Origin of the sequence: Mucilaginibacter sp. 3215 (genome assembly GCF_050433785.1) — a bacterium.
Taxonomy (GTDB): Bacteria; Bacteroidota; Bacteroidia; order Sphingobacteriales; family Sphingobacteriaceae; genus Mucilaginibacter.
This window is the reverse complement of record NZ_JBNPWO010000020.1, coordinates 57,672-104,705: the sequence shown is the minus strand read 5'-3', so window position 1 is coordinate 104,705 and position 47,034 is coordinate 57,672. Positions and strand designations below refer to the sequence as shown.

The 47,034-nt window shown below is 41.9% G+C and carries 37 protein-coding genes and 1 tRNA gene (1 of these 38 cut by a window edge); 24 read left to right on the top strand and 14 right to left on the bottom strand.

What is annotated here, in order from left to right; all coding sequences use genetic code 11:
• The 5 genes from ABIC84_RS23815 to ABIC84_RS23795 form a co-directional block, all read left to right on the top strand.
• Positions 1 to 261, top strand: a 261-nt coding sequence (locus tag ABIC84_RS23815) for a hypothetical protein (RefSeq protein ID WP_429265179.1), incomplete at its 5' end; no start/stop codon positions are given.
• A gap of 751 nt (positions 262 to 1,012) precedes the next feature.
• Positions 1,013 to 1,939 (top strand): outer membrane protein assembly factor BamD, encoded by a 927-nt coding sequence (locus ABIC84_RS23810; protein ID WP_176624999.1) that lies wholly within the window; start codon positions 1,013 to 1,015, stop codon positions 1,937 to 1,939.
• A gap of 31 nt (positions 1,940 to 1,970) precedes the next feature.
• Positions 1,971 to 2,303 carry a DNA-directed RNA polymerase subunit omega gene (locus ABIC84_RS23805; protein WP_090529735.1) on the top strand — a complete coding sequence of 111 codons (333 nt, stop codon included), beginning with the start codon at positions 1,971 to 1,973 and terminating at the stop codon, positions 2,301 to 2,303.
• A gap of 121 nt (positions 2,304 to 2,424) precedes the next feature.
• Positions 2,425 to 3,627, top strand: coding sequence for a bifunctional phosphopantothenoylcysteine decarboxylase/phosphopantothenate--cysteine ligase CoaBC (gene coaBC / locus ABIC84_RS23800; RefSeq protein WP_429265178.1), 1,203 nt, complete (start codon positions 2,425 to 2,427; stop codon positions 3,625 to 3,627).
• A complete protein-coding gene (locus ABIC84_RS23795; protein ID WP_429265177.1) occupies positions 3,624 to 4,517 on the top strand; it encodes a DUF4835 family protein in 894 nt (297 codons plus the stop codon). The genes coaBC and ABIC84_RS23795 overlap by 4 nt, the downstream gene beginning before the upstream one ends.
• Positions 4,518 to 4,718: 201 nt before the next feature.
• Here ABIC84_RS23795 and ABIC84_RS23790 read toward each other — a convergent pair whose 3' ends face one another.
• The 3 genes from ABIC84_RS23790 to ABIC84_RS23780 all read right to left on the bottom strand — a co-directional run bounded on the left by ABIC84_RS23790 (position 4,719) and on the right by ABIC84_RS23780 (position 6,696).
• Entirely contained in the window at positions 4,719 to 5,306 is a 588-nt protein-coding gene (locus tag ABIC84_RS23790; protein ID WP_429265176.1) for a hypothetical protein, read from the bottom strand.
• A gap of 5 nt (positions 5,307 to 5,311) precedes the next feature.
• Positions 5,312 to 5,959 carry a transposase gene (locus ABIC84_RS23785; RefSeq protein ID WP_429265175.1) on the bottom strand — a complete coding sequence of 216 codons (648 nt, stop codon included), beginning with the start codon at positions 5,957 to 5,959 and terminating at the stop codon, positions 5,312 to 5,314.
• A gap of 230 nt (positions 5,960 to 6,189) precedes the next feature.
• Positions 6,190 to 6,696 carry a hypothetical protein gene (locus ABIC84_RS23780; protein WP_426581868.1) on the bottom strand — a complete coding sequence of 169 codons (507 nt, stop codon included), beginning with the start codon at positions 6,694 to 6,696 and terminating at the stop codon, positions 6,190 to 6,192.
• A 230-nt stretch (positions 6,697 to 6,926) separates the two neighbouring features.
• On the opposite strand from ABIC84_RS23780, the gene ABIC84_RS23775 reads away from it, so the two are divergent.
• The 3 genes from ABIC84_RS23775 to ABIC84_RS23765 all read left to right on the top strand — a co-directional run bounded on the left by ABIC84_RS23775 (position 6,927) and on the right by ABIC84_RS23765 (position 8,953).
• On the top strand, positions 6,927 to 7,829 hold the full coding sequence (locus ABIC84_RS23775; RefSeq protein WP_429265174.1) for a hypothetical protein: 903 nt from the start codon (positions 6,927 to 6,929) through the stop codon (positions 7,827 to 7,829).
• Positions 7,830 to 7,937: 108 nt separating this feature from the next.
• Positions 7,938 to 8,198: a hypothetical protein gene (locus ABIC84_RS23770; RefSeq protein WP_429265173.1), complete on the top strand. Its 261-nt coding sequence runs from the start codon at positions 7,938 to 7,940 to the stop codon at positions 8,196 to 8,198.
• Positions 8,199 to 8,266: 68 nt separating this feature from the next.
• On the top strand, positions 8,267 to 8,953 hold the full coding sequence (locus ABIC84_RS23765) for a PAS domain-containing protein (RefSeq protein ID WP_426581876.1): 687 nt from the start codon (positions 8,267 to 8,269) through the stop codon (positions 8,951 to 8,953).
• 60 nt (positions 8,954 to 9,013) lie between these two features.
• Here the strand turns inward: ABIC84_RS23765 and ABIC84_RS23760 are convergent, their stop codons facing one another.
• Positions 9,014 to 9,412, bottom strand: coding sequence for an SPW repeat domain-containing protein (locus ABIC84_RS23760; RefSeq protein ID WP_426581878.1), 399 nt, complete (start codon positions 9,410 to 9,412; stop codon positions 9,014 to 9,016).
• 117 nt (positions 9,413 to 9,529) lie between these two features.
• Complete coding sequence (locus ABIC84_RS23755; protein WP_426581880.1) at positions 9,530 to 10,015, bottom strand: ABC transporter ATPase; 486 nt, start codon at positions 10,013 to 10,015, stop codon at positions 9,530 to 9,532.
• Positions 10,016 to 10,060: 45 nt separating this feature from the next.
• Here ABIC84_RS23755 and ABIC84_RS23750 point away from each other — a divergent pair, with 45 nt between their 5' ends.
• Positions 10,061 to 10,543: a hypothetical protein gene (locus tag ABIC84_RS23750; RefSeq protein ID WP_426581882.1), complete on the top strand. Its 483-nt coding sequence runs from the start codon at positions 10,061 to 10,063 to the stop codon at positions 10,541 to 10,543.
• On the opposite strand, the gene ABIC84_RS23745 is transcribed toward ABIC84_RS23750, so the two are convergent.
• Complete coding sequence (locus ABIC84_RS23745) at positions 10,538 to 11,341, bottom strand: (Fe-S)-binding protein (RefSeq protein WP_429265172.1); 804 nt, start codon at positions 11,339 to 11,341, stop codon at positions 10,538 to 10,540. The genes ABIC84_RS23750 and ABIC84_RS23745 overlap by 6 nt on opposite strands.
• Positions 11,342 to 11,397: 56 nt before the next feature.
• Positions 11,398 to 12,699, bottom strand: a complete 1,302-nt coding sequence (locus ABIC84_RS23740; protein ID WP_429265171.1) for a 4Fe-4S dicluster domain-containing protein — start codon at positions 12,697 to 12,699, stop codon at positions 11,398 to 11,400.
• 206 nt (positions 12,700 to 12,905) lie between these two features.
• Between ABIC84_RS23740 and ABIC84_RS23735 the strand changes: the two genes are divergently transcribed.
• Positions 12,906 to 12,978: transfer RNA gene (locus ABIC84_RS23735), tRNA-Phe, on the top strand.
• A 115-nt stretch (positions 12,979 to 13,093) separates the two neighbouring features.
• Here the strand turns inward: ABIC84_RS23735 and ABIC84_RS23730 are convergent.
• On the bottom strand, positions 13,094 to 14,089 hold the full coding sequence (locus tag ABIC84_RS23730) for a PDDEXK nuclease domain-containing protein (protein ID WP_429265170.1): 996 nt from the start codon (positions 14,087 to 14,089) through the stop codon (positions 13,094 to 13,096).
• Between the two features lie 85 nt (positions 14,090 to 14,174).
• On the opposite strand from ABIC84_RS23730, the gene ABIC84_RS23725 reads away from it, so the two are divergent.
• The 4 genes from ABIC84_RS23725 (at position 14,175) to ABIC84_RS23710 (ending at position 20,294) form a co-directional block, all read left to right on the top strand.
• A complete protein-coding gene (locus ABIC84_RS23725) occupies positions 14,175 to 17,159 on the top strand; it encodes a TOTE conflict system archaeo-eukaryotic primase domain-containing protein (RefSeq protein ID WP_429265169.1) in 2,985 nt (994 codons plus the stop codon).
• A 469-nt stretch (positions 17,160 to 17,628) separates the two neighbouring features.
• Complete coding sequence (locus ABIC84_RS23720) at positions 17,629 to 18,414, top strand: hypothetical protein (RefSeq protein WP_429265168.1); 786 nt, start codon at positions 17,629 to 17,631, stop codon at positions 18,412 to 18,414.
• A gap of 167 nt (positions 18,415 to 18,581) precedes the next feature.
• Complete coding sequence (locus ABIC84_RS23715) at positions 18,582 to 19,334, top strand: DoxX family protein (protein WP_429265167.1); 753 nt, start codon at positions 18,582 to 18,584, stop codon at positions 19,332 to 19,334.
• A 183-nt stretch (positions 19,335 to 19,517) separates the two neighbouring features.
• Positions 19,518 to 20,294, top strand: a complete 777-nt coding sequence (locus tag ABIC84_RS23710) for a CHAD domain-containing protein (RefSeq protein ID WP_429265166.1) — start codon at positions 19,518 to 19,520, stop codon at positions 20,292 to 20,294.
• A gap of 20 nt (positions 20,295 to 20,314) precedes the next feature.
• Here ABIC84_RS23710 and ABIC84_RS23705 read toward each other — a convergent pair whose 3' ends face one another.
• Positions 20,315 to 22,324, bottom strand: coding sequence for a PAS domain S-box protein (locus ABIC84_RS23705; RefSeq protein WP_429265165.1), 2,010 nt, complete (start codon positions 22,322 to 22,324; stop codon positions 20,315 to 20,317).
• A gap of 215 nt (positions 22,325 to 22,539) precedes the next feature.
• Complete coding sequence (locus ABIC84_RS23700) at positions 22,540 to 25,326, bottom strand: hybrid sensor histidine kinase/response regulator transcription factor (RefSeq protein ID WP_429265164.1); 2,787 nt, start codon at positions 25,324 to 25,326, stop codon at positions 22,540 to 22,542.
• Positions 25,327 to 25,681: 355 nt separating this feature from the next.
• Between ABIC84_RS23700 and ABIC84_RS23695 the strand changes: the two genes are divergently transcribed.
• From ABIC84_RS23695 to ABIC84_RS23655, 9 genes are all read left to right on the top strand, one after another.
• Entirely contained in the window at positions 25,682 to 27,007 is a 1,326-nt protein-coding gene (locus ABIC84_RS23695; RefSeq protein ID WP_429265163.1) for a sugar porter family MFS transporter, read from the top strand.
• A gap of 12 nt (positions 27,008 to 27,019) precedes the next feature.
• Positions 27,020 to 27,931, top strand: a complete 912-nt coding sequence (locus tag ABIC84_RS23690; RefSeq protein WP_426581907.1) for a carbohydrate kinase family protein — start codon at positions 27,020 to 27,022, stop codon at positions 27,929 to 27,931.
• A gap of 60 nt (positions 27,932 to 27,991) precedes the next feature.
• The gene (locus ABIC84_RS23685) at positions 27,992 to 31,132 is read left to right on the top strand and encodes a SusC/RagA family TonB-linked outer membrane protein (protein ID WP_429265162.1); all 3,141 of its coding nucleotides are present in this window, start codon (positions 27,992 to 27,994) and stop codon (positions 31,130 to 31,132) included.
• Between the two features lie 18 nt (positions 31,133 to 31,150).
• Positions 31,151 to 32,857 carry a RagB/SusD family nutrient uptake outer membrane protein gene (locus ABIC84_RS23680; protein ID WP_188833462.1) on the top strand — a complete coding sequence of 569 codons (1,707 nt, stop codon included), beginning with the start codon at positions 31,151 to 31,153 and terminating at the stop codon, positions 32,855 to 32,857.
• 120 nt (positions 32,858 to 32,977) lie between these two features.
• Complete coding sequence (locus ABIC84_RS23675; RefSeq protein ID WP_429265161.1) at positions 32,978 to 34,507, top strand: glycoside hydrolase family 32 protein; 1,530 nt, start codon at positions 32,978 to 32,980, stop codon at positions 34,505 to 34,507.
• 254 nt (positions 34,508 to 34,761) lie between these two features.
• Positions 34,762 to 35,586 carry a family 16 glycosylhydrolase gene (locus ABIC84_RS23670; RefSeq protein WP_426581914.1) on the top strand — a complete coding sequence of 275 codons (825 nt, stop codon included), beginning with the start codon at positions 34,762 to 34,764 and terminating at the stop codon, positions 35,584 to 35,586.
• A 265-nt stretch (positions 35,587 to 35,851) separates the two neighbouring features.
• Positions 35,852 to 36,250, top strand: a complete 399-nt coding sequence (locus ABIC84_RS23665) for a response regulator (RefSeq protein ID WP_426581916.1) — start codon at positions 35,852 to 35,854, stop codon at positions 36,248 to 36,250.
• 481 nt (positions 36,251 to 36,731) lie between these two features.
• Positions 36,732 to 40,052: a SusC/RagA family TonB-linked outer membrane protein gene (locus tag ABIC84_RS23660; RefSeq protein ID WP_426581918.1), complete on the top strand. Its 3,321-nt coding sequence runs from the start codon at positions 36,732 to 36,734 to the stop codon at positions 40,050 to 40,052.
• Positions 40,053 to 40,063: 11 nt separating this feature from the next.
• The gene (locus ABIC84_RS23655) at positions 40,064 to 41,872 is read left to right on the top strand and encodes a RagB/SusD family nutrient uptake outer membrane protein (RefSeq protein ID WP_426581920.1); all 1,809 of its coding nucleotides are present in this window, start codon (positions 40,064 to 40,066) and stop codon (positions 41,870 to 41,872) included.
• Positions 41,873 to 42,036: 164 nt separating this feature from the next.
• On the opposite strand, the gene ABIC84_RS23650 is transcribed toward ABIC84_RS23655, so the two are convergent.
• Both ABIC84_RS23650 and ABIC84_RS23645 read right to left on the bottom strand, forming a co-directional pair.
• A complete protein-coding gene (locus ABIC84_RS23650) occupies positions 42,037 to 43,704 on the bottom strand; it encodes a glycosyltransferase family 39 protein (protein ID WP_426581922.1) in 1,668 nt (555 codons plus the stop codon).
• A 32-nt stretch (positions 43,705 to 43,736) separates the two neighbouring features.
• Positions 43,737 to 44,717 carry a glycosyltransferase gene (locus tag ABIC84_RS23645; RefSeq protein ID WP_429265160.1) on the bottom strand — a complete coding sequence of 327 codons (981 nt, stop codon included), beginning with the start codon at positions 44,715 to 44,717 and terminating at the stop codon, positions 43,737 to 43,739.
• A gap of 98 nt (positions 44,718 to 44,815) precedes the next feature.
• Here ABIC84_RS23645 and ABIC84_RS23640 point away from each other — a divergent pair, with 98 nt between their 5' ends.
• Entirely contained in the window at positions 44,816 to 45,418 is a 603-nt protein-coding gene (locus ABIC84_RS23640) for a hypothetical protein (RefSeq protein ID WP_426581926.1), read from the top strand.
• 19 nt (positions 45,419 to 45,437) lie between these two features.
• Here the strand turns inward: ABIC84_RS23640 and ABIC84_RS23635 are convergent, their stop codons facing one another.
• A complete protein-coding gene (locus ABIC84_RS23635) occupies positions 45,438 to 45,878 on the bottom strand; it encodes a sterol desaturase family protein (RefSeq protein ID WP_426581928.1) in 441 nt (146 codons plus the stop codon).
• 85 nt (positions 45,879 to 45,963) lie between these two features.
• Positions 45,964 to 47,034, bottom strand: partial view of a dihydrolipoyl dehydrogenase gene (lpdA, locus tag ABIC84_RS23630; protein WP_426581930.1) — the 3' portion only. The gene runs 333 nt beyond the window's last position; the window shows 1,071 of its 1,404 coding nt (coding positions 334–1,404); the start codon falls outside the window, past its right edge; the stop codon is at positions 45,964 to 45,966.

Below are 47,034 nucleotides of genomic sequence, written 5' to 3'. Positions count from 1 at the left end.
TTTCGCTCTCTCAAGCACCCTTCCGTTTGGGTCTGCAAAGGTAGAAAACCTTTTCTTATTTCCAAAACTTTTTTATTTTTTATTTTTCAAAGTTTCAGACCCGCTTCTCTCTCCTCTTCTCCTCGTTTGCGGGCTGCAAAGGTGTGGATTTTTTTTCATTCCCACAAAAAAGATTTTAATCTTTTTTTTCCTGTACTTTTCTATCCTTTTAATGTACTAACCCCGCTAACTCGCTTCCTCGTTTGCGGGCTGCAAAGGTAGCCACTTTTACGCCTTCTCCAAATTATTTCTACCTATTTTCCTTAATGTTTCCTTAACATACTATACATCAGGCAAAAAAGTTTATACAAGCCTCGAAAACCAGCGTTAGGAATAGCAGCGGGTACCGGCCAACGAGCGTAATGCCTGCAGGCGTATGAGCGAATAGCCCGGTCAGAGGCAACGCCCTCATTCAGCTTGCTGTTTTGAGCTCACAATTAATACTTACAAAAATAAGGACTCATCAACATCGGGACTATAGATAACTTATCCATTTGCAACCTCTACTATATATAGATAGATAACCGCGGAAAACTCACCCCACGATGACTTGCATACCCCCGGGCACACCAAAGATTCATTTGATATCTACAAACCTTTTGTACCTCCGGTGTAACTATATGTCTCTATTGTTAAACTGCCACCCACGGCTATTAATTTAAGAGACTGCGAGGCCTCAACTTGCACTCAAAAAATTAACATTAAGCTATGCACAGTTAATTCTACAAACTAAATGTTCATGCTATAATTCTCCTCCTTAAAACCTTCAGGTTAATGAAATCCAAAAAACCATATACACGATATAAGAAACGGACATTTTAATCGTATTAATCAAGGAAGCTTACACTCCCAACCTGGCAATAGTTAAAAGATGTTAAATACACTATATATATAGGTACGGAGCCAAAGCCTCGTTATATATTAGCGGCTAAATAAAAATTGATTGATTTATATTATTAACTATCTTTGCAGAATGTTTAAAAAGCAACTAACGTTATTAGCCAGTGTTTTAGCTATCGTAATTATTACGCTTGGCAGTTGTAAAAGCAAATACGAAAAGTTAAAAGCCAGTAACGATTACGCTAAAAAATATCAGGAAGCTATTAAGTACTATAATAAAAAGGACTATAACAAAGCTTTAGGTTTATTTGAGGTACTGGTGGAGCGATACCGTGGCCGTGAAGGTGCAGAAGACCTCTTTTATTACTACGCGTTTACGTATTACAAACAAAAAGATTATACATCGGCAAGATATCATTTTAAAACATTTGCCGATACCTATCCTTCAAGCCCAAGAGCGGAGGAATGCCGCTTTTTCTCTGCTTATTGCTACTACCTTGATTCGCCAATATATTCACTTGATCAGGATAATACATTAAAAGCTATTGACGCTTTGCAGTTGTTTATTAATCTTTATCCAAAAAGCGACCGTGTAGCCGAGGCCAGCAAGCTGATCCAGAACCTGCGTGATAAACTGGAAACCAAAGCTTATGCCAACGCCAAACTTTATTTAACCATCAGCGATTATCAATCGGCAGTAATTGCGTTCAACAATGCACTGCGCGATTATCCTGATACCAAATATGGCGAGGAAATGGAATACCTTATTGTTAAAGCACAATATCAATATGCTTACCATAGCTTTGAAACCAAACAGGAAGACCGTTTTAACCAGGCTATAGCTTATGCCGACCAGTTTGCAGAAAAATATCCGAATAGTAAATACCTGCACGAAACTCAGGCATATATAAAAGACAGCCAGCAGGGCATAAAACAGGCGCAGCGTTTAATTGCCGAAGCAATGAGCAATGAAAAAACCGCGAAGAAACTTTTAAAGAAAGATACCGTAACAACAACATCGCCATCTGAAAAAAATCAGCCGCAAAAAATACCATATTAATTAAGATATATTAAAGAGTTTAAATTAAGATATGACAGCTAACAACAGTAATAAACCAGCAGCAGCCAGCAGCACTGTAACCCGCGATTTACGCGAGCTGGATACCAAAACAGAGAACATCTATGAGTCGCTTGTGATTATGTCAAAAAGGGCAAACCAGATCTCGAACAACATTAAAGAAGAGCTTCACCAGAAACTTTCTGAATTTGCATCATCAAATGATAACCTGGAAGAAGTATTTGAGAACCGTGAGCAAATTGAAATTTCAAAATATTACGAAAAATTACCTAAACCGTCATTAGTTGCCGTTCAGGAATTTTTAGATGGTAAAGTATACTACCGTAACCCAACTAAAGAGGTTTAGTCTCCCGGCTCCTAAAAAAGCAGCTTCGGAAATTTATTTATATCGTGAAAAACTCCCCTATCGGGAGTTTTTTCTATTTTAGCCTATATTTATCCTTTCGCCTATTGGCGGATCTGAGCTTATGCTTAAAGACAAACACATTGTTTTAGGAGTTTGCGGCAGTATTGCAGCCTACAAATCGGCACTGCTGGTTAGGTTGCTGGTTAAAGCAGGCGCCAATGTTAAAGTGGTGATGACTGCCGATGCCACCAACTTTATCACACCGCTTACACTCTCAACGCTTTCAAAAAACACGGCGCTGGTTGACTATTTTAAGGCTGATACCGGCGAATGGAACAACCATGTTGAGCTTGGCCTTTGGGCCGATATGATGGTCATTGCTCCTGCTACGGCCAACACTCTTGCTAAAATGTCTAACGGCCTTTGCGATAACCTGCTTAACGCGGTATATCTTTCGGCCAAATGCCCGGTTTATTTTGCTCCGGCTATGGACCTGGATATGTGGCTGCACCCGGCTACCCGCCAAAACGTAAGCAGGCTGCAATCATTTGATAACATCATGATTCCGCCCGGTAACGGCGAACTTGCCAGCGGCCTGTATGGTGAAGGCCGGATGGCCGAACCTGAAGAAATTGTTGCTTTCCTGGAAGCTGAACCAAAAAAAAAACTCCGTTTAGCCGGTCATAAAATACTGGTAACCGCCGGACCAACTTATGAAGCTATAGACCCAGTACGGTTTATCGGCAACCATTCGTCGGGCAAAATGGGGTTTGCTATCGCAGATGAACTGGCCTTGATGGGGGCCGACGTCACTTTAGTGACCGGGCCGACTGCGCAAATCAGCAAGCAGCAAAATATAAAACGGGTTAATATTATTTCGGCGGCACAAATGTTAGAGGCCTGCTTAACCGCTTATGGCGATGCAAAGGCCTGTATCATGAGCGCTGCCGTTGCCGATTATACCCCGGCTGATGTTGCCACTCAAAAGATCAAGAAAAGAGACGACGATCTGCGCATCGAACTGAAGAAAACCACTGATATCTTAAAAACCCTTGGCGAGGCCAAACGCGAAGGACAAATATTGGTTGGTTTTGCTTTGGAAACCAACGACGAGGAAATGAACGCGATAACCAAGCTGCAAAAGAAAAATCTTGACTTTATTGTACTAAATTCGCTTAATGACGCGGGTGCCGGTTTTGCAGGCGATACCAATAAGATAACTATTATTGATCGTGAGCTTAAGAAAACTACTTTCGACCTGAAAAGCAAGGAAGCAGTAGCCCGCGATATTTGCAATAAAGTTGCCCAACTGATAAACGGATGAAAAAACTGCTGCTTTATACTTTGCTAATGTTTCTTTGCTGCCGGACCGTGGCCCAGGACCTGAATGCACGTATACAAGTATTATCGCCCAAGATACAGGTTGCGAATAAGCGCGTTTTTCAAGCCCTGGAAACTGCCATGAAGGATTTCCTGAACGGCCGCAAATGGAGCGCTGATCCAATTTTACCGCAGGAGAGAATAGATTGCAATTTTGTGCTGAACATTACCAACTGGGATGGCAGCAGTAATTTTACCGGCGAGCTGCAAGTACAATCGTCCCGGCCGGTTTATGGCACATCCTATACCTCTACCTTATTAAATCTTAATGATAAAGATGTTAGCTTTAGTTATACCGAAGGCCAGACTATTGACTATACCGATCAAAATTTTCAGGGAAATTTAAGTTCGATCATGGCTTTTTATGCCAACATTATTACCGGCCTTGACTATGACACGTTTTCAAAATTTGGAGGCACGCCATATTTTTTAGCTGCACAGACCATCGTAACCAATGCGCAAACATCATCATATGGTGGCTGGAAAGCGTTTGATGGCAATGTAAACCGCTATTGGTTATCCGAAAACCTGAATAATAAACTATATAACCCGTTACGCAGCTTTTTGTACGATTATCACCGCAACGGGCTCGATTTAATGGCCGATAATGTAAGCAAAGGCCGAAAAGCTATTGATGCCCTGCTGCCTTTACTACAGCAAATAGACCGACAACGTGTGGGCGCAATGCTTCCGCTTATATTTTATACAGCAAAAAGTGATGAACTGGTTTCCATTTACAGCAAGGCCGATAACCAGGAACGGTTAACCGCCATGAACCTGTTTTTAAAGCTCGACCCTGCTAATGGGAATAAATATCAAACGTTGCAGAAATAACCGTTACTGTTGAGGAACGACAAAGTAATCCCCTGTTTATGAGGGCCTTTTTATTTTGGCTTATTAATAATTACAATTTGTAAGTCACTGATTATTGAGCGTGTTATTTCGATTGATTTTATAGCACGGGCGTTGCCTGCGGGCCAGGCTATCCGTTCATACGCCCACAGGCTGAAAGCCCAATGTCATTAAGTTAAGGAATCATAAGGCGTCTTTTTGGTTTTTGGTGACGATAGGCTTGTCCTTATAGCGATATTTTTGTGTATTTCTGGGATTATTTCTGTTTGGGCGTATGGGAACAGTATTCTTAAGGAACAATGATTCGAGTTCCGCTAATATTTGCTCTAATGGCCCGTCTTGATGTAGCAATTCTATGACCCTATTTTTTAAGAATCCGTAAGAAAGGTTTGTATTGACTTTATGGTCATACAATCTCTGTTTATTCTGCTCTTCAAACTCATCAACTAAACTGCTGATGATGACTGATTGAAGATTACTTATAAAGACTGCACAGCCGATATCTTGGTTGATCGTTTGATCGGAATAACCCGAAAAATATTCGATCTTCAGCTTGTTTTTCAACTCATCCATAAACGTCTCTATACCCCACCTCATAAAGTAAAGCTTCATAAACAGCTTCGATGGATGTTTCTGACTATCCAGCAAGGTAGTAATCAGTACTTCTGTTTCCCCGTTGGGGAGATCGATTCTTAGTAAACGTACTTGGATACTTGTTTTTCTGCTGTAGTTTTTGCCTTTGAACGATTTGTCCTGATCGGGGTACATCAAGGTAATTAAAGACGCTTTCCACCTGCTACAAATTCCTTTACCAGGTTAGAATGAACGGTCTTCGCCCGGATTAAACAATCAATACCCGCCTGAACATGCTCATAAATAAAGGCAAAGGATGGATACCCGCGGTCATAAATAATCAAATCGCCTTTTTTCCATTGATGCTTATGCATCAATGCAAGGTCGCGTTCAGAGGCTCTTCCTTTGCCCAACACAACATCAAGTGTCAGTTTATTCATCACATCAAACAGTACGGACATTTTTGCCTGCACGATCGACAAGGTCGCGGCGTTGCTGACTACGCCGTATTGCTGCTGTAATTCTTTGGTAAATGGTAAAGTTAGTTCGGAACTGTCTGCCGCCAGGATTCGCAATCCATGTAAAAGCTTTACCTCATCATTTTCAGGCCTGTAAAAGCCCTGGATAATAACAGACGAAAGATATTTGAATACCTCGGGATTGATCTTTTTCCGATTTTGAACGAAGGCGCTGGACGTAAACGGCAATACCCGATGTGAAAGCTTGTTATTCAATTGTTGTAAAAAGCCATCTATCTCTACGCTAAGGCTCTTTTTAAGCTGATTGACCATCAGAAGGATAGCAGACAGAAATGATTGCTTACGAGTTCTGGTAAAGTGTTTATCGTCCATCTTAAACTGCGCCGCTAAGTTTGGATTAACTAACTCGGCCCTCACCTTTTCAAGCAGAAAAAGTGAGTTTTTTTTGCAATTTAACTATTTGATTATGAATTAAATATAATAAAAAATAATCAAAATTCAAATTAATAAACTGACAAACAGATACTTATAGCTTAACTTAATGACATTGGGCCTTATACGCATTGGCCGGTATCCGCTCCTATCACTAACACGATTTTTTACTACTCCTGAACCAATCTCAAAATTTCGGGCAGGTTCGGATAACGGATACTTAAGGGTATTGATTCATAAAGAGGATAAAATCGCTCGCGGCCAATCCAATATTCCGTAAGGCCTTGCTTAACTTCTGTCGTGTAAATTAACCGCTTGCCCGTAGCCGGTTTTATTATATAGGTATGAAAATTAAAACTTCCCGGTTTAAGCTTAATACGCTCGCCTTTTTTAATAACATTCTTTTTCGTAACAGAGTCCCATCCAAGTATCTTTTCCTGATATAGGGTATCGGCCGGTACGACTGATATTACTTCATAAATGGTAAAAGACCTGCTTCCTGCATTTATCCATTTTAAAACCATATGACTACCAACCACACGCTTTTCAAATTTCAACCGTGTAAACGATTGATTGGCATAAACATCAAACAACTTCAAATCTCCAATTATCTTATCGTTTACACCATCGTGTTCAGCTTTTAGAAGATACCTATCTTTCTTTAAATCAATTTTCAAGTTATTTGTGTTGGCTTGATTGCCAACACAAAATAATATGATCAAAAGCGAAATACGTCTCAGCATAACCGTAAAATTAGCAATTGATATTACTCAATAAAATTCAGTCGCTTATCCTCTCTAATTTTTCGTAATAAGTTTTTTACATTCAGATGATATAAATATATTAGCAGGAGCACTAATTAATCCCTAAATAATTGGCTCCCGCTGCTTACCGGCTCACCTTAACCTTGATTGTACTTTTAAGTACCTGCAAGCTGTTTGCCCAAACCCTGGTTGATCCGGTTGATTCGTTACAAACACAGTTAGACGCCAATGGGATCTTAGCTTCTATATTCAGCGGCAAAAGCAGCAAACCTGCCGCGGTTACCGAACAGGTACGAAACCGCACCTACTGGTCGGTATTGCCATCGGCCGCTTATAACCCGAGTGTGGGGTTTGCAGTTGGGGTAATTTCATCAGTAGGGAAATACTTTGGCGATCCTTCAACCACAACGCTTTCGGTAATTAATGCGGGCTTTTACCTGTCAACAAGCGGGCGCTCTACTTTTGAGTTTAAGCAAAATGCATTTTCAGCCGAAAACAAGTGGAACTTGCAGGGCACTGTACAAATAGGGAAAACCGTTGCTATGGACAACGGCCTCGGCGCCGGCAGGCGCAGTTTTGGCGAAGGCAGCTTTTTCATGAATAGTACCCATTTTGACAATAATCCTGATGCATTCCCTATCCGTTATGTATATATCAAAGCTAATGAGCGTATCTACCGTAAACTGCCAACCATATACGTAGGCGCCGGGCTAAGCTTTAATTATTACAGCCATATAGATGATGACCGCAAGGATATCCCCATATCAAAAACTCATAACTACCGCTATAGTATCTGTAACGGTTTTCCTGTTAACTCGTACCAGGTTAATGGCTTGTTGTTCAATTTCCAGTTCAATAACCGCGACCAGCCTAACCGCCCGTTCAGGGGTATTTATGCCGATATAGTTTTGAGGAGCAACCAAACCTGGCTGGGAAGCAACCGCAATGCCATGCAGGTAAAGTTTAAGTTCAGGAAGTACTGGAGCCTGTCATCAACCCACCCGAACATGTTTTTGCGTTGTGGCACTGGTCAAACTATTTGTTAAGCGGGGCGCTGCCCTACCTTGAACTACCCGGCACCGGCAGCGATGCTTATGACCGCATTGGCAGAGCTTTCATTATTGGCAGGTTTAAAGGCATGTCGTTTGTATATAATGAGGCAGAATACCGCTTTTCCGCTAACAGGCAATAAGTTGCTCAGCGGCGTTGCTTTTGTTAACGCCGAAATGGCAAACAATCAGCAACGCAAAAAGCTATTCAGGTACCGGGAGCCCGGTGGCGGCGCCGGATTGCGGCTGTTGTTTAATAAATACACACGCCCTAATCTATGTATTGATTATGCCAGGGGAGCTTATACCTCGAGAGTTTCTTTTTGGGATTTAACGAGGTGTTTAGCTGTAAGCAGGCTCAAATAACAATAATACCGCTATAAACTGGTGTCATTTTTGTACTGATTTTTCTTGAACAAGCAATCTACCGTAAAATGCGCACTCCGTTAACCTCACAACTACTTGGCGACCTTATTGAAAAAGGCTACGAATATGTATTGGTAAAAGTAACCGTAAACCAACAAACTGAAGAGGTGGTTGACATCACCCTTGTACCCGTTAAAACTAAACCCGTCCTTAACAATCTGCCGGCAGGCTACGAGACGTTTTATCGCATAACCCGCGAACCTGTGCAACTCGCTTGCGGAGTTGACAAAACAAGTATTTTTATAGAATATCAATCATTTGATAATGAAGTAACCGACAAAGATATTTTTGACGACACTTATTTTAGAATGAGCGAAGAGTTTTTCAGGCAGGTATTGGACAGCCTTGAAGATTACGCCGTAATAACCACCGATAAAAATGGAAACATCAATAGCTGGAATACCGGCGCCCAAAAAGTTCTTGGTTATACCGAACAGGAAGCGTTAGGGCTTAACGGCCGCATTTTTTTTATTATTGAGGATATTGCCGCCGGCAAGCCTGAATTGGAATTAAAAAGGGCATTAAGCATGGGCAGAGCTATTGACGAACGCTACCATGTACGTAAAGACGGCACTCGTTTTTGGGGGAGCGGACTGGTTTTCCCTTTGTTTGATGAACAACATAATCATCGGGGCTTCACTAAAATAATGCGCAACCAGCGCGAGGAGCAACTAGCAAAAGAACTTGGCATATAAGACAAACGGGGGCACTCAATGAGCGCCCCCGTTTGTCTTATATCTTTTAAAAAAAGGAAATTACGCGTTATAGCTTACGCCGTGATCTTCTTCAACTTGTGGGTTAATAAATGGCGAGCCTTTAGTAAAGCAACCTACAATTAAAAGATAGGCGCCAAAAATTAATTGCGGTAAAACCATTCTATCAGAAAAGGCATAAACCCAGGGTGAGCAAAATAAAAATGAACCCATAATTACGTCGCCTACATTATGCATTACCATAGGGAATTGTTTGATAAAACCCATTTCGTTTTTAGCGAAGATAGCCATGATCAGCTGTAACCAGCCAATTATTAAAGGCAGGAACAAAGCAGCGCCGCCAACATGAAGCGTATCAAAAGTCCATAATGATGAGATCATTAACAGGGCTACAACGTAGTTTAAAAATCCGTAAGTTTTGGTTGAGATGAAGCCTTTCATTTTTATAGCTTATTTATAAGTATCAATATAAATGATTTAAATTTAAATTTTGTGCCAAAGGTAAACATTTGCACGGCTTAAGTACAGTAAATTTAAAAAAATTGAACAGCCGGTTAACTAATTGGCCACCAGGTCACGAAATAACTGAATGTGCCAGCTATCTTTAAAAGGCACCTCCCATTTAGTTTCAAGCTCGGTTAAATTTTGTACCAGATTGTTGTAAACTACGGTTTCTTTAGTGATGCTGCCATCTTTTAATTTAGCCTCAAAATCATGGCGCGGCAGTGAAAGCACTTCCTGCCCTTCGCGATAAGCTAAATTAAACCTATCGAAAAGGTTGATACCTAAATGCTGTTGCACCTGCTGCATAAAATGAACCGATTTATCGATAGAGCAACCGCTGGCACCTGCCTGGCTTTCATCAACAATTAATATAAAAAAACGGTTATACCTCACCTCGCCTTTGGCTTTCAGCTGGTTGTTGTGGGCTGTCCAGTTGGTGGTAAACTTGTCCAGCTCGGGCTGTATCTGCTGCACTTCCAGATCGGTTAATTTCCTGTCCGACTGATAGATCCAAACTCTTGACTGTGGAGAAAATTTCATTTCCAAAAATATCAATTTATTAACTTCGGGTTACATTTTGTTGTCATGAAAATATCAATTCTGCCATCAATTGGAAAAACCGCGCTCATTACGTCAATTTTAGTCCTTAGTGCGCTAAATTACGGTTTTAAAGCTGAAATGAACGAACAGGAATGGTTAAACTGGAGCAATAAATGCCTCACCAGCTCATTTAACCCCGCGCCTGATATCAACCTCAAAAAGTGGGAGATAACCCTTACCAACGACTATTTTTTACGGCTGCGAAAAACTTATCAACAGGGCAAGCAGGAGTATTTTTCTTTCAACCTGCACCGTTTAACTAATGTTGATTATGTGGGCAGCGACACTACAGGTACAGTAAAATTCAATACCCAAACCGATGATATCATTGTACAAACCTACGAAGACCCTAATGGCAATATCGACTCAATGGCTACCACATTTGATTTACCGGTACATAACATGAGCGCCACCAAATTTGACAGCCTGAAGAATGCCTTGAAATATTTCAGGACGAAAGGTTTATAACCCATTAGCCCTAACCGTGATCTCGGCAATATCCAGCACCTTTATCTCCTGCTCCTTATCCTGATTTTTTACACCATCAGTTAGCATGGTCATACAAAACGGACAGGCAGCGGCTACAACCTGTGCTTTGGCTTCTATAACATCGGCAATCCGCTCTATATTGATATCCTTTTTGCCTGGTTCAGGTTCCTTAAACATTTGCGCGCCGCCGGCACCACAGCACAGCCCGTTTGATTTGCAGCGTTTCATTTCCACCAATTCGGTATCCAGGATCTCTAACGCCGCGCGCGGAGCCTCGTAAACATCATTTCCCCGGCCCAAATAACAGGGGTCATGATAAGTGATCCTTTTCCCCTTAAAACTTTCGCCACCTTCGGCTTTCAGTTTACCAGCATCAATTAACTGTTGAATAAGTTGCGTGTGATGGATCACCTCATAATTGCCGCCCAGGCCTGGATACTCATTTTTTATAGTATTGAAACAGTGCGGACATCCGGTGACTATTTTTTTGATATTATAACCGTCAAGCACCTGGATATTCATCATGGCCTGCATCTGGAACAGAAACTCGTTACCCGCACGCTTGGCAGGGTCGCCGGTGCAATTTTCTTCTGTACCTAACACTGCGTAGCTAATGCCCACATGCTGCAATATCTTACAGATATCGCGGGTAATTTTCCGGGCACGCTCATCAAAGCTGCCTGCACATCCTACCCAAAACAATATTTCAGGTTCCTGCCCTTGTGCAGCCATTTCGGCCATGGTTGGGATTTTTATTTCGGAATTCGAATTTTCCATCTCGGATTTAAATTTGAATTTAAAAAGTAAACTGCCAACTAAAAACTGTTAACTGCCTACCGCTCCTCCGCCCAGTTAAACCTGTCGGCCTGGCTGTATTTCCATGGCGCGCCATTATTTTCAACGTTGCCAAACATATTGTTGAGGCTTGCCGGGGCCTGCGATTCTTCCATTACAATATAACGGCGCATTTCGGTTATGATCTCCAGCGGATTGATGTTCACCGGGCAAGCTTCCACACAGGCATTGCAACTGGTACAAGCCCAGAGCTCTTCGCGGGTAATGTAATTGTCAAGCAATGATTTATTATCCTGGTGATCCTTACCATGCTTATCAATATTATTGCCGACTTCCGTAATCCGGTCACGGGTATCCATCATGATCTTACGCGGCGATAGCAACTTGCCTGTAATATTTGCCGGACAAACCGAGGTACACCTGCCGCATTCAGTGCAGGTATAGGCCTCCATCAGGTTTTTCCAGGTAAGATCAGTTACATCCTTTGCGCCAAAACGTCCGGGCTCGCCAGTATTTTCGGGGACGAATGATGGATCAAGCATGGCTTTGACCTCATTAGTAACCGATGCCATATTGGTAAATTTCCCTTTAGGGTTCAGGTTTGAATAGTACGTATTGGGGAAAGCCAGCAGAATATGAAAATGCTTTGAATACGGCAGGTAATTTAAGAAACACAAGATCCCGACAATATGAAACCACCAGCAAACACGCTCAGTAATTACCAATGCCGAAGCGCTACCAGGCAGCAACGGTGCCAACAATGAACTCACCGGAAAGCTTCCGGCTGTAATATAGTGGCCAAAATGCAGCAGTTGTAATTTATAATCGGCTGCATTCATGGTCAGGAAAGCGGTCATGAGCAAGATCTCAGTAATAAGGATGTAATTAGCGTCAGATTTTGGCCATGAGGTCATTTCTGTACCGGTAAACCTTTTAAGATGTACAACATTGCGCCTGCACAGGAAAACGATACAAGCCGTAAGTACCAATACTGCAAGCATCTCGAAACCGCCTATTAAAAAACCATACAAACCACCAAGAGGATGTGAAAAGATGCGGTACGAGCCAAAGATCCCATCAATCATGATCTCCAGCACTTCAAGATTGATGATAATAAAACCAATATAAATAAAAAAGTGCATTACCGCCGCTACGGGGCGTTTAACCATTTTTGTTTGCCCAAGGGCAATTTTGGCCATTACTTTCCAGCGCAGGGCCGGCTGGTCGTTACGCTCCGTGTCTTTACCCAGCAAAATATTGCGCCTGATTTTAGACACGTTCTTGCCAAAGAAGTAAACGGCAACCGCCAGGATGATAATAAATATAAGCTGAGCAATCATTATGCGTGCATAGTATTTTTCTCAAAGTTAAATGAATTGTTTAAAGCGCGAAATGTTTTGGGATTGAAAAAATATTTGAAAATTAATTAGCTGATTACCTGTACAATTATTTAAAACCAGCAGGCGAACAGAAACTTTTTTCAAAAAAAAGTTTTCAAACATAAAAAAAAGGCTACATTTGCACTCCCCAAACACGGGAACGGTTTGGTACCATAGCTCAGATGGTAGAGCAAAGGACTGAAAATCCTTGTGTCACTGGTTCGATCCCAGTTGGTACCACAAAAAAGACCACGTGGTCAATTTATTTTAAAAAGTTTTTAAAGCCTTCGGATTTTCTGAGGGCTTTTTTGTTTAGTTTTCTTTGAAAATTCCCAAATAAGGGTGATCAATTAGCTTAAGCTCTTTTCTCGATTTCCTTTTTTACCTCTTCTATTAATTGCTGTTCGGTGGGTAGATATAATTTGTACTCGCTCGCGAAAATGGTTTTATTATCTTCCGGAAGAGATATTTTTACTACTGCATTATTCTTTTCAGCGCATAGCAAAATGCCTATAGTAGGTTTTTCGAAGTCCTTCTTTTCGTATCTGTCGTAATAATTTACATACATCTGTAACTGTCCCATATCTTGATGAGTAAACTTTGTAGTTTTTATTTCAATGATCACGAAGCATTGCAGTAGCCGATTATAAAAAACAAGGTCAATAAAAAACTCGTCTCCGTCAATGTGTAGTCGCTTTTGTCTGGCAACGAATGCAAAACCATTACCCATTTCTAACAGAAAATCATGCAAATGAGTAATTATTGCCTGTTCTAAATCCTTTTCATAGTATGATGCTTCACGGTGCAATCCTAAAAATTCAAGATACATAGGGTCTTTGATTATTTCTTTTGCATCAGACGGCTCCCGTTCGTTGCGCGCAACAGCCAATACGCTATCTCTATCGTTACTCATTAGAAGCCGTTCCCATAAACTACTATGGATCTGACGTTCTAATTGGCGTACGGTCCAGTTGTTTTTGATAGTTTCTGCTATATAAAAATCACGTTTATCCTGACTGTCAAGTCGGATTATAACCTTGTATTGACTCCAACTCAATTGCGAATACACTGTATTCGCAATTGGGAATGTGCGATAAAACTGTCGGAAGAGTTCTATCTGCCGTTTAGAAAACCCGCTACCATATTCAGGCTCTAATTGATCAGCAATAAACTTTGTGAGGTAATTGCCATAATCAGCGCGGTCCTTCCCTTGTTGCTCTTCTTCAAAAATACGTTGCCCGATTTGCCAGTACATCAATGTACGCTCGTGGTCGACCAGCCTGATAGCTTTATCCTTAGCCTGAAGAATTATGGCCTGAATATCAGCAATTACAGATTGATTAATAAGCATGGTAGTTAGGATTACAGGTAAATGTCAAATTTACGAAATACAAGTGGTTTACCTAAATTTGAACAATGCCAAATATCTGCCTTAAATGAAAGATGACCGATTGAATTTATACAAGTCCCTATTTAAAGGAAGAGAAGATATATTTGCGCTGAGATGGGAAAAAGGCGGCAAGAGTAGCTATATGCCGGCTTATAGTTTCGACCCGCACCGATACCGACAGCATCAAATGAAAGGCGGCACTTTCCAAACCTTTGCTGATAAAAAATATCAACCCTTAACAGACGATCATTTAATAAAACATCTTAAAGGTGAACAGGTTGTTGGCATTTACCCATTATTACAGGATAATACATCATATTTTATTGTAGCAGATTTTGATGAAGCCGAATGGATTGAGGAATGTAGAACGTTTATTGGAATTTGTGAAGAACATGATATCCCGGCTTACTTAGAACGCTCACGTTCCGGCAAAGGCGGCCACATATGGATATTTTTTGAGGCACCTTATGAAGCATTTAGAAGCAGGAAGATCATGATGACCTTGTTGCACAAAGCGGGCTTGATCTCTATTTTTGATAAAAACTCAAGTTTTGACCGACTTTTTCCGAACCAAGATTATCATTCAAAAAAAGGTTTAGGTAACCTCATTGCTTTGCCCTTAAACAAAACCAGTTTAAATAATGGTAATAGTTGCTTTATTGATCCCGACACCTTACAGCCTTTCGATGATCAGTGGGCATTTTTAAAAATAGTTAACAGGATTACTATAACACATCTCAACTATATTTATAAAGAGCAAGTTACCCAGGACGAACTTTCAACAGGGCTATTTCAAAAAGAGCAAACCTTAAACGGAAAGTTGGTAATTATATTAAGTAAAGAAATTCATATTAGCCGAATCGGCTTGCCTGCTTCACTTGTTAGTTTTCTAAAAGAAGAGCTAAATTTTGCCAATACTGAATATCAGGTAAAGAAGAACATCAATAAAAATACGTTTGGGATAAAACGTTATTTTAAACTGCTTAATGATACATCAGAATCGATAACAATTCCCAGAGGTTTTATTGGCAGGTTGTTACGTTTTTGTAAAGAACAAGAGATTGAGTATACCCTTAAAGATCAACGACAAAAGGCAGAGCCTGTAAACTTTAAAGGCTCTATAGCATTAAAAGAGTATCAATTACCTGCACAGGAAGCAGCCGCTAAAAAAGACTTTGGAATTATAGTTGCTCCGCCGGGTTCCGGTAAAACGGTGTTAAGTTTGGCTATCATAAAGGATAAACAGCAACCGACACTCATTTTAGTACATCGAAAGCAGTTAGCTGATCAATGGATCGAACGAATAGAATCATTTTTAGGCATTCCAAAAAAAGACATCGGACGGATCAGTTCGGGGAAAAGCAAACCAGGTAAATACATTACGGTAGCCATGATACAAAGCATGGAAAAAGCTTTAGAGTCGCCAGAAAACTCAAATCTATTCAGCGCTTTTGGTACGATCATTATTGATGAGTGCCACCACGTTCCAGCTGAGAGTTATCAACGGGTTGTATTAAAATTGAACAGCTACTATCTGTATGGTTTGACAGCAACACCATTTAGAAAATATAATGACGGGAAACTGATATTTATTTACTTAGGTGAAACGATATATGAAATCAAACCAACGGAAGTTCAAAATCAACAAGGCACTCAGGTTATCGTAAGGGACACCGAACTCTTTGTTCCTTTCAACATAAAAACAGATCAGCTCGAAACTCTCTTTAAGATTTTAATACATGATTCAGCACGGAACCAACTCATTTTAAATGATGTTGTAACACAACTAAATACCAGTAAGAAAGTTGTTATTCTTACGGAACGGAAGGAACACATTGCTTCATTACAGCAATATTTAAAACAGCAATATGATACCATTTCATTAAGCGGAGAAGACTCTGATCTAAGTAAGAAGTCTAAATGGACCGCGATAAACAAGGGCGATTTTCAAGCATTAATCACCACAGGACAATATTTTGGAGAAGGAACTGATATACAAAATATAGCGTGTTTGTTTTTAGTTTACCCATTTGCATTTGAAGGTAAACTGATCCAGTACATTGGCAGGGTACAACGCTCAGAGGTGGCACCCATCATTTACGATTACCGCGACCACAAGATCAGTTATCTGGAGAAACTATTTCAAAAGAGAAACCTGTATTATAAAAAGCTTGATCAAAGTGGCTTAACAAGTCCGATAGATGAGAGTGAGGTGGTAAGCGGCCAAATCAATGAGAAGATCGATATCTCAATTGAGAAATTGGAGTTCAGATTCGGCAGCATTGCATTTAAGCACGCCGTTGCTGAATTTAATGACAAAGAAGTAGAGTTTGAAATTGAAAACTTAAATATTAGGCCGGAGTTTACCGTTCTTAAACCATACTTCATCCGACTGCTCAGAAGCACAACAGTATCGATCAATATCCGGGCAACTTTCCAACATAACAGGCTGGTATTTAAAACAGCTACCTCAAATGATCTTGATAAAATAAACCGCGAAGTTATCGAAAGTGTCAAATTTCGTTTTCTATCCAAAGACATTATTAAAGGTATTCCAGCAGGCGAAGAAAATCTTTTAGATGCAGAAAAAATACAAGGTGGAGCCGAAAAATTGATTTACACAAGCGAGGATGATCTATTGGAAAACATACTAGCACTTAAACAGTATAAACACCACCGTCATCTTCGATATCTCGCCCAAAAACATGAGCGAACGGTATTAAAGCTCCGCTTTGTGCTGGAACCTTTTTCATTTGTGTTTTTGCTTTCCGGCAATAATCAATACCATTTAGTTTGGGAAACATTAGATACAGAAGAGGCAACCTACATATGGCACATTGAAAAATCGGCTTATGAACTTGAACGAAGTATAAAACGGATAGATGGATTGCTTGAACAAATTCGAGCAAAGGGCCGACAACAATATCTTGAAACTAATCCCGAACAATTTAGTCGGATCGTGCACGATTATTCTGATGATACAAAAGGTTTGATTATTTGGAAAGATCTATTGGAGGAAAAGTTATTTTAACATGATTGAGCTTTGAAATATATTGCAAACACAATATTTGAACCATTTTCAATCCAGGTCTAAATCTGCCAGTCTTTTCAAATCATAGAAGAAATGGTGTGTTATAGTTAAGTCTGCACCACAGCAATAAGAAGGTCACTTTCGATAAGAAAGTGACCTTTTTTTGCGTTTAAAGGCATCTTTTCTCTCCGACTAATTATTGATTCACATTCTCATTGCTCCATATCTAATTAAACGGCCTTACTCCTTTTTAAAAAATTCATTGACAAGCTTTTAATAATTTACTTACAAATTGTTTATGATATATATTATTTGTAAGTTTATGTAACCAATTGCATTATTTATGGTGATAAAATTTTAGGCATTATTTTGTCTTTACCTGGCTCTTTTACCAAGAAGTTGTCGCCCGCCAAATAAAAACCGCTGCCAGACGAAATAAAGCCTTATATCATATTAAACCTTAAGCATTATGAATAAGATTTTAGTTTTCGCAGCTTTATTTAGCTTCTTGATCTTTGGATGCAAGAAAAAAGAGAAGTCGTCCGAGGCAGGCCTTTCGGGTGTATATGAACTTGAAAAACAAGTGCTTGATCGAGGAGGTAAAGACTCTGTTATTAAACGAACGCAAATTAAAATCTACACAGATCATAACTATTTATACGCCAGTATAGTTCCTGATTCATCTGTTGGGTTTGGTGTGGGCACTTATACACTCGACTCTGCTAACCGACTTAAGGAACATAGTATTTACACCAGCAGAGCGCTCGACTCATCCCTAACGTATAATCTTGAGGTTACAAAAAAACCGGATGGTTATACCCAAGTCATCCCCGACTTTGCCACGGTAAAAGGTGTAAAATATGCATTGAAGGAAGAATATAAAAAATTCCCGGCAGCGGATAGCTCAGTGCTTGACGGCTTGTGGAAAATGGAAAGAACCTATACAATAAAAGGCAAAGACACAATCTCAACTGACGTAACGCAGTATAAAATATTCTGGGGAGGGCATTTTATTTTCGTCCACAGGCTCGCTCAAAATAAGGAAAAAACCATCTTTAAAAATGGGTTTGGCACCGGGGTATTTACTTTTAATAATGATACACTTAGAGAAGAAGAGCAAATATCAAATTACAGGCTTCTTCAAGGTAACAAATTTACTGTTAAAGTCACGATGAATGGTCATGACCAATATACCCAGGTGATTAATAGTGCTACAAATGGCCAATCTGTAGAAATCTACAGGCGAGTCAAATAAAAATTCTTTATTTAACCTTGTGTCACTGGTTCGATCCCTGTTGGTACCACAGAAAAGAAATCCTCTTAGTTAACGCTAAGGGGATTTTTTGCTTCTTGCAAATATCAATCTATTTTCAATAACTTTGTATTTCAAAGTTCTTTTATAAACATAAATCACAGGTAAACATGCCCATTTCTACCACACTCGACCAATTGCATTACCAGGCAAAAGGAAATAAATGGATGCGGCTTTTCGCCGTTTTTAACAGGATAGTGCTGGCGGCCGGTTTTTTAATAGCCGGTAACGTTAAAATTATGGGCGAGCGGTTCGCCAGCGGCTTGTCGGCCAATCAACCGATGGGCCATTATTTAGAAGCGTTGCACCATACAGGTTATTATTACACTTTTATTGGTATTTTGCAGGTGGCAGCCGCCATCCTGTTATTGATTCCCCGTACTCGGCTCCTCGGGGCGCTAATCTATTTCCCGATTATACTGAACATCTGCATACTGGCCTACGCCGTCAGGTTTGAAGGCACCCGCATCACCACCTTCATGGTACTTGCTAACTTATATTTGCTGGGTTGGGATTATGACCGCTTAAAATTCATTTTACCATTCAAGCAAAAAAACAGCTATACAACGCAACCTGAAATACGGAGTAACAAGTTTCCGTTCGTATTTTTTGGAGGCGTTTTTGCAACAATAGCCGCAGTAATAGTAATTAACCAGTTCGTATATGATATCCGACCGGGTAATTCATTAATGGAATGCAATAATGGGTGTGCTGGAAATGCCAAGCCGGAGGCTTGTAAAGTTTTTTGCGACTGCGTACACAACCAGGGCAAACCACTGGACAGTTGCCTGGCCCAATATGATAAAGCTCCGGGTAAAACTATCCAGACATCAGGCGTGGGCAATGCAAAACATAGCAGGTGAGCAAGGATACGTTATTTATCTCATTGCCTCTCCGTGGGTGTTGTGTAGCCGGCGATTTGTATGTAATAATATATAGTTAATTAAATCCTTTTTTAGGACCAGATTTGTCGCTTTAGCTGTATTTTTGAATATGTAGCATCCTTTTTTGAGGATCAGCAAGGCTTCGACAATATGCCGCCGGCTATGAAAAAGAAGACGGAAAAAAAGTATATAATTAAGACATGGCGAACCATGAAACGCCATCTCCGCTCTTTTGTCAAAAACGACGATCAGGAAGATTTGCATCGTTTTCGCACCGGGGTAAAAAAACTACGGGCGCTTTTGATCTTGGGAGACAGCGCGGCAGAGGATGTTACGCTGGAGAAACGCTTCAAACCTGTTCGTAAGATATTTAAGCATGCCGGCGAAATCAGGAATGCCTATATAAACCAGGAACTGGGCAGAGCAGTTGGTGAAAACACAGATTTTATCCGGGAGCAACAGCAGATCATGAAAACCACCACCTGGGCATTTAACGCCGATAAGGATCAGCACAGCGCCTGGCTCCGAAAAACACGACGCAAACTGCTGAAGCAGATCAGGCCGATCAGTAAACATCATCTTTCCTTATATTACAGGCAACAACTGGAAATCATTGCTACAACCATAAACCCTCCCCGTTTTAATGAGGAATTACATACCTGCCGTAAACAACTGAAGGTACTGCTTTATAATTACCCCCTGGCCGGCCCGGAGTTGGACCTCCCTTTTAATGAATCTTATCTTGACCAGGTACAAGCAGCCATCGGCGACTGGCATGACAATGAACTGGCCATTGCACTTATTTCAACTACTGCGGATCTCCGGAACAGCAAAGAGACACTCAAAGGACTGAAGAAGCAGGCCGCCGTGCTTAAAAAACAACTTACCAGGCTCACCCGGAATTTCCGCGCACAGGCAAGCTCATCGGCCGCAATTTAACCAGAAGGGAAAGCACAACTTCAGATCCTTTCTTCTTCTTTTTTTGGGAGGTGACCATTAACGCTGTTTCGTTTTTTTAGCGGTAACACGAAGAAAAAAGTCGATCCCATCCGGGGTTCGCTTTCTACCCAGATGCGGCCCCCATGCCGTTCAATGATCTCTTTGGTAATGTATAACCCTAAGCCCAGGCCAGTTATGCTCCTGTTTACATCTTTTGCACGATAAAACTGGCTGAATATGTGGCTGATATTTTCCTCATTGATGCCCATACCGTAATCTTTAACAGATACCTGGACTTCCGTTTCTGACTTTTTTACTGATACTTCGATTTTATCAGATTCCGGCGAATATTTGATCGCGTTGGTGACCAGGTTGGTCAATACCTGCTCCAGCCTCATTTTATCCCCTTCTAAAATCATTTCTACGTTTTCGTCAAAATAAATTTCATGTGATGTATAGGCTTCCCGAATAGCTTCAAGGTTTTCTTTGATAAGCGCTGTAAAATCAAATTCTTCAAAATAAAACTGCAATTTTCCAGATTGTATTTTTGAGATATCAAACAAATCATTGATCAGGGCATTCAGCTTTTTTAACTGGGTTATAGCCTTTGCAACAAATGGCCTGTTAACATCAATTACCTTTCGTTCCAGCAGTTGTAAAAAACCGCTCATAGAAGTGAGGGGCGTTTTCAATTCATGGGAGGCCAAAGCAATAAATTCATCTTTTTTCTGGCTCAGCTCTTTTACTTCTGTAAACAGCCTGGAATTATCGAGTGCCACTGCCGCCTGAGAAGCCAGGCTAACCACAAAGTCTTCATGCTCTTGCAAGAAAACACCGGCTTCCGGGTGGCCAAAGAATAAGCCACCAATAACATTGCCTGAACTGCTTATAACCGGCACGGCCAGGTAGCTTACTACCGGCAGATGCCCCTCGGGCATTCCAAAATGCGGTGCATTTTGTCCATACCTGGGATCTTTCGTTATATCATCTACCCTTAGTACGCCTTCCCCGCTAAATGTGCGATGGAAAACTGCCGTATTCCGGGGCATTCCGAAATTTTCAAATGCCTCTTTTGGCGCGCCCGACAAAGAGTACAACATATAGGCTTCGCCGTCCTGATTGATGGTATTATAAAAAAATGCGCCAAAAGCGGCACCGGTAATCTGTGTAGTGGCATCCGTTACTTTTTGCAGGATAGATTCGGTATCAAGTTTCTCTGAAATGGCTTTCCCTATAGTATTCAGGATCTTCAGTTTTGCCGCCTGGTGTCGGATGGCCGTTTCGGCTTTCTTTGCGGCTGTAATATCCCTGGCAATCTTTGATGCGCCAATAATGGTTCCATGCCGGTCCTTTACCGGTGAAACAGTAAGGGATATATCAATGGCGCTTCCATTTTTGTGCAGCCTAACGGTTTGGAAATGATCAACTTTGTTACCGTTCCTGATGTTTTCAATGATAACATCTTCTTCGGACAGCCTGTCGCGAGGAATAAGAATAGATATATGTTTACCGATAGCCTCTCTTTCCTGGTAACCAAAAATCTTTTCGGCACCACCGTTCCAGGTAGTGATAATCCCGTTAAGGGTTTTGCTAATAATGGCATCATCAGAATTTTCAACAATTGCAGCCAGCATGCCCCGTTTCTCTTCTGTCTCTTTTTCGTGGGTCACATCACGCATAATGTGAGATGCTCCAATTACTTCCCCCTGTTCATCCCTTATTGGCGAAATAGTAAGTGATACCGGAAAATCAATCTGTAGCTTACTGCTGCGGACAGTATATAAGTGATTTATTCTTTCACCTGACCATACACGTTCAAGAATAGCCAGTTGTTCCTGACGGACGCTTTCGGGGATCAGGGTAAGGATGTTCTGCCCTAACAACACCGGGGCCGGGCAGCCAAACATTTTTTCAGCAGCCGGATTACAATTTAAAATAATATAGTCAAGATCGTGGCTCAATACCGCATCTTCCATTCCCTCAAAAATGGCAGTTAAGGTGAAGAGGTCAGGTAATAAGTTGTTTTTCATGAAAAGCTATCTTCTTTTGCCCTGTCAGTGAATATCCGGTTTTATTTAGATGTGTGGTTTATACATCTTATCCAATCATTGAAAACTCAACAGGCTGTTTCGATGCAGGAATAACAGGGATTGGCAAAAAAAGTTTTAAGCACCGTGCATGCGATGTTACTTTGTTATACCAATAGCTAACGTTTATTCCTTCGTTAATGATCAGAAAATAAAACTTATGAATGCTGTTGCTTGCGTTTGTACTCGCTTGGCGTACAGCCATATTTTGCTTTAAAAACCGTGGAGAAATAATTTGGTGTAGAGAAACCCACCATATAGGTTATTTCAGATATCGGATACCCTTCATTCATTAACAAATATTTCGCTTTTTTTAGCCGTCGGTTTAATATGTAATCGGAGATGCTGCAGCCAAGCAACGCTTTAACCTTTCGGTAAAGCTGGATCCTTGAAACTCCTATCAGTTTACATATTTCATCAACGCTAAAGTTTTCATTCGCTAAATTCTGTTCTACAATACCGGCAAAATCATTCAGGAATTTTTTGTCGAGGGCTTTTGAGACAGGCACAGTTGATTTACTTACATCACTGGTAAAATGTTCTTTAAGTGTTGCCCGGCTTTTGATCAAATTCTTCACGGTAGCGAGTAAATAATCAAAGTTAAACGGCTTAACAATGTAGGCATCGGCCATGCAGGTAATCCCATCTATCTGTTGTTCAACACTACCTTGTGCCGTTAAAAGAATAATAGGGATGTGCGAAGTACGGACATCAGTTTTCAGTTTTACTGTTAAAGTTTTGCCAGACATCCCCGGTAATACCACATCAGATATGATCAGGTCCGGAACACGCTCAAAGGTTTCATTTAATCCGCCTGTGCCATTATCGGCTGTAAATATCTCATAAGTAGCTCCCAGTTTTTCACTCAGGTAGCTCAGCAAGTCTTTATTATCTTCGATGATTAATATGGATTGCTCCCTGGGCGTGCCGAATATTTGCCCTTCATCCGTTAATGTAACAGGTGCTGCCAGGTCTGTAACATAAATTTTTGCCCGCTCTTCAATACCTGTTTGTTTTGCATTAGCGTGCTCCTGTGCAGTTTGGTCAAAATGACTATTTCCCAACAGCAGGTTAATGGTAAAAGTAGTCCCTTCCCATTTTTTACTCCTAACTTCGATACTGCCATGATGCAGGGACACGATTTCCTTTGACAGCGCAAGCCCTAATCCAGATCCTCCTGAAGAGCTGTTTTCCGCCTGGTAAAACTGCTCAAATACATGGGTAGTGTCCTGCGGCTCCATACCGATCCCGTTATCCTGGATGGCAATATCAACAGAATTGTCATCTCTATTTTTGAAACTAACCTGGATACGGCCATTGTCGTTGGTAAATTTCAGCGCGTTAGCTATGATGTTAAAAAACACCTTATCTAACAGGTTAACATCATACCAAACAATTATCTGTTGCTCATCGCTTACCAGGCTCAGACTGATGTTACGCTTCTGGGCATTTTCCTGAAAGCTGGTGATGATCTCCCTGGCAAATTCAACAATATTGTTGGGTGATACATTGATCTGTTGTTTATCATATTCTATTTTACGGTACTCGATTAATTGGTTAACCAGGCGCAGCAAACGGTATACGTTTTTATGGATCAGTTTCAGACTTTTCCCTGCAACCAGGTTTAGCTTTTCATTACTCATCATATCTTCTACTGGCGAGAGGATAAGTGTGAGCGGCGTACGGAATTCGTGAGAAATATTAGTGAAAAATTGCAATTTAGCCTCCGTAGCTACTTCAGCCTTTGCCGACATCTCGATCAACTGGTTACGCTGCTGCAGAATTTCATTATTTTTAACCTCCAGGCTTTTGTTGATCTTCCGGTTTTCCATGAGCCAGTAAAATGCAAGACCGCCAAAAACGATAGCTAACACCAGCGACATTACAATTACGTTTAAAACCAATTGCTGGCTGTTGTACACCTCACGCTGCTCCGTCAGTAATGATCGTTGCCGTTCAATATCTTTCTGCTGACTGCTGATCTTGCTCCATTGCATTTTCATTAGCTGTACATTGGCAGAGTCAATAACAACCGACTGTAACAGGTTTTCCCTTGCGAACGACTCTTTATTCAGGATCCTGAAAGCGGTCATAATTGCTTCTTTACCCCCGGTAGGATATAGCATACTGGCATTGATAGTTTTTGAAGCAACCATTTGCAGGCCACCTCCATGCCCGGGCAAGGCATCAACGCCCAACACTTTGGTGCCATGAATTTTAAAGTTGTCAAGCACCTCTCTCGTTCCGAGGGCCATTACGTCGTTATGTGCAAATATTACATCTGCATTTTTTATAACAGGTGCAATCCTGGTCAATTGCTTTTTAGCACTATCCTTTAACCAATCGCCATATATCCTGTCGGTTATATTAATATCAGTGTATTTCCTTAACCCGTCAGAAAAGCCGCGGTCCCTTTCAATAGCCGGAGACGAGCCGGGCAGCCCCATAACTTCTACAACGTTCCCCCTTCCCTTTAAAAGAGCACCTGTATATTCACCCGCCATTTTACCTATCTGATAATTATCCGCACCAACATAAGCTGTATATAAAGCTGATGATGTTTTACGGTCGATCACAATTACCGGAATACCTTTGTTGTACGTTTGTTCCACTATTCCGCTGAGGGGTTGCGCTTCATTGGGTGATATAATCAGCAGATCGACACCATCATCCAGCATTTTTTTCACCTGTTCAACCTGCTTGCTGCTGTTACCGTCCGCATCGGCATAAATAAACCGGGCGTCGGGGTGTAATGAAAGCTCCATCCTCATTTCATCAAGCATCGTGCGACGCCAGAGATCAGAACCAATACATTGCGAAAACCCTATAGTATACTGTGATGTTTTATCGGCCCGCTTGCAACCGGCAGCAATAAGCATCATAAAACCGATCAGTATGATACCGGTCTGTATGTTTTTTGCATGCCATTTATTAAGCAAGGTCATAAGCTCAGATTATTTGGAAGAAAAAGGTAATAAACAGGATTAATTATTGGTTTATTTTTTCCCTTTTAGGATTAAACAAAGTAAAGATATCTATAAACGTTCCTGAAAAACAAATTTATGGGGGCGGGCAACCTACCTAACAACCGGGCTGATGTAACCAAATTGAAAGTAACGGGTAACATAAACAAACATTGGATTATAAAATAATAGCCTATGCAATTTTATATAACTGAAAATCAATAAGATAAAACAAGATTGATTTTTATACTTTATTGATACAAAATCAATAACTCTCACATGGCCCATTACCCTACTTTGGCCTCAGTAAATCCAATATAACACCTTTATAATTATTATGAGAAAACACTCCGTCCTGGCCTGGTCCATGGTCGTGGCCCTTGGTGGCTTCCTTTTCGGGTTTGATACAGCTGTAATATCGGGCGCCGAAAAATCTATCCAGCAATTCTGGCACTTATCTGTAGTAGAACATGGGTTTACCATATCTATTGCATTAATAGGAACGGTTATCGGCTCATTATTAGGGGCCCGGCCTTCAGACCTTTTTGGCCGCAAAAACACGCTTTACTTTGTAGCTGCCGCGTATTTGCTATCATCATTGGGTACTGCACTGGCTGATAGCTGGTATGTGTTCCTGGTTTTCAGACTACTGGGCGGCCTCGGCGTTGGTATTTCATCAGTTACGGCACCTATCTATATTTCAGAAGTTTCACCTGCCGACCGTCGTGGCAGGCTGGTGGGCCTGTTTCAGTTTAATGTGGTATTGGGGATACTGATCTCATATCTGTCCAACTACCTGATAAGCCAGGTTGGCGAAACTTCATGGCGGTGGATGCTTGGTGTACAAGCCTTTCCTTCAGCGTTGTTTTTTGTGCTGATCTACTTTATACCTGAAAGCCCGCGCTGGCTGATCCTGAAAAGAGGCGAAATGGCAAAAGCGCTCGGCATATTACGGATCATTAACCCGCTCAACTGCGATGAGGAGTTGGAATCTATAAAAAATTCAACCTTAAATGATACGGCTTCAAGCGGCAGCCTCTTTTCGGGGCAATATAAAACCCCGGTTATACTGGCCGTGCTGTTTGCATTTTTCAACCAGGTTTCGGGCATCAATGCTATCATTTATTATGCGCCGCGCATATTTGAAATGGCCGGATTGGGCGCCCATTCATCATTACTATCAACAGTTGGCCTTGGGGCAATCAACTTTATATTCACCCTTGCCGCCATTAATATTATTGATAAAGTAGGGCGCCGGATCCTAATGCTTATTGGTTCGGTTGGCCTTATCATTTCCCTGTTCCTGGTTGCCTACACCTTTTACTCCGGAAACATGAGCGGCTTTGCCATACCTGCATATATGATGCTATTCATTGCATTCTTTGCGTTCTCGCAGGGAGCAGTTATCTGGGTATTTATTTCGGAGATCTTTCCAAACCAGGTACGTGCAAAGGGCCAAACATTAGGCAGTTCAACCCATTGGATTATGGCAGCACTCATCGCTTTCTCCTTTCCGTATTTCGCCGAAAAACTTGGCGGCACAATAACATTTTCCTTTTTCGGCACCATGATGATATGCCAGTTAATTTTTGTGTGGAGGTTGATGCCCGAAACCAAAGGCAGATCGCTGGAGCAAATTGAAACTAACATGGTAATGCATTAATCAGGATCAGCTATGATGAACTTACATACAAATACCTTGACACCGGCCATTTGCTATGGCGAAATACTTTGGGATGTTTTGCCGGATGGCCCCCAACCCGGCGGAGCATTGCTCAATGTATCATACCATCTTAATAAACTGGGCATGCCTGCCAGCCTGGTAAGCAAAATAGGTAATGATGCCGATGGCCAAAAGCTTGAAAACCTGCTCGATAACTGGGGCATAAAAAAACACCTGCTGCAAACAGATACCGAACACCCAACCAGCCAGGTGATAGCCAAAATGAATAACGGCAACGAGGTATCCTACGAGATTATTTTTCCTGTAGCCTGGGATTTTATTAATGACAGCGAGCATATTAAAACACAGATCAGGCCGTCAACCTATTTCGTTTTCGGCAGCCTTGCGTCAAGGAACAGCGTATCGCGTAATACTTTGTTTGAGCTGTTGGAAAGCGATGCTATCAAGGTATTCGACATTAACCTAAGACCGCCTTTTATAAGCCGCGATCTGCTGGCCGACCTGCTACACAAAGCCAACATTGTAAAATTTAACCAGGCCGAGCTTGAAATGGTGCAGGGCCTGTTCAGGGGTTCATTCTGGAAGGAATCGGAACAGATCAAATTTATTCAGGATCATTTTAACATACCTGAGATCATAGTTACCAAAGGCGAATTCGGCGCTTCTTATTATAAAGAAGATAAAGCCTATCACATTGCCGGGCGTGAGGTGAAAGTAAGGGATACCATAGGCAGCGGCGATTCCTTTTTAGCGGCATTCATAGCCAACCATTACCGTGGCGAATCACCAGAAATTTTATTAAAAAATGCAATAGCGATGGGCGGTTTTATTGCAACAAAGAAAGGAGGTTGTCCGGATTATAAAATCAAAGAATACCAAGACTTTATAAACAAAATGTTTTAACCAACCAATTACACTTAAACAAAATGTTTTAACCAACCAATTACACTTAAACAAAAATCAATGAGAAAATTATTACTTATTTGTTCCTTTCTTATACTGCTCATAACTGAAGGATATGCACAATCCCGCACCATAAGCGGGACCGTGTTAGACAACTCCTCGAAACCTATAGACGGAGTTACTATAGTGGTTGTTGAAACCCAAAAATCAACACTATCAGATGCAAACGGAAAGTTCAGTATCGCCGTAAAAAACGGTCAGTCGGTGCGGTTTTCTTATGTAGGTGCCAAACCAATACTGGTTACTATCACTGCGGATACCAAAACACTTGACGTAGTATTTAAAGACGCGGAAAACAAGCTGAATGAAGTAGTTGTAACCGGTTACACTTCTGAAAGAAAGAAAGATTTAACAGGCGCGGTTGCGGTTGTTGATTTAGCGCCGGTAAAAAACAATAGTTCGGGAAATACCATGCAGGCATTACAGGGCCGGGTTGCGGGTTTATATATTGAAAAAGATGGCTCGGCCAATGGTGCAACCAGCAGGATCCTAATCAGGGGGGCCAATACTTTGGGCAACAATAACCCGCTGTATATTATTGATGGAATCCCGACTACCCGGCCGGAAGTATTTCAAAACCTTTCGCCTTCAAATATTGCATCAGTTCAGGTGTTAAAAGATGCCTCATCCGAATCAATTTATGGTTCACGCGCGTCTAACGGCGTTGTTATCGTTACCACAAAAAATGGCGGCAACACCGAGGGTAAGGTACAGTTCCAGTTCAATAACAGTACTTCAATCCAGTCCGAAAAATCGTTAAGGTTTAAAATGCTGAACTCGGTTGACAGAGGCAGGGCATTGTGGCAAGCCTCGGTTAATGACGGTCAGGACCCCGCCGCAGGTTATGGCGAGATCTATAACTTTGATTGGAACAATAATTTTGGAAAACCGGTTTTAAACAGCGTTACGCCTAAACCGTTTGTAGGTGGCGACCCCAACACTCCCGCCGGCGATACCGACTGGCAAAGTGTATTATATAAAACCGCTTTTGTTTACAATAATGATTTCACGGCTTCGGTAGGCAACAAAAACTCTTCTATCCAAATAAATTTTGGAAACATCAAAAACACCGGCCTTGTGCGCTTTACCAAATACGGACGTACCACCGGTAGCATTAATGCCATAACGCGGCCTTTTGATGGCAAAGTTACCTTCGGCGTCAATATAAAAATCACCAACTCAAACGAAACCCTTACCACAACGGACCTGGGTGGCGCTACTACTCCATTCCTGGCGGTTACGCTGGCACCAACCATCCCGGTGTATCAAAAAGATGGTGTAACCTACGCCGGCGAATCAGGGGCTGGTTACTCTGACAGGAACAACCCATTGCACATGCAGGACCTTGCCAAATGGAATAACGCCAATAGGTTAAACACATTCGGCAACGTATTTTTAGAAGTACAACCCATCAAGAATTTATACTTCCGGTCAAATTATGGCGCCGATAATGCAGACTACCTGAGCAAGGTGATTACGCCAACTTTTTCGGAAGGTGCATTAAACCGCACCACCAACAGCCTGTTTTTTGATCAGAATCATTACCTGAGCACCACGCTTTCTAACACCTTGAGGTACAGCTATGATTTGAATAGCAAGCATCATTTTAAAATATTAGTTGGTACAGAGTATATTAAAACCTTTACTGATTTTCAAACAACCTTAAAACAGGGATATACAATCCAAACAGAAGATTATTTTACGTTGGACGCCGGCACAGGAAATACCATTGTTACCGGCAGGTCAATAGGTAATAGCTTATTTTCGCAATTCGGTCGTTTTGATTACAATTATGCAGGCAAATATTTAGTGTCGGCTACCGTTCGGCGCGACGGTTCATCAAGGTTCGGTACCAACAACCAATATGGTATTTTCCCTTCCGCCTCAATCGGCTGGAAAATAGACCAGGAAAACTTCCTGAAAAACAGCAGTATATTCTCTGAACTTAAATTAAGGGCCGGCGTAGGCCGGGTAGGTAACCAGGAAATTGGCGACCTGTCGCGTTACTTGCTTTATAACACACGATACGGCACCACCCAAAACCAACTTACGCCAGGCTTTTGGGAACAATATATGAACGTTGGTACCGCATATTCATTATCCGGCGCCAATACAGGAGCGCTGCCATCAGGCTTTGTTCAGACCCAGGCAGCAAACCCTGCTCTTAAATGGGAAACAACCGACGAACTAAACACGGGGTTAGACTTTGCTATATTAAACGGCAAAATCTCGGGTTCATTCGATTATTTTACCCGGAAAACCACCGGCATCCTGATTACTCCTCCGGTTGCATCCGCACTGGGTGAAGGACAATCTAAAACCGTTAACGGTGCATCAAAAACTAATAGAGGCTGGGAGTTTTTAGTAACGTACCACGGCCAACGGTCAGGAGATTTTAATTACAATGTGACTTTAAACTTCTCTCATTTCAGGGATAAGATCACCGATTTACCGGAGAACGTTAGACCAGCTTACCCGGGCAATATAGACAATACCATCATTGGGCATTCACAGTTTGATATATTTGGTTATAAAACCAATGGCCTTTTCCAATCGCAGGCCGAAGTTGATGCTGCCCCAACGCAAATCGGCGCCGGTCCGGGCAGGATCCGCTATGTAGACATCAATCACGATGGAAAAATTGATGCCAACGATCAAACATGGATAGGTACTACTTTACCGGCTTTAGAGTACGGCGCAAGAATTGATCTCACCTATAAAAAATTCGACCTTTCCATATTCGGATCAGGTGTTGCCGGCCGAAAGGGGTTTGACGTATATACCTTGTTTAACAATTTGATGCACAGCCGCGAAAACGTTGGCCCCGGCGTATTTGATGGCTGGACACCGCAGCATACCAACACCAATGTACCGGCATTAACGTTAAAAGACAATAACAACGAAGGCCGTACTTCCGATTACTTCATTGTAAACACCTCTTATTTCAAATTAAGGAACCTTCAACTTGGATATACCATTTTACCTAAAGCTGTATTTACCAGGTTAAGGGTGTTTGCCATGGCCGAAAACATCTTTACTGTAAAAAGCAGCAAGTACCTGAGCCCCGATCCTGAGCGGATTGACCTCAACCCTATCCCAATTCCACGGATCTTCAGCTTTGGCGTCAATGCATCATTTTAACGAAAAAAATCATTCAATATGAAATCGAAAATATTAGTAACAACTATTTTATCGGGGCTGATTATTTTTAGTTCCTGTAAAAAAGCATTAGATTATACTCCAAAGGGTGTATTATCTCCTTCAGATTTAAAATCACCGGCCGCCGTTGAAGGTTTGGTAACCGCAGCTTATGCAGCTATCGGGAATGGCGATATGATAGGGCCAATATATAGTGACTGGGCTTATGGCAGCGTCCGTTCAGATGATGCTTATAAAGGTGGCGGCGGCACAGGAGATGTTGGCGAAGTTGACGCTTTGGAACATTACAACCTGGTAACGCCCTCGATGGATTCGTTTGTGTCACGCACCTGGAAAAATTTGTTTAAATCTATCTCAAGGGCAAATGTGGCAATTAGGGCAGTTAACTCCCTTTCGGATGCTGAATTCCCAAACAAAAAGATCCGTTTGGCCGAATTGAGGTTTTTGCGGGCACATAGCTATTTTACCATGAAATTGCTATACAAAAACATCCCTATTTTTGATGAAACCGCAACTCCTGCCGACATTCTGAAGGTTTCAAACACTTTATCAAACGAAGATTCATGGAATAAAATTGCCGATGATTTTCAATATGCAGTTGATAATTTGCCGGCTAAACAACCTGAATTAGCGAGGGCCAATAAAGTAAATGCACAGGCTTATTTAGCTAAATTAAGATTGTACCAGGCCTATGAGCAGGATGATAAACACCATGTGATCAATATCAATAAAACAAGGCTCCAGGAAGTTGTTACGCTTACACAAGCGGTGATAGCATCTGGCAAATACTCGCTAAGCCCGGATATTGCTGATAACTTTTTACCCGAAACAGAGAACGGGCCCGAATCAGTATTCGCCATACAATTTACTATCAATGATGGTACTACCGCCGGGCGTTTAAATTTTGAAGATGGGCTGAACTATCCGCACGGGGCACCTCAATATGGCTGCTGCGGGTTCCATGCTGCAAGTCAGAATTTAGTAAATGCCTATACAACTGATGCCAATGGTTTACCTAACTTTGATACGTTCAATAACAGCATAGCCGATCTGTCAAAAGTTACTGTCGACACCAGGTTAGACCATACTGTTGGTATAGACGGGCATCCGTATAAATATGATAACACCAAACCATTTAGCAATAGCTGGGTGCGCGACCCGGGAGTTTATGGCAACTTTCATACTATGCGTAACCAGCAATTAGCTACAAGCGCATCTTATTTTAAACTGGGACCGTTTATGGGCTCGGCAAAAAATTATGATATCATCAGGTATGATGACGTTTTATTAATGCAGGCCGAAGCTTATATTGAGTTAGGGCAACAGGCAAGTGCACTGCCATTAATTAATCAAATCAGAAACAGGGCAGCAGCCAGTACAGGGCGACTTAAAAAGCTAGATGGAACTTTCCCTTCATCCTACAATATAAAACCCTATGGCCCGGCAAACTGGACACAGGACTATGCCCGCAAGGCTTTACAATGGGAAAGGCGATTGGAATTTGCTACCGAAGGGGCACGTTTCTTTGATTTAGTTAGATGGGGGATTGCAGAAAAAACTTTAAACGACTACATTAATGTTGAAAAAGTTAGGAGGCCATTTTTAGCAACGGCTAAATTTACCGCCGGAAGAGATGAATACCTCCCGATTCCGCAATCGGAGATTACGTTCACCAACGGTTTATATAAACAAAACCCTGGCTATTAAACTATAATTAAACAACGGAAACCTGGCCTGAATTATTAGGCCGGGATTCCCTTTTTTATACCAAATACCATAAGTTTTTGCATACCCTGCCAAATGTATAACCTATTAAAAGCTTAAATTATGAAAACAAAATGCGGCACATTAATACTGCCTCTCCTTATTGCTTTAAATTGTATTTGTAAGGCTCAGGATTCCTCCCCAAAACCTTATGACGATGAACATCGTCCCCAGGTACACTTTTCACCAGCCCAACATTGGATGAATGATCCAAACGGTATGGTTTATTATAACCATACTTATCATTTATTTTTCCAGTATTATCCTAAAGACATTGTATGGGGACCAATGCACTGGGGGCATGCGGAAAGTAAGGACCTGGTCCACTGGAAACAGTTACCTATCGCGTTGTATCCGGATAGCCTTGGATATATTTTTTCTGGTAGCGCTGTTGTCGATTCCAATAATACAACCGGTTTTGGTAAAAATGGCAAAATACCCATGGTGGCCATATTCACCCATCATGACCCTAAAGGAGAAAAAGAGGGTACCGATAAGTTTCAAAACCAAAGCCTTGCCTACAGCCTGGATGGCGGCAGCACATGGACTAAATACAGCGGCAACCCGGTTTTGAAAAACCCTGGAGTCCGTGATTTCCGCGACCCCAAAGTGATGTGGTATGCCCCGGAGAAAAAATGGGTAATGACCCTTGCAACGCAAGATCACATCTCCTTCTATTCGGCCCCTGACCTGAAAAACTGGAAAAAAGAAAGCGAGTTCGGCATCAAGGCAGGTGCACACGGTGGCGTATGGGAATGCCCCGATCTGTTCTCGCTAAAAATGAACGGAAAAACCTACTGGATCCTGATCGTAAACCTTAATCCCGGCGGGCCTAACGGCGGTTCAGCAACGCAATATTTTGTAGGAAATTTTGATGGGAATAAGTTTAGCCCCCTTGATTCAAATACCAGGTGGCTTGACTACGGTCCCGACGAATATGCAGGCATTACCTGGAGCAATACCGGCAGCCGTAAAATATTTTTAGGGTGGATGAGTAACTGGCAATATGCTAATCAGGTGCCCACAAAGGCCTGGCGTAATGCCGCAACCATCCCACGTGAGCTTAGTCTGAAACAAAGCAAAGGCCAAATTTTACTGGTATCCAAACCTGTGGCTGAACTAAAAAATATTGAAGAAAAAACAATTGTGTTAAAGCAGCCCGTGGTTAACAGGTCTCTTGATCTTAGTTCAAAAATTAATAAACTCAAAAGTCAGTACGTTTTAAAATTGAGCTTTGCTACCTTAAAAGATTATAGCATCAGGCTATCAAACACTAAAGGTGAAGAACTGCTTATTGGTTACGACCCTGCCAAAGATGAATACTATATAGATCGTACCAAAGCCGGAAAAATGGATTTCCAAAAGAATTTCTCCGGCCGTTTTACCGCACCGCGGCAAAGCGCTGCTAAAAATTCAGATCTCATTTTAGTAGTCGACAAATCATCAGTAGAGTTATTTGCCGACGGAGGCTTAACCACCATGACTGCAATCTATTTCCCAACCGATGATTTCAACAACCTTGCAGTTAAAACCACCGGAAAATTAGCCATTAATAATATCAGCATTTCCGGGTTGAAATCTATCTGGAAATAACCGGCAACAGTAAGCTCTGAAAGGTTGTTTTCATCCCGAAAACAACCTTTTTCATTTCCGGGCATTTCGGGGCGCTCTCTCCAATAGCTTTATCGTCTCGTTATATTATAATATTAATATATAATAACCCCCATAAATTCCAGTTTTGCCCCCTATCCATGGGATTTTAAGTATGTTAATTTGTGACACCAATTAACCAGTACTCTCATCAACTATCGGGAGAAGCACACCTATTAACCTAAAAAATCTTTATTATGAAAAATTTAACTTTTGTTTTAATCGCATTTATTGTGATTACATCGTTTTTTGCATGTAGAAAAGATAATGCAGCCACCGCCAACTCCGCGGTAAATACTTCAGCCAGTCATCTTGCAACCAATACGGTATCATGGGTAAATGTCATTCCTTCTACCTCCTTTAGCTCGTACAGCACTTATTGGAATGATCTGTATCCCTGGGGATCTGATCATAATGGGTCTGCCCGTATGCGCTCTCAAAATATTTCAGTTTCCGGAGGGGTGCTTACACTAACCAGTGCACCCAGCGGCAGCGTTGGCAACAGCAATAAAGATCCATATTTACCGATCCATTATTACTCAGGGACAATTTATGCCAAGACCGTACCTGTAGTAACCGACTCCTGGCCTAAGTGGCATTTCAAAGGGGAATTTCAATGCGAATCACAAACTGGCACATGGCCTGCCTTTTGGGTAACCGGAGCAGACTCATGGCCACCCGAAAGTGACTTTATGGAATTTAAAGGAAGTGCAACCTGCTGGACAAATACCTACAAAAATGCGAGCGGAGGCTGGTCGAGTGTGGGTACAACTATTTCCAGCCCCGGAAACTGGCACACTTATTCGGTTTATATGACCAAGACCAATGCGACCGATGTGTCCATCGAATACTGGATAGATGGTTCTTTAAAAAGCACCCAAACGGGCGCTAACTTTGTCGGGAAAAATCTGAATATCATTATTGATTACCAAATGGAAGGATCGTCAGGATCACCCGGTCCCACCGGAACCACCTATATGCGCGCAAGGAATGTAATTGTTGAAAAAAGCGCTACATTATAGCTTTAACCAAATTATAAGCTTGCTTCTCCGGTACCGGTGATATTCCTGGTTCATTAAAACTAAAAAGGGTATGTATGCGCAAAAGCGAAATGCATGCCCTTTTAGCTATTACTTTCAAAAATAGAACCACACATAATTTATAAATAAATTAATCAATACTACAATAACTTTTCCCAATTGCAGGTTGAGCGTAGTAATACTATCCATTTTTTTAAAAAGTGGATAATATATCTTAACTTATGCAACAATATCATAATTACCAATTATGTTCCGATTACTCTTTATTGATGACAGTAAACTTGACCATATTATACTGGACAAGCTTATTGCAGGAATTGAAGATTTTAAACCCGTGTCACATAGTTACGACGGTGAAGATGCGTTAAAATCATTGACAGATAACCCGGCGGATTGCCCGGACGTTATTTTTCTGGACATCAGGATGCCCAGGTTTGACGGCTGGGATTTTCTTGAAGGTTTTGTGGATCTGCAATCCATACTGCCGGTTAAACCACTGCTCTATGTATTTTCGTCGTCAATTGACCCAACCGACAAGGAGCGGGCACTCAGCTATGATTTTGTGACCGGTTTCTTTAGCAAACCTGTTTCAAGGCCGGTGCTTGAGCTTGTATTAGCGGCCTGTATTGAGCGTTCGAAAACATAAGGATGATTACCCATTTCACAGGTGTTCAATTTTAAAAAGTGTGAACACCTGGTATTTTTCGCCAAAAAAATAGCACTAATAATCAGCAACTTACATTTGGTTTAAAATACATCAAACCGTGTTTTGAACAAACTATCGTTGATAATCAAGCTATTACAAAATAGCATTCCCAAAAGTTGAACAGCTGCTTTTTAAAAAATTGAACACTGACAAGATCTTGTCATCAATACCCGATTCCTTACCAAATTTTGCTCACATGCCGCAGGGGTAAAATCACTCACTATGATAACCTTTTAATCATATCATAGGTAGTACTTAAACATATCACTGAGCTGAATCTCTTAATTGTACCGGCAAATCCCTCCACTAAAAAGAATCTCATTCATTAATGAGTATAATAAAATCCTGCGTGTGTCTTTATGGTGATTGAGCGGATAGCGCCGATCATTACACTAAGTCATAAACCTAAAATTTAAGAACTATGAGTTTTTTTTACCAAAAAAAGTATTCGGCAAGGTGCCTTTTAGTTTTTTTGCTGCTGGTAGGCATGGGCTATCATGCTGCGGCGCAAAGCCGCCAAATCAGCGGTACTGTCACAGATTCAACCTCCAGGGAACCCCTGCCTGGTGTAACTGTGCAGGTTATTGGCACTACCAATGGCGTTCAAACTGATGTAAACGGCAAGTACAAATTAACCGTTAATCCCGGAGCAAAGTTATCTTTCGCTTTTTTGGGTTATAACACGCGTAAAGTCACTGTTGGCGATGACCCTGTTATTAACATTCAGTTATCAGGCAAAAGAAGCGATCTGGAAGAGGTTGTAGTAGTTGCTTACGGTACACAAAAGAAACCGTCGGTGGTAGGCGCTATTGCCACGGTGAGCTCAAAAGTTTTTGAAGACCGCGGGCCAACTAATAATCCTATTGCCAATTTACAGGGCCAGGTTCCGGGTTTGGTGGTAACCAGAAGTTCGGCGCAGCCAGGGCGCGAAAACTGGAACTTCCAGATCCGCGGAGCAACCTCCGTTAACGGGCAAGACCCTTTGGTGATCTTAGATGGGGTCGCGCTTAATAATAACAATGAACTGAACTCCATCAACCCCAATGATATCGACAATATTTCGGTTTTGAAGGATGGTTCGGCTTCGATATATGGTGCACGCGCTGCTTATGGCGTTGTACTGATCACTACAAAAAAAGGTAAAGCAGGTAAAATGGTGATCCAGTATGACCCTTCTGTGTCTGAGAAATTTTTAGGTCTTCAGCCTAAAATGACAAATATTGACCAATGGGCAAATGGCCTGCTTCAGGCCCGAACAAATGATAATTATGGAGTAGCGCCAACAACCGACCTTTGGTACCAACTGGCCAATTTTGCGCTGGCCAATAAAGGCACGGTGGTACTGGCATCACAGATTCCCGGAAACACCACCGGAGGTATCACTGCAAATTCGTTTTATAACGGCTTGCCTGTGCCGGCATTCCTCGATGTAAAGGAACTTGACTTTATTGATGTATCACTACAACAGTACATATGGGGGAGGGCTACTTCAACACAACACAATTTTTCGGTATCAGGCGGAACAGAAAAAAACACTTATCGTGTTTCGTTAGGGTATTTAAATGACGGCAGCCAGCTCCGGATTGGCAATAACGGTAATCAACGCTATAATCTCAGGCTTAATAACGGTTACAGATTCAGCGATAAAGTGCAACTGGAAACCAATATTGCGCTTGAGCAAAATAATATTCAACAGCCAACCATGTATACTTCGGGAAGTTACAGTGCGCTCGGAAACGGATTTCAGATCGGTTTGCCTATGTTCACGCAATCTGGCCGGCCATATCAGTGGGGAGGAGTAACAAGCCCCGCTGGACTATTAAGGGATGGGGGCGACAACCTGGAAAACAATAGCCGGGCACTGTTAAACTCAACGCTTACCTATAATTTCATGAAGCACCTTACCTTTACCGGAACAGCAGGTTATAACGTTTGGTGGCAGGATGACCGTGTGCAAACCAAAACAGTTCGTCTTTATTCATACGATGATAAATACCTGACGGGGACTACCGCACCGGCAGGTGGTACTTCGGGAGGAAGCCAAAACTATTTCCGTGCTAATATCAACGATAAATATTATAACCTCATTGGCCGCGTAACCTATGCCAATACTTTCAACCGTGTACATGATGTATCTTTAATGATCGGCAGTTCCTACGAAAGAGATGAGTATGATATGTTTAATACCCGTACCTACAATTTGGGCAGCGATGATGTACCTTCTTTAAATTTAGGGCTGAGCAGTTCGTTGGCCGGTTTTGTAACCAACGACGAACAGCGCAACCACTACGCCCTGGGTTCATACTTTGCAAGAGCTACCTACGCATATAAAGGCAAATATCTGTTTGAAGGAACCGGCAGGTATGATGGTTCTTCAAAATTTATTGCGGATAAACGCTGGAAACCATTTTACAGCCTAATGGGCGGCTGGCGCTTAGGCGAAGAAAGCTTCATCAAGAAAACAAATATTTTTAGCGAGTTAAAGATACGGGCCTCTTACGCTACATCGGGCAGCCAGGGCGGTATCGGCCTTTATGATTACCTGCAATCGCTTAATGTCGGCAATAGCAATACCCTTTTAGGTTCGGCACTCGCAACCGCAACTACAACCACGGGAAACCTGGTTTCGCTCAACAGGACCTGGGAAACAGTGATTAAACGGAACATTGGTATTGATTTCGGTTTGCTGAACGGCCGCTTAAACGGAACTTTTGAAGTGTTCCGCAATCAGAATAAAAACATGCTGGTGAGTGTTACCTATCCGGCTGTTTTGGGTATCGGCGCGCCCCAGTCAAATAACGGCGATCTGAAAACCTGGGGATGGGAAGGACAATTAACCTGGCGAGACCATGTTGGGCAGGTAACCTACAGTATTTCGGGTAATATTACCAACAGCCAAAACAAATTGGTATATTTTAATGGCGTTCCGGCATTAGGTGCAGGTTATAACGCCACTGTTGAGGGCTACCCGCTTGGGTCGTATTTCGGCCTTAAATACGGAGGCCGTTTCCAGACACAGGCACAGGTTGATACCTATAACTCCACCTATTATGCCCCCGGCGGAGTGATCAATACTATCGGCATCCCTGTAGCCACTCCTTTAACCAACCTGCCGGGTCAAAACTCAGGCTTACGTCCGGGAGATAATTATTTTGTTGATGTTAACGGCGATGGTAAACTTACTACAGGTACATCGGCAAAAGATATGGGCGACCTTGTTTATTTAGGCAGCGACATTCCGCGCTATACTTTTGGTTTGACATTAAGCCTGCAATGGAAAGGCTTTGATTTTACAAGCATTTTTCAAGGAGTAGGTAAACGGACAATATTCAGGGCCAATGGTGGTGCAAATAACTGGCGCGTACCTTTTGCCGCCGTTTACCAGGCGCAAACCACCCAATGGGTTGGTAAAACCTGGACCCCTGAAAATACAAATGCCTATTACCCTAACCTGCATAGCAATGGAATTAATGGTTACAACTACCAGATTTCAAGCTGGTCTGTTGAAAACGGCGCTTATGTACGCTTGAAAAACCTTGTTATCGGTTATACCTTACCAAAATCGTTAACAGAGCGCACCAAAGCTATCAGCCGTTTAAGGTTTTACATTTCGGGAAGCGACCTGTGGGAATACAGCAAAATTCATGATGGCTGGGATCCTGAAATGACCAGGACCACTGCAGGCAACGAGCGTTATCCATTTTACAGGTATGTAACCGTAGGCGCAAACATTACTTTTTAATTGAAATGATTATGAAAAATATTTACCGGAGGATCTTCAGTATCCTTTCAATAATTATTGTTACAGGCTTGTTCGCCTGCAACAAGTCACTTAACCTTAAACCGCAGGACCAGCTATCGGATCCGGCATATTTTAAGTCGGCCAGTGATTTTAAAACATTTGCCAACCAATATTATGGTTATCTCCGTAATTTCAACAATTCGTTTGCAGATAACCCGCATTATGACGGGCGTGCCGATGTATTTGGCGGAGGTGGCGTGTATGGCGCAGGTATCAATACAGTACCGGCAAGTGATTCGTACTGGAATAATAATTACTCCCGGATCAGGAATTGCAACTACTTACTTGAAAAGGCCGCCACTTTCCCCGATCAGGCCAGCATCAGCCAGTTTGTTGCCGAAGCCAAATTTTTCAGGGCTTACTGCTACTTTGAATTACTGCAATTGTATGGCGGGGTTCCGCTGATCACCAAAACGCTGAACCTTGATTCGCCCGAACTTTATGGCACCAGGGCATCACGCGATCAGATAGTTGATTTGATTGTTGCTGATCTGGAAGCAGCCATACCAAATCTGCCTGCTTCCATCTTAGCCAATTCTGCAGATTTTGGCCGGGTGAGCAAACCTGCCGCGCAAGCGTTTTTAGGAAGGGTTGCACTTTATGAAGGCACATGGCAAAAATTCAGAAACGGTGATGCAACCCGTTATAATATGCTGCTCGATAAATCGGCCGCGGCTTCCAACGCGGTGATAACCAGCAATCAGTTTGCACTTTTCGGTACCCCGGCTTCAAATGCACTGGGCGGCAACAGTACCATATTGGGTGATTCCGCGCAGAAGTACCTTTTTATCCTCGAAAATCTAAAATCAAACCCGGCTTCCGTTACCAAAACTGCTAATCATGAGTACCTTTTATCGTACCGTTATGACGATGTGAGCAAAACAATCGGAACAAATATTAGCCGGCAGGGAACGCAGATTGGGCCTCAGCATAAATACGTGAACGCGTTTTTATGCCAGGATGGATTGCCTATTGAAAAATCGCCGCTGTTCCAGGGTTTTGAAACTTACGGATCGGAATTTATAAACCGCGATAATCGTTTAAAGTATACTATCCAGGTTAACAATATGTACTACTGGTATGGCAACGCCAATTACCGGGTAACCTGGCTAAATGACGCCGCTGATATCGCTTTATCTATGGGAAAAGTTGTTAAGATTGGCGGTTATACCAATCAAAAATGGGTAACCGAACGCAACTGCCCGGATACCAAAGAGTCGGAAGATTACCCGGTGATCCGCTATGCCGAAGTACTGCTAAACTATGCGGAAGCAGTTTATGAACGTGACGGTGCCATAACAGATGCTGATCTTAACAAATCGCTCAACCTGGTACGCCTGCGCGTTAATAAAAATATGCCGCCATTAACCAATGGTTTCGCAGGTGCAAACGGATTGGATCTGCGTACGGAGATCAGGAGGGAACGTTTTATTGAGCTTTATTATGAAAACTTCAGGTTTGACGATATCAAACGCTGGCATAGTGCCGCTACCGACCTGGTTAGCAACACCGGCGGTACCGCCTATGGAAACATCAGTGCTTTTGTAAGCCCATGGCCAGTAGGCATTAAATTTAAAGGTACACAGGCCGATGTTGGACCAAACCCGTTAAAGCCTGCTCCTACCAACGCATTAGATGCCAACGGTCAGCTCATCCTTGACAATACAGCGCGTAATTTTTCGGAAAAAAATTATTTATATCCGATCCCGGCACAACAAATTACCCTTAATCCCGCGTTGACGCAAAATCCGGGCTGGTAAATTTATTTAAACAATCAAAAGGCTGCCTGAGGGACAGCCTTTTGATTGTTATGTGTTATCACCCTATAATTACCAACCTGGCCTAAACAGTTGCTCCCGCCAAGGCGTTTAAACAAGAAGGTAGTTGTTAATTGGGGCATTGCCAATTTATAGCGGGCATTGCTCTACCTGATCCTGATCAGATAAAATTGATCCAAAGTAGTACTCCTCCTCTTTTTGATGATAAAGGGCAGGCTCAGGTTTTCATGAGGAAAATCCTGGAAAGCTTTTATTATAGTATAAGCAATCCCTTTGTCTTTTAATTCGGCTACCGCTTTTTCATCGGCTACTATAATCCGGCTTTTCAGATGGTCTGTTTTTAGAATATCGTCAACGTTACTATAAGTAGCTTCGCCTTTGTAGTAAAAATCGAAGGTATTTGATAAAACCGCGGCGCTTACTTTTTGCTGCGGATAGTTTTGATTGAGGTATTCGGCGGCCGAAAGATCTCCCCGGTAATCAACAATAATAGGATAAGCAACGGTTACGAGGTAAGCATTCACCAGTACCGATACGGCACAGGTAAACAAAAATACCGGCTGGTAAATTTGTGTCGGATTTTTATAAATGTAGATGGACAACCCAATAAACGCTGCAATCAACAAAACAAAAACAGGCCAGCATTCGGGCGCGAAAATGAAATTAAGCGCTATAACAGCTACCAATAAAAGCCCTGTGATAATGTATTGAGCTATCTTGAAAAACTTTAACGCGGCGCCAGCTTTTAACGAACTAATAAAAACCGCGGTTATAATAGCAAAAAATGGGAACAGGATATTAGTGTAAAATGGCAGCTGAAACTTCGATGCCGAAAAGATCAGCAACATTAATACGCTTCCCGAGATACATAGATACTCGGGCTGGGTTATACCTTTAATCATTTTCCTGACGGTAGCATAAAGTGCATAGAACAGGAGAATAGCCCATGGCGCGAAAGCCCACAGCAGGGTATGAACAAAAAATAGTTTGTCGCCGTGTGTATTCGTAATATAACCGTTATTGTTGAAACGCCCAAACTGGCTGTCCCACAAAAACCAGTGGATGCCTGAAATCCCGGTGCGACCGAAAACAACTTTTTCGGGGTGAAGATCAAACTGGGTATATACCGAATAAATTTCGGGTAAAGTAAATATCACCACCAATATAAACGAGAGCAGCCATTTCCAATGGAACACGCCTTTGATATTTCCTTGAAATAAATAATCGCCAATAATTGACGCCCCAATCGGGATGAGCAGGTAGATGCCTTTAGTCATCACTGCGCAGGCAGTAAATACTGATGCCAGCAGCATATCGGCCATGCTGAACCGTTCTTTTACTTTATAAAAATGGTAAACGGCCCCCATGAGCAGGCCCATAATATAAGGCTCGGCACGTACATCCGTATTTGACATTACGCTGTGTTGAGCGGTAAGCAGGATCAGGATAGCGATAATAGCTGTTTCATCGCCATAAAACTTTTTGGCAAGCTTGTAAGTGTACGCCACCGACATGAAAAAAAACAGCAGGGCGGGCAATTTATAGGCAATGGTATTTATACCGAACACTTTAAAACTGATGGCGATAATCCAGAAGGGGAAATGCGGTTTATCCAGCCAGTCGGCACCGTGATATAGCAGATCGGTAAAATTATTGTTTTGTGCCATGCTCCTTGAAAGAGCCGAATACAGCGCCGGGTCATCGGTAAAGAATTTGATGCCGATACCTGCTACATTGAGCACGATAGCCAATAACAGCACAATAAGATAAGGCCGCTTTTGTAAAGAGAAAATTGAAGCTGATGAACTATCCACTAAAAATATTTATGTTCAAAAATAGCCGAATTTTAATTATTCCAAGGCAGGTATTTAGGCTGATCACGGTTGATCAGTTCGGGCTTGACTGAATTTAACACTTGACCATTCAAAACCCGTTCGTACAGCGCTAAATATTCCTTTGCCATCTTGCCGATACTGAAATTATCGACAGCATACTCATGACAATATTGTTTATTAAAGCTTTCAACATTTTTTAGTCCGGCTGCTAATTCTGTTTTACTTACAGAAAGCAAGCCAACTTCAGCGGGCACCAGCTCGGGCAACGATCCGTAAGGCGTACCAAAAACCGGGCAGCCAAAATACAGGCTTTCAACAATAGCAATTCCAAATGGCTCATGCCACAGTACCGGGAAAAGCAGGGCTTTTGAACCGTTCATTACTACCGATTTTGCCTCATCACCAACCATTCCCTTAAAACGCACATTAAGGTTAGGTGTAAAACGCAAACCCATTTTTAAGTTAAGCCGGGTACCTCCAAGTACCACCAGTTTATTACCACTCATGGTAGCTACATCGATGGCCCCTTTTACATTTTTAATCCGCCAGGCTGCTTTAGCCAGAAAATGGGTATGGGTGCGTTTATTGTTGAGATCGGGCTTCTGATAGTCTGCTGTATCTATAGCATTGTGTACAAAAACCGTTGAACCATGACGCTGCGCATGATTCGCTGATACAAATACCGAGTTAACATCTAATTGCACACCACCCGGGTTATTATGTACCGTAACGATATAAGGCTTCTTAGTAAAATCACTCACCTGGAACTGAAAATGTACCACGTCAATATCATCGGGCACCTGTTGGTTTATGTCAACAGCCGGATCGTAGATCAGCACCCTCGCAAACGGACAAGTTGAACCCGCTCCTACCAAATAGGTAATCTTATGTCCTATCCTATTCAGCTCGTGGCCAAGCCACCAGATGATACGCTCGGTGCCGCCATATTTTGTTGCCGGGATGGGGGTGTTGTTTACGATGAGGATGTTCATAGATGTTGGAGGCAAAGATAATACGAGAACCCTTTAAGATTATAATTTTATCATGCAAGCTATTATCTTTGACAAAATCAAAACCTTATACAATCAATATGGCAACAATACACGAGGCAGCGTGGGATAGTCTTACTTCTACGATCAATTTAAATTTGCCACTTAGAGATTCGTGGGATAAAATTATTGACTGTTGCTCGAAATTAATAACTGCGGATTATTGGGATAAGTTAAAACAACTTGATATCGAAGCTGATCAGGCAGACCTGGCTTTGTGGATGGAGCGTCTGGCTATACAATCTCCAATACCAGAAAATGTATTAGCTATTTGGATCGGAATAATTAGGATTTTAAACCAGGATGATGCCGGAGCAGAAAAAGAAGTTTATGCCATTTATCTAAATGGCGCAGATAATTACAATTCTGACGACGCCGAGTGGGCCTTAGATCCCGTTTACGACCCACAACATAAATACATTATTCCCGATATATTGATTTTGATAGATGAGATATTAAAAGCGGATCGAAAAAACCATGTCTTTTTGGATTGGATATTACCATTAGCATATGCATCTTTAGCAATAAATGATATCGTCAAATTTCGATTAAAAAAAGAGTATTTTATAAAATATCAGAGATCGCTTTTTGTTTCTGTGGGCTTTGATGACGGCGATTTAGTAAATATAACGCCCATCATTTAGGCCACTACATTATGTAATCTTACTTCCTGAACCACTTCCTATTAGCCACCAGCAACCCAAACTCTTCCGATGGATATTTCTCCGTCGATTTATGATGGATTTTATGTGCCCGGCGGATGCCGGCCAGGTAGCGATTATCACTTTTGAATGCTTTGAAACGGTTATGGATAAACCAGTCGTGAAAAATGAAGTAAATGATACCGTAGATGCTGATACCAGTACCAATCCAAAAGCGGTAGTCTAAACTCAAATGCCCAATCCACATTAGCCATAAAGCAAAGCCCGCGAAGCCGATGCTAAACAGGTCGTTTAATTCAAACCAGCCATGCCTTTGTTGGTGATGAGTTTTATGGATGAACCACAAGGGCCCATGGAAAAGATATTTGTGCATGGCCCAGGAGAGCAGTTCCATGAACGCAATGGTTAATAACACAATTCCGATATTGATTAATGTCTGCATCTGTACATAAAACAAAAGCAGGAACATAAAGTTGTTCCTGCTTTTATAAAATTAAAAATCCGAAATCGAAAATCCGAATTCCAAATTAAATATGTATCGCCCTGTTTTCAGTAGCGGCCAAACATGCTTCACGCATAGCTTCGGTATAGGTTGGGTGGGCGTGGCTCATGCGCGAAATATCTTCGGCACTCGCGCGGTACTCCATCGCTACAACTGCCTCGGCTATCATATCGGCAGCACGTGGACCAATCATGTGTACACCTAAAATCTCGTCGGTAGTGGCATCGGCCAATACTTTTACAAAACCATCCAGATCGCCGCTGGCACGGGCACGACCGCTTGCTTTGAACGGGAACGAACCGGTTTTGTATTTAACACCGGCTGCTTTCAGCTGCTCTTCCGTTTGACCAACAGCTGCAACTTCCGGCCAGGTATAAACCACGCCCGGAATCAGGTTATAATCAATATGCGGTTTTTGGCCGGCAATAATTTCGGCAACCAGCGTACCTTCATCTTCGGCTTTGTGGGCAAGCATAGCGCCCTTAATCACATCGCCAATAGCGTAAACACCTTTTACTTTGGTTTCCAGGTGCTCATCAACTGTAATTTTACGGCCACGTTCCTCAACGGTAATGCCGATATTCTCTAAACCTAAACCATCGGTGTAAGCTATACGACCTACGGCTACCAGGCAATAATCGCCTTTCAGTTCCAGCTTTTCGCCTTTAGGTGTATCACAGCTAACGGTTACTTCTTTGCCTTTTACTGTGGCACCTGTAACTTTATGGCCCAGGTAAAATTCCATACCCAGTTTGGTCAGTACTTTTTGTAATTCGCGACCAAGACCTTTATCCATAGTTGGGATAATGCCATCCATAAATTCAATTACAGATACTTTGGCGCCTAAACGGGCATAAACCGAACCCAGCTCCAAACCAATAACACCACCACCGATCAACACCAGGTGTTTTGGCACTTCGCTCAAGCTTAATGCTTCGGTTGATGTAATAATGCGTTTTTTATCGATAGGCAAAAATGGCAATGCCGATGGTTTTGACCCTGTAGCGATGATCACGTTTTTACCGGTGATTTCGATAACAGTACCATCGTTTTTTTTAACAGTGATGGTGTTTTTATCTTTGAATGATCCTACACC

Excerpts from the sequence above, each read along its gene's own strand:
- ABIC84_RS23810 (WP_176624999.1), top strand. The coding sequence starts at position 1,013 with ATGTTTAAAAAGCAACTAACGTTATTAGCCAGTGTTTTAGCTATCGTA.
- ABIC84_RS23805 (WP_090529735.1), top strand. The coding sequence starts at position 1,971 with ATGACAGCTAACAACAGTAATAAACCAGCAGCAGCCAGCAGCACTGTA.
- coaBC (WP_429265178.1), top strand. The coding sequence starts at position 2,425 with ATGCTTAAAGACAAACACATTGTTTTAGGAGTTTGCGGCAGTATTGCA.
- ABIC84_RS23795 (WP_429265177.1), top strand. The coding sequence starts at position 3,624 with ATGAAAAAACTGCTGCTTTATACTTTGCTAATGTTTCTTTGCTGCCGG.
- ABIC84_RS23785 (WP_429265175.1), bottom strand. The coding sequence starts at position 5,959 with ATGGACGATAAACACTTTACCAGAACTCGTAAGCAATCATTTCTGTCT.
- ABIC84_RS23770 (WP_429265173.1), top strand. The coding sequence starts at position 7,938 with ATGAGGCAGAATACCGCTTTTCCGCTAACAGGCAATAAGTTGCTCAGC.
- ABIC84_RS23765 (WP_426581876.1), top strand. The coding sequence starts at position 8,267 with ATGCGCACTCCGTTAACCTCACAACTACTTGGCGACCTTATTGAAAAA.
- ABIC84_RS23760 (WP_426581878.1), bottom strand. The coding sequence starts at position 9,412 with ATGAAAGGCTTCATCTCAACCAAAACTTACGGATTTTTAAACTACGTT.
- ABIC84_RS23755 (WP_426581880.1), bottom strand. The coding sequence starts at position 10,015 with ATGAAATTTTCTCCACAGTCAAGAGTTTGGATCTATCAGTCGGACAGG.
- ABIC84_RS23750 (WP_426581882.1), top strand. The coding sequence starts at position 10,061 with ATGAAAATATCAATTCTGCCATCAATTGGAAAAACCGCGCTCATTACG.
- ABIC84_RS23745 (WP_429265172.1), bottom strand. The coding sequence starts at position 11,341 with ATGGAAAATTCGAATTCCGAAATAAAAATCCCAACCATGGCCGAAATG.
- ABIC84_RS23740 (WP_429265171.1), bottom strand. The coding sequence starts at position 12,699 with ATGATTGCTCAGCTTATATTTATTATCATCCTGGCGGTTGCCGTTTAC.
- ABIC84_RS23730 (WP_429265170.1), bottom strand. The coding sequence starts at position 14,089 with ATGCTTATTAATCAATCTGTAATTGCTGATATTCAGGCCATAATTCTT.
- ABIC84_RS23725 (WP_429265169.1), top strand. The coding sequence starts at position 14,175 with ATGAAAGATGACCGATTGAATTTATACAAGTCCCTATTTAAAGGAAGA.
- ABIC84_RS23720 (WP_429265168.1), top strand. The coding sequence starts at position 17,629 with ATGAATAAGATTTTAGTTTTCGCAGCTTTATTTAGCTTCTTGATCTTT.
- ABIC84_RS23715 (WP_429265167.1), top strand. The coding sequence starts at position 18,582 with ATGCCCATTTCTACCACACTCGACCAATTGCATTACCAGGCAAAAGGA.
- ABIC84_RS23710 (WP_429265166.1), top strand. The coding sequence starts at position 19,518 with ATGAAAAAGAAGACGGAAAAAAAGTATATAATTAAGACATGGCGAACC.
- ABIC84_RS23705 (WP_429265165.1), bottom strand. The coding sequence starts at position 22,324 with ATGAAAAACAACTTATTACCTGACCTCTTCACCTTAACTGCCATTTTT.
- ABIC84_RS23700 (WP_429265164.1), bottom strand. The coding sequence starts at position 25,326 with ATGACCTTGCTTAATAAATGGCATGCAAAAAACATACAGACCGGTATC.
- ABIC84_RS23695 (WP_429265163.1), top strand. The coding sequence starts at position 25,682 with ATGAGAAAACACTCCGTCCTGGCCTGGTCCATGGTCGTGGCCCTTGGT.
- ABIC84_RS23690 (WP_426581907.1), top strand. The coding sequence starts at position 27,020 with ATGATGAACTTACATACAAATACCTTGACACCGGCCATTTGCTATGGC.
- ABIC84_RS23685 (WP_429265162.1), top strand. The coding sequence starts at position 27,992 with ATGAGAAAATTATTACTTATTTGTTCCTTTCTTATACTGCTCATAACT.
- ABIC84_RS23680 (WP_188833462.1), top strand. The coding sequence starts at position 31,151 with ATGAAATCGAAAATATTAGTAACAACTATTTTATCGGGGCTGATTATT.
- ABIC84_RS23675 (WP_429265161.1), top strand. The coding sequence starts at position 32,978 with ATGAAAACAAAATGCGGCACATTAATACTGCCTCTCCTTATTGCTTTA.
- ABIC84_RS23670 (WP_426581914.1), top strand. The coding sequence starts at position 34,762 with ATGAAAAATTTAACTTTTGTTTTAATCGCATTTATTGTGATTACATCG.
- ABIC84_RS23665 (WP_426581916.1), top strand. The coding sequence starts at position 35,852 with ATGTTCCGATTACTCTTTATTGATGACAGTAAACTTGACCATATTATA.
- ABIC84_RS23660 (WP_426581918.1), top strand. The coding sequence starts at position 36,732 with ATGAGTTTTTTTTACCAAAAAAAGTATTCGGCAAGGTGCCTTTTAGTT.
- ABIC84_RS23655 (WP_426581920.1), top strand. The coding sequence starts at position 40,064 with ATGAAAAATATTTACCGGAGGATCTTCAGTATCCTTTCAATAATTATT.
- ABIC84_RS23645 (WP_429265160.1), bottom strand. The coding sequence starts at position 44,717 with ATGAACATCCTCATCGTAAACAACACCCCCATCCCGGCAACAAAATAT.
- ABIC84_RS23640 (WP_426581926.1), top strand. The coding sequence starts at position 44,816 with ATGGCAACAATACACGAGGCAGCGTGGGATAGTCTTACTTCTACGATC.
- ABIC84_RS23635 (WP_426581928.1), bottom strand. The coding sequence starts at position 45,878 with ATGCAGACATTAATCAATATCGGAATTGTGTTATTAACCATTGCGTTC.